At 54.8% G+C, this 57,671-nt stretch carries 50 protein-coding genes (2 of these 50 running past the window's edge); 29 read left to right on the forward strand and 21 right to left on the reverse strand.

The features are described 5' to 3' along the window. Both WM46_RS10200 and WM46_RS10205 read left to right on the forward strand, forming a co-directional pair. Positions 1–927 carry the 3' portion of an aspartate:alanine antiporter gene (locus WM46_RS10200; protein WP_043001240.1) on the forward strand. The gene continues 759 nt to the left of window position 1, outside the view, so the window shows 927 of its 1,686 coding nt (coding positions 760–1,686); its start codon lies off the left edge, out of view; the stop codon is at positions 925–927. Positions 928–1,168: 241 nt separating this feature from the next. After that, positions 1,169–1,966 (forward strand): SDR family NAD(P)-dependent oxidoreductase, encoded by a 798-nt coding sequence (locus tag WM46_RS10205; RefSeq protein WP_102602180.1) that lies wholly within the window; start codon positions 1,169–1,171, stop codon positions 1,964–1,966. Positions 1,967–1,973: 7 nt separating this feature from the next. Here the strand turns inward: WM46_RS10205 and WM46_RS10210 are convergent, their stop codons facing one another. After that, on the reverse strand, positions 1,974–2,513 hold the full coding sequence (locus WM46_RS10210) for a TetR/AcrR family transcriptional regulator (RefSeq protein ID WP_102602181.1): 540 nt from the start codon (positions 2,511–2,513) through the stop codon (positions 1,974–1,976). 81 nt (positions 2,514–2,594) lie between these two features. Here WM46_RS10210 and WM46_RS10215 point away from each other — a divergent pair, with 81 nt between their 5' ends. Next, positions 2,595–3,803, forward strand: coding sequence for an MFS transporter (locus WM46_RS10215; protein ID WP_061076977.1), 1,209 nt, complete (start codon positions 2,595–2,597; stop codon positions 3,801–3,803). Next, on the forward strand, positions 3,804–4,616 hold the full coding sequence (locus WM46_RS10220; protein WP_102602182.1) for a Cof-type HAD-IIB family hydrolase: 813 nt from the start codon (positions 3,804–3,806) through the stop codon (positions 4,614–4,616). It abuts the gene before it with no gap. Positions 4,617–4,716: 100 nt separating this feature from the next. Here the strand turns inward: WM46_RS10220 and WM46_RS10225 are convergent, their stop codons facing one another. Then, a complete protein-coding gene (locus tag WM46_RS10225; RefSeq protein WP_102602183.1) occupies positions 4,717–5,958 on the reverse strand; it encodes an MFS transporter in 1,242 nt (413 codons plus the stop codon). A 295-nt stretch (positions 5,959–6,253) separates the two neighbouring features. On the opposite strand from WM46_RS10225, the gene ybjG reads away from it, so the two are divergent. Together ybjG and deoR are read left to right on the forward strand one after the other, a co-directional pair. Further along, positions 6,254–6,862 (forward strand): undecaprenyl-diphosphate phosphatase, encoded by a 609-nt coding sequence (gene ybjG, locus WM46_RS10230; RefSeq protein ID WP_102602184.1) that lies wholly within the window; start codon positions 6,254–6,256, stop codon positions 6,860–6,862. Positions 6,863–6,933: 71 nt separating this feature from the next. Then, positions 6,934–7,692, forward strand: coding sequence for a DNA-binding transcriptional repressor DeoR (deoR, locus tag WM46_RS10235; protein WP_061076973.1), 759 nt, complete (start codon positions 6,934–6,936; stop codon positions 7,690–7,692). 48 nt (positions 7,693–7,740) lie between these two features. On the opposite strand, the gene dacC is transcribed toward deoR, so the two are convergent. Next, on the reverse strand, positions 7,741–8,943 hold the full coding sequence (gene dacC / locus WM46_RS10240) for a serine-type D-Ala-D-Ala carboxypeptidase (RefSeq protein ID WP_061078001.1): 1,203 nt from the start codon (positions 8,941–8,943) through the stop codon (positions 7,741–7,743). 247 nt (positions 8,944–9,190) lie between these two features. Between dacC and WM46_RS10245 the strand changes: the two genes are divergently transcribed. Together WM46_RS10245 and WM46_RS10250 are read left to right on the forward strand one after the other, a co-directional pair. Continuing rightward, the gene (locus WM46_RS10245) at positions 9,191–9,817 is read left to right on the forward strand and encodes a glutathione S-transferase family protein (protein WP_102602185.1); all 627 of its coding nucleotides are present in this window, start codon (positions 9,191–9,193) and stop codon (positions 9,815–9,817) included. 227 nt (positions 9,818–10,044) lie between these two features. After that, entirely contained in the window at positions 10,045–11,124 is a 1,080-nt protein-coding gene (locus WM46_RS10250; protein WP_102602186.1) for a cellulase family glycosylhydrolase, read from the forward strand. Here WM46_RS10250 and WM46_RS10255 read toward each other — a convergent pair. Together WM46_RS10255 and bssR are read right to left on the reverse strand one after the other, a co-directional pair. Continuing rightward, positions 11,096–12,223 (reverse strand): PQQ-dependent sugar dehydrogenase, encoded by a 1,128-nt coding sequence (locus WM46_RS10255; protein ID WP_102602187.1) that lies wholly within the window; start codon positions 12,221–12,223, stop codon positions 11,096–11,098. The genes WM46_RS10250 and WM46_RS10255 overlap by 29 nt on opposite strands. A gap of 106 nt (positions 12,224–12,329) precedes the next feature. Then, positions 12,330–12,713: a biofilm formation regulator BssR gene (bssR, locus tag WM46_RS10260; protein WP_043001249.1), complete on the reverse strand. Its 384-nt coding sequence runs from the start codon at positions 12,711–12,713 to the stop codon at positions 12,330–12,332. A gap of 230 nt (positions 12,714–12,943) precedes the next feature. Between bssR and rimO the strand changes: the two genes are divergently transcribed. Beyond that, complete coding sequence (gene rimO / locus WM46_RS10265; RefSeq protein ID WP_102602188.1) at positions 12,944–14,269, forward strand: 30S ribosomal protein S12 methylthiotransferase RimO; 1,326 nt, start codon at positions 12,944–12,946, stop codon at positions 14,267–14,269. Between the two features lie 86 nt (positions 14,270–14,355). Here the strand turns inward: rimO and gsiD are convergent, their stop codons facing one another. The 5 genes from gsiD to iaaA are packed head-to-tail and all read right to left on the reverse strand — an operon-like array spanning position 14,356 to position 20,598. After that, entirely contained in the window at positions 14,356–15,267 is a 912-nt protein-coding gene (gene gsiD / locus WM46_RS10270; RefSeq protein WP_061076968.1) for a glutathione ABC transporter permease GsiD, read from the reverse strand. A 2-nt stretch (positions 15,268–15,269) separates the two neighbouring features. Beyond that, positions 15,270–16,190: a glutathione ABC transporter permease GsiC gene (gsiC, locus tag WM46_RS10275; protein ID WP_044256395.1), complete on the reverse strand. Its 921-nt coding sequence runs from the start codon at positions 16,188–16,190 to the stop codon at positions 15,270–15,272. Positions 16,191–16,207: 17 nt separating this feature from the next. After that, a complete protein-coding gene (gene gsiB, locus WM46_RS10280) occupies positions 16,208–17,746 on the reverse strand; it encodes a glutathione ABC transporter substrate-binding protein GsiB (RefSeq protein ID WP_102602189.1) in 1,539 nt (512 codons plus the stop codon). 28 nt (positions 17,747–17,774) lie between these two features. Beyond that, positions 17,775–19,646 carry a glutathione ABC transporter ATP-binding protein GsiA gene (gene gsiA / locus WM46_RS10285; RefSeq protein ID WP_061076966.1) on the reverse strand — a complete coding sequence of 624 codons (1,872 nt, stop codon included), beginning with the start codon at positions 19,644–19,646 and terminating at the stop codon, positions 17,775–17,777. Then, entirely contained in the window at positions 19,633–20,598 is a 966-nt protein-coding gene (gene iaaA, locus WM46_RS10290; RefSeq protein ID WP_102602190.1) for a beta-aspartyl-peptidase, read from the reverse strand. The genes gsiA and iaaA overlap by 14 nt, the downstream gene beginning before the upstream one ends. A gap of 184 nt (positions 20,599–20,782) precedes the next feature. On the opposite strand from iaaA, the gene moeA reads away from it, so the two are divergent. Beyond that, a complete protein-coding gene (moeA, locus tag WM46_RS10295) occupies positions 20,783–22,018 on the forward strand; it encodes a molybdopterin molybdotransferase MoeA (RefSeq protein ID WP_102602191.1) in 1,236 nt (411 codons plus the stop codon). Next, entirely contained in the window at positions 22,018–22,776 is a 759-nt protein-coding gene (moeB, locus tag WM46_RS10300) for a molybdopterin-synthase adenylyltransferase MoeB (protein WP_061076963.1), read from the forward strand. The genes moeA and moeB overlap by 1 nt, the downstream gene beginning before the upstream one ends. A gap of 50 nt (positions 22,777–22,826) precedes the next feature. Here the strand turns inward: moeB and fsa are convergent, their stop codons facing one another. Then, positions 22,827–23,489: a fructose-6-phosphate aldolase gene (gene fsa, locus WM46_RS10305; protein ID WP_061076962.1), complete on the reverse strand. Its 663-nt coding sequence runs from the start codon at positions 23,487–23,489 to the stop codon at positions 22,827–22,829. Positions 23,490–23,620: 131 nt separating this feature from the next. On the opposite strand from fsa, the gene WM46_RS10310 reads away from it, so the two are divergent. The 4 genes from WM46_RS10310 to WM46_RS10325 all read left to right on the forward strand — a co-directional run bounded on the left by WM46_RS10310 (position 23,621) and on the right by WM46_RS10325 (position 29,355). After that, entirely contained in the window at positions 23,621–24,520 is a 900-nt protein-coding gene (locus WM46_RS10310; RefSeq protein WP_102602192.1) for a glycyl-radical enzyme activating protein, read from the forward strand. Positions 24,521–24,524: 4 nt separating this feature from the next. Beyond that, complete coding sequence (locus WM46_RS10315; RefSeq protein ID WP_102602193.1) at positions 24,525–26,957, forward strand: glycyl radical protein; 2,433 nt, start codon at positions 24,525–24,527, stop codon at positions 26,955–26,957. Positions 26,958–27,127: 170 nt separating this feature from the next. Further along, entirely contained in the window at positions 27,128–27,943 is an 816-nt protein-coding gene (locus tag WM46_RS10320; RefSeq protein ID WP_102602194.1) for a Cof-type HAD-IIB family hydrolase, read from the forward strand. A gap of 149 nt (positions 27,944–28,092) precedes the next feature. After that, complete coding sequence (locus WM46_RS10325; protein WP_061076958.1) at positions 28,093–29,355, forward strand: DUF1479 domain-containing protein; 1,263 nt, start codon at positions 28,093–28,095, stop codon at positions 29,353–29,355. Here the strand turns inward: WM46_RS10325 and WM46_RS10330 are convergent. Beyond that, positions 29,352–30,425: a LacI family DNA-binding transcriptional regulator gene (locus WM46_RS10330; RefSeq protein ID WP_102602195.1), complete on the reverse strand. Its 1,074-nt coding sequence runs from the start codon at positions 30,423–30,425 to the stop codon at positions 29,352–29,354. The genes WM46_RS10325 and WM46_RS10330 overlap by 4 nt on opposite strands. A gap of 283 nt (positions 30,426–30,708) precedes the next feature. On the opposite strand from WM46_RS10330, the gene WM46_RS10335 reads away from it, so the two are divergent. Both WM46_RS10335 and WM46_RS10340 read left to right on the forward strand, forming a co-directional pair. After that, on the forward strand, positions 30,709–32,010 hold the full coding sequence (locus WM46_RS10335; protein ID WP_102602196.1) for an MFS transporter: 1,302 nt from the start codon (positions 30,709–30,711) through the stop codon (positions 32,008–32,010). Between the two features lie 17 nt (positions 32,011–32,027). Further along, entirely contained in the window at positions 32,028–34,391 is a 2,364-nt protein-coding gene (locus WM46_RS10340; RefSeq protein WP_187394478.1) for a TIM-barrel domain-containing protein, read from the forward strand. 88 nt (positions 34,392–34,479) lie between these two features. Here the strand turns inward: WM46_RS10340 and WM46_RS10350 are convergent, their stop codons facing one another. Beyond that, on the reverse strand, positions 34,480–36,075 hold the full coding sequence (locus tag WM46_RS10350; protein ID WP_061076954.1) for an ABC-F family ATPase: 1,596 nt from the start codon (positions 36,073–36,075) through the stop codon (positions 34,480–34,482). Positions 36,076–36,292: 217 nt separating this feature from the next. Here WM46_RS10350 and ldtB point away from each other — a divergent pair, with 217 nt between their 5' ends. After that, a complete protein-coding gene (ldtB, locus tag WM46_RS10355; protein WP_102602198.1) occupies positions 36,293–37,213 on the forward strand; it encodes a L,D-transpeptidase in 921 nt (306 codons plus the stop codon). Between the two features lie 47 nt (positions 37,214–37,260). On the opposite strand, the gene WM46_RS10360 is transcribed toward ldtB, so the two are convergent. From WM46_RS10360 to mntR, 4 genes are all read right to left on the reverse strand, one after another. Next, positions 37,261–37,875 (reverse strand): TetR/AcrR family transcriptional regulator, encoded by a 615-nt coding sequence (locus tag WM46_RS10360; protein ID WP_102602199.1) that lies wholly within the window; start codon positions 37,873–37,875, stop codon positions 37,261–37,263. Between the two features lie 33 nt (positions 37,876–37,908). Continuing rightward, positions 37,909–41,004 (reverse strand): multidrug efflux RND transporter permease subunit, encoded by a 3,096-nt coding sequence (locus WM46_RS10365; protein WP_102602200.1) that lies wholly within the window; start codon positions 41,002–41,004, stop codon positions 37,909–37,911. 179 nt (positions 41,005–41,183) lie between these two features. Continuing rightward, complete coding sequence (locus WM46_RS10370; RefSeq protein WP_102602201.1) at positions 41,184–42,293, reverse strand: anion transporter; 1,110 nt, start codon at positions 42,291–42,293, stop codon at positions 41,184–41,186. Continuing rightward, positions 42,290–42,763 carry a manganese-binding transcriptional regulator MntR gene (gene mntR, locus WM46_RS10375; RefSeq protein ID WP_043001268.1) on the reverse strand — a complete coding sequence of 158 codons (474 nt, stop codon included), beginning with the start codon at positions 42,761–42,763 and terminating at the stop codon, positions 42,290–42,292. Before mntR ends, WM46_RS10370 begins: the two co-directional genes overlap by 4 nt. Before the next feature lie 185 nt (positions 42,764–42,948). Between mntR and mntS the strand changes: the two genes are divergently transcribed. Together mntS and WM46_RS10385 are read left to right on the forward strand one after the other, a co-directional pair. Further along, complete coding sequence (gene mntS / locus WM46_RS10380) at positions 42,949–43,077, forward strand: manganase accumulation protein MntS (RefSeq protein ID WP_061076948.1); 129 nt, start codon at positions 42,949–42,951, stop codon at positions 43,075–43,077. 277 nt (positions 43,078–43,354) lie between these two features. Continuing rightward, positions 43,355–44,941 carry a phosphoethanolamine transferase gene (locus tag WM46_RS10385; protein ID WP_061076947.1) on the forward strand — a complete coding sequence of 529 codons (1,587 nt, stop codon included), beginning with the start codon at positions 43,355–43,357 and terminating at the stop codon, positions 44,939–44,941. 64 nt (positions 44,942–45,005) lie between these two features. Here WM46_RS10385 and ompX read toward each other — a convergent pair whose 3' ends face one another. After that, entirely contained in the window at positions 45,006–45,521 is a 516-nt protein-coding gene (gene ompX / locus WM46_RS10390) for an outer membrane protein OmpX (protein WP_043001271.1), read from the reverse strand. A gap of 388 nt (positions 45,522–45,909) precedes the next feature. Between ompX and rhtA the strand changes: the two genes are divergently transcribed. The 6 genes from rhtA (at position 45,910) to ybiO (ending at position 52,544) form a co-directional block, all read left to right on the forward strand. Next, positions 45,910–46,797, forward strand: a complete 888-nt coding sequence (gene rhtA, locus WM46_RS10400; protein ID WP_061076946.1) for a threonine/homoserine exporter RhtA — start codon at positions 45,910–45,912, stop codon at positions 46,795–46,797. A 309-nt stretch (positions 46,798–47,106) separates the two neighbouring features. Then, a complete protein-coding gene (gene dps, locus WM46_RS10405) occupies positions 47,107–47,610 on the forward strand; it encodes a DNA starvation/stationary phase protection protein Dps (RefSeq protein ID WP_042320427.1) in 504 nt (167 codons plus the stop codon). A 364-nt stretch (positions 47,611–47,974) separates the two neighbouring features. Then, positions 47,975–48,721, forward strand: a complete 747-nt coding sequence (glnH, locus tag WM46_RS10410) for a glutamine ABC transporter substrate-binding protein GlnH (protein WP_046477724.1) — start codon at positions 47,975–47,977, stop codon at positions 48,719–48,721. An 86-nt stretch (positions 48,722–48,807) separates the two neighbouring features. Then, the gene (gene glnP, locus WM46_RS10415) at positions 48,808–49,467 is read left to right on the forward strand and encodes a glutamine ABC transporter permease GlnP (protein ID WP_043001274.1); all 660 of its coding nucleotides are present in this window, start codon (positions 48,808–48,810) and stop codon (positions 49,465–49,467) included. Beyond that, positions 49,464–50,186 (forward strand): glutamine ABC transporter ATP-binding protein GlnQ, encoded by a 723-nt coding sequence (gene glnQ / locus WM46_RS10420; protein ID WP_061076945.1) that lies wholly within the window; start codon positions 49,464–49,466, stop codon positions 50,184–50,186. The genes glnP and glnQ overlap by 4 nt, the downstream gene beginning before the upstream one ends. A gap of 117 nt (positions 50,187–50,303) precedes the next feature. Beyond that, on the forward strand, positions 50,304–52,544 hold the full coding sequence (gene ybiO, locus WM46_RS10425; RefSeq protein ID WP_102602203.1) for a mechanosensitive channel protein: 2,241 nt from the start codon (positions 50,304–50,306) through the stop codon (positions 52,542–52,544). Here ybiO and rlmF read toward each other — a convergent pair. Next, complete coding sequence (gene rlmF, locus WM46_RS10430) at positions 52,541–53,467, reverse strand: 23S rRNA (adenine(1618)-N(6))-methyltransferase RlmF (RefSeq protein ID WP_102602204.1); 927 nt, start codon at positions 53,465–53,467, stop codon at positions 52,541–52,543. The two genes, ybiO and rlmF, sit on opposite strands and share 4 nt — an antisense overlap. Before the next feature lie 286 nt (positions 53,468–53,753). On the opposite strand from rlmF, the gene mcbA reads away from it, so the two are divergent. The 3 genes from mcbA (at position 53,754) to ybiJ (ending at position 54,947) form a co-directional block, all read left to right on the forward strand. Next, complete coding sequence (mcbA, locus tag WM46_RS10435; protein ID WP_061076942.1) at positions 53,754–54,014, forward strand: DUF1471 family periplasmic protein McbA; 261 nt, start codon at positions 53,754–53,756, stop codon at positions 54,012–54,014. Positions 54,015–54,134: 120 nt separating this feature from the next. After that, positions 54,135–54,401 carry a DksA/TraR family C4-type zinc finger protein gene (locus WM46_RS10440; protein WP_043001279.1) on the forward strand — a complete coding sequence of 89 codons (267 nt, stop codon included), beginning with the start codon at positions 54,135–54,137 and terminating at the stop codon, positions 54,399–54,401. A 285-nt stretch (positions 54,402–54,686) separates the two neighbouring features. Further along, on the forward strand, positions 54,687–54,947 hold the full coding sequence (gene ybiJ / locus WM46_RS10450) for a DUF1471 family protein YbiJ (RefSeq protein WP_043001280.1): 261 nt from the start codon (positions 54,687–54,689) through the stop codon (positions 54,945–54,947). Positions 54,948–55,055: 108 nt separating this feature from the next. On the opposite strand, the gene ybiB is transcribed toward ybiJ, so the two are convergent. Then, entirely contained in the window at positions 55,056–56,024 is a 969-nt protein-coding gene (ybiB, locus tag WM46_RS10455; RefSeq protein WP_102602206.1) for a DNA-binding protein YbiB, read from the reverse strand. Positions 56,025–56,050: 26 nt separating this feature from the next. Then, on the reverse strand, positions 56,051–57,671 hold the 3' portion of the coding sequence (gene dinG / locus WM46_RS10460) for an ATP-dependent DNA helicase DinG (protein WP_102602207.1). It continues 530 nt past the right edge of the window; only the last 1,621 of its 2,151 coding nucleotides appear in the window; its start codon lies beyond the right edge, outside the window; the stop codon is at positions 56,051–56,053.

Genomic DNA, 57,671 nt, shown 5'->3' on the forward strand with positions numbered 1-57,671 from the left:
ATTCTGGCAAACCCGGACGGCGACGCCGTACTGCAGATGGGTGATGAAATCGCGCTGGTCGGCTATCCGGATGCGCATGCCCGCCTCGACCCTAGCTTTCGTAACGGCAAAGAGGTTTTCGACCGCGACCTGCTCGACATGCGGATCGTCACGGAAGAGATCGTGGTGAAAAACCACAATGCAGTAGGACGCCGTCTTGCTCAACTGAAGCTCACCGATCACGGCTGCTTCCTGAACCGCGTGATTCGTTCGCAGATTGAAATGCCGATTGATGACAATGTGGTGCTTAATAAAGGCGACGTATTGCAGGTCAGCGGCGACGCGCGTCGGGTGAAAACGATCGCCGATCGCATTGGCTTTATCTCGATTCACAGCCAGGTAACCGATCTGCTGGCCTTCTGTGCATTCTTCATTATTGGTCTGATGATCGGCATGATCACCTTCCAGTTCAGTAACTTCAGTTTCGGCATCGGTAACGCCGCTGGATTGCTGTTCGCCGGGATCATGCTGGGCTTCCTGCGTGCTAACCATCCCACGTTTGGCTACATCCCTCAGGGCGCACTAAACATGGTGAAAGAATTCGGCCTGATGGTCTTTATGGCGGGCGTTGGCTTAAGCGCGGGCAGCGGCATCGGTCAGGGATTAGGGGCGATTGGCGGTCAAATGCTGATTGCCGGCCTGATCGTCAGCCTGGTGCCGGTGATCATTTGCTTCCTGTTCGGCGCCTATGTCCTGCGCATGAACCGGGCGCTCCTTTTTGGCGCCATGATGGGAGCACGTACCTGCGCACCGGCGATGGAAATTATCAGCGATACCGCGCGTAGCAATATCCCGGCGCTGGGTTACGCAGGCACCTACGCGATAGCCAACGTGCTGCTGACGCTGGCGGGGACGCTCATCATCATCATCTGGCCAGGCTTAGGATAAAACTGAAGTTGCCCCTTAAGTGAAAATTTTTTGCAAATACGTAGAACTTTTCCTCAAGGCGTCAGTCATAACTATTGCCACTGCTTTTCTTTGATGTCCCCAATTTGTGGAGCCCATCAACCCCGCCGTTTTGGTTCAAGGTTGATGGGTTTTTTGTTGCCTGCCGTTCTCCCCCTATCCTTGCACCCCACCATTTCTCACCCATACTTCCTGATTATCGGTCTGTGAAGGTGAAGACTTCATGTTGCTTAGAAACAAGGTCGTCGTGATTTTCGGCGGAAGCGGCGCTATCGGCAGTGCCGTGGCGCGGAATATGGCACGTGAGGGAGCGCGGGTGTATCTGGTTGCACGCGGTCAGGAAAAACTGGATCGTGTGGCGCACGATATTCGTACCGCAGGAGGCACCGCTAATACCCTCCTCATCGATGTTCTCGACGAGACCGCGATGATGACGCGCGTAGCAGAACTGGCGAGCAGGGCCGGCGGTTTCGATATTGTCGTCAATGCCACCGGTTTTATGCACGACCAGGGCAAAAAAGTCACGGAATTAACCCTGGACGAATTTATGCAGGGGATCCGTCCCTTTCTCACCGCGCAATTCACCCTCGCAAAGGCCGTAACGCCGCATATGGGGGGTGAACGCGCGGGTGTGATTCTTAGCGTCGTCGCCCCTGCAGGCGCGATGGCTATCGCGGGTCATTCAGGTCACATTGTCGGCAGCGCAGGGACAGAAGCGTTCGTCAAAGCCCTGGCTGCCGAACTCGCCCCCAGAAATATCCGCGTCATCGGAATTCGATCCCACGCGATCGGCGATGCCATTCAGGCAGGTTCTTATACCGGTAAAATTTTCGCCGCAAAAGCGCAGGAAATGGGGTTAACAACAGAAGAATGGTTAGGGGGTGCGGCGCAAAGCACAATGCTCAAACGCCTGCCAACGCTTGCGGATATCGCTGCGCTCATGACCTTTCTGGCCTCAGATAGCGCCAGCGCCATGACGGCGACCATCGTGAATGTGACCGCAGGCGCCACAACAGGATAATCGCGTTTCACCCGGCGATGCGCTTAACCATCCGCAGGATCTCTTCGCGCGTCATCGGCGTCCGGTCAGTCACAAAATGCAGCGTCATCCCTTCAATAAAAGCGTCCAGCGCCCGGGCGGTAATAGGATCAAACCACTGCTCAAGGGTTGTCTGACTGGTTTGCATCCAGTCCTGCATCACACTTCGTAGCGCCGGTTTACGATTCATCATCGCGTACAGCTGATACATCAGCTCCATATTACGCGGCGTCGTCACTTCTGAACTGTAAATGAGGGTGGTGATCGATTCGCAGGCCATTTCCGGCCCGGTCACCCCGGCAAAAAAGTCACGATATTGCTGCGCCATATCGCGCGTAAAACGCGTGAACGCCTCTTCAATCAACGAGTCCATACCCTCGAAGTAATACGTCATCGATCCCAGTGGAACCCCTGCACAGCTGGCGATTTTACGATGCGTTACAGCACTGATCCCATGCTCAGCAATTGTCTCGAGGGTTGCCTGAAGTATCCGTTCCCGGCGCTGCGGATCGTTTGGTCGTCTGCTCATAAATTCCCCTTCCGATTTATGTACAAATGTACACAAACTTGCTAGTGTTGTCGCTATTGTTGTACTTCTGGTGCTTCCCTGATGACATTGACTTCCTCCCGCAAAGCCCTGCAACGCCGAACCTGGGCGCTTTTTATGTTCTTCTTTTTGCCCGGCCTGCTAATGGCCTCCTGGGCCACGCGTACACCGGCTATTCGTGACACGCTCTCGGTTTCAACGGCGGAAATGGGGGCCGTGCTGTTTGGTCTCTCGATTGGTTCGATGAGCGGCATCCTTTGTTCGGCCTGGCTGGTGAAACGATTTGGCACACGAAAGGTGATTCGCACCACCATGTCCTGCGCGATTGTAGGGATGCTGGTACTGAGTCTGGCGCTTTGGCTCACCTCCCCGGTGCTGTTTGCGCTGGGTTTAGGCGTATTCGGCGCCAGTTTTGGTTCCGCAGAAGTGGCGATCAATATTGAAGGGGCGGCTGTCGAACGTGAGATGAACAAAACCGTGCTGCCGATGATGCACGGTTTTTACAGCTTCGGCACGCTGGCGGGCGCAGGCGTCGGGATGGCGCTGACGGCCTTTGGCGTCGCGGCAACCACGCATATTGTGCTGGCTTCGCTGGTGGCGATTGCGCCGATTTTTATTGCCATCAAAGCGATTCCCGACGGGACGGGCAAAAACGCCAGCGACGGTTCTCATCACCAGGAAAAAGGCGTCCCCTTCTGGCGTGATATTCAGTTGCTGCTGATTGGCGTTGTGGTGCTGGCGATGGCCTTTGCTGAAGGGTCCGCCAACGACTGGCTACCGCTGTTGATGGTCGATGGTCACGGGTTTAGCCCGACTTCCGGATCGCTGATTTACGCAGGGTTCACGCTCGGGATGACCGTCGGGCGCTTTACCGGCGGCTGGTTTATTGATCGCTACAGTCGTGTGGCGGTAGTTCGCGCCAGCGCCCTGATGGGCGCGCTCGGTATTGGTCTGATTATTTTCGTCGACAGCGCCTGGGTGGCTGGCGTCTCCGTGATACTGTGGGGCCTGGGCGCATCGCTCGGTTTCCCGTTAACCATTTCTGCGGCCAGCGACACGGGACCGGATGCGCCGACGCGCGTCAGCGTCGTGGCAACTACCGGCTATCTGGCGTTTCTCGTTGGCCCTCCGCTGCTGGGCTACCTCGGCGAACACTATGGTTTACGTAGCGCCATGCTGGTGGTGCTGGCGCTGGTGCTGCTGGCCGCCGTTGTCGCCAGAGCCGTCGCCAAACCAAATTCAACTACGCAAACTGCGATGGAGAAGGGATAAATGGGTATTAAGTTAATTGCAGTCGATATGGATGGCACCTTTCTGAGCGATCAAAAGACCTATAATCGCGAACGTTTTCTGGCGCAGTATCAGCAGATGAAAACCCAGGGCATTCGTTTTGCGGTCGCCAGCGGCAACCAGTATTACCAGCTCATCTCTTTCTTTCCTGAGATTGCCCATGAGATCTCCTTTGTCGCCGAAAACGGCGGTTGGGTGGTGAGCGAAGGCCAGGATATCTTCAATGGCGATCTGGCGAAATCCGATTTTACCGCCATCGTCGATCACCTGTTAACCCGCGCCGATGTGGAAATCATCGCCTGTGGTAAGAACAGCGCGTATACCCTGAAAGAGTACAACGACGAAATGAAAGCCACCGCCGGCATGTACTATCACCGTCTCGAATTCGTGGATGATTTCGACAATATCAATGACGTGTTTTTCAAATTTGGCCTGAACATCTCTGACGACCGGATCCCGGAAGTTCAGCAAGCGCTGCACGACGCCATTGGCGATATCATGGTGCCTGTTCACACCGGCTATGGCAGCATCGATCTCATTATCCCCGGCGTACATAAAGCGAACGGTCTGCGCCTGCTCCAGCAGCGCTGGGGAATTGATGATAACGACGTGGTGGTGTTTGGCGACGGCGGCAATGATATTGAAATGCTGCGCCAGGCGGGCTTTAGTTTTGCAATGGAAAATGCGGCGGATGCGATTGCGAAGGCCGCGAAATATCGTGCAGGCTCAAACAACAAAGAAGGCGTCCTCGACATCATTGATTGCGTCCTGAAGAACGAAACGCCGTTTAATTGACGACGACTGGCGTCATTCAGTAGGCCGGATAAGGTGTTTACACCGCCATCCGGCTTTATTACCTGACGGCGGTGCGCTTAGCGGGCCAACAATGTCGCGATTACCCTTCCCGCGTATTCCCGACCTGTTTATCTTTCAGGAAGATAAACATCAGCAACAGCCACAGAATGCCGTTTGCCAGGTTAAACAGGCTGAACAGGCTGAACAGGCCGTTCCCTCCGCCTAAGTAGGCGTACTTGCTCAGTTCAATCCCGACGGTAAAGATCAGCATTTGCAACATTCCCATCGCCGCAGAGACCGTGCCTTTACTCATGTCGCTGGCGAACAGCGTGAGGCGCACCAGCCCAGCGTTGGCCACGCCGATGCCGAACGCGTAAACGCTCAGCCCCGCCGTCATCCACAGATACGCATGGGATGCGACCACCGTTGCCGCTGCGGCGATCATCAGCCCCAGCACAATCGGCCAGCCGCCCATGATGATGAGCGAACGCACCGTACGCCGAGCGGTCAGGCGCGCCAGCACCAGGTTCCCGGCGATCAGCGCGCCAAAAATCGGCACCTGCAGCAGGCCATACTCGTAGCTACTGAGCTGCTCGCCGCTAATAATGATTATCGGTGACTGGGCAATCCAGGCCAGCAGCGGCAGGCTGACGAATCCCAGCGCCAGCGCGCCAGCGACAAAACGCCCATTTTTCAGCACCAATCTGTAATCACTACCCAGCGCCTTCAGGGATAGCGGCTCGCCGATCCGCGTGGCGGTCTCCGGCATCGCCCGCTGCAGACCAAAGAACGCGATCGCCGCCAGTGCAGCGAACAGCACAAACATGCCTTCCCACGGCAGGACATGCACCCAGGCCGCGCCCACCAGCGGTCCCAGCAGTGGCGCTATCAACGCGACGTTCGCCATCAGGGCGGTGATTTTAATACACACCGCCTCTTCAAAGGACTCCTGGATCGCCGCATAACCCACCGCGCCAATAAAGCACAGGCTGATGCCCTGCAAAAAACGCAGCAGTGTAAATTGTTCAATGCTTTGCGCCAGTAGCGTCGCCAGGCAGGTGACAATAAACCACACCACGCCCGCTAGCATCACCGGACGACGGCCAATGCGATCCGACAGCGGCCCTAACAGCCATTGCAAAAACATACCGCCGGCCAGATAGGCGGTCATGGAAGTCGGTACCCAGTCGATCCCCGCCTGATATTGTTCCACCACCGCCAGCATGCCGGGTTGGATCATATCGTTACCAATGTAGGTAGAGAATTCGTAGAGCACCAGACAGAGAGGGAAAAGCAGCGCCTGACGTCCAAGACGGGCACCTTGTTGTAAACGGTTTTGCATGCAATCTCTTCGACAATAAAAAATCGCGCAAAGTGTAATGAAAGCGCCTCGCCTGAGATAGTGAATTATGCGTGGTAAAAGCAAAATGCGCACATTTTTACCCACTCATGAAAATCCGCCCCTGGGTTTAAGGTTAATCTAAGTTGACGCGGTTATGCTGAATGAAAAATCACGAGCGATGTCTGAAACACCTTCATTTTACAGGTAAATAAGACAATCCCTCTTTACCCCGTGGACGGACACTTTTATTCTCGGCCTGCCTGGATTTTCATTAAACGAACTGAGTCTGACTGCTATGCTGGAAAATATTAACTATTCGCTGTTCTACTTCATCAATGCCACGCCGGACTCGGCATCGTGGATGATTTCCCTCGCCATTTTTATCGCCAGAGATCTGATCAATATCGTCCCGCTGTTAGCCGTTGTTCTCTGGCTGTGGGGGCCGCGTGAACAGGTTTGCGCGCAGCGGCAGTTGATCGTCAAAATGGCGATAGCGCTGGTCGTTAGCCTGCTGGTGTCCTGGCTCATGGGACACCTGTTCCCACACGATCGTCCGTTTGCCGATCACATTGGCTACAATTATCTCCAGCATGCGGCAGATGACTCGTTCCCCAGCGATCACGGCACGGTGATATTTACCTTCGCACTGGCGTTTTTGTTCTGGCATCGTCTCTGGTCCGGCGTTCTGTTGATGGTGTTGGCCGTAACCATCGCCTGGTCCCGCGTCTATCTTGGCGTGCACTGGCCGCTCGACATGCTCGGCGGACTGCTGGCAGGGATGATCGGCTGCCTGAGCGCGCAGATGATCTGGCAAAAATTCGGTCCGGCCCTCTATCGTGGCCTGCAACATTGTTATCGCATCTGCTTCGCCCTGCCGATTCGTAAAGGCTGGGTACGTGACTAGACGAAGGAAAAAAGAGTAATATTAAGCGCTCTGAAAGAGACAGAGCGCTTAATTATTCATCCAGGGGAATTATGGAAACACGTCGCGAAGAGCGTATTGGTCAATTGCTGCAGGCACTGAAACGCAGCGATAAACTCCATCTTAAGGAAGCCGCGACCCTGCTGGGCGTCTCTGAAATGACCATTCGCCGCGACCTGAATAACAACAGCGCGCCGGTGGTGCTGTTAGGCGGCTATATTGTGCTGGAACCCCGCAGCGCCAGCCACTATCTGCTCAGCGATCAAAAATCCCGCCTGGTGGAAGAAAAACGTCGCGCGGCGCAACTGGCGGCAAGCCTGGTACAGCCGCATCAGACGCTGTTTTTTGACTGTGGCACGACGACGCCGTGGATCATCGAAGCGATCGATAATGATATTCCGTTTACCGCCGTCTGCTATTCCCTGAATACGTTTCTGGCGTTGCAGGAAAAACCGCTGTGTCGGGCGATCCTCTCCGGCGGCGAATTTCACGCCAGCAATGCGATTTTCAAACCGCTTGATGCTCAGGAAACCCTGAACAATATCTGTCCGGATATCGCCTTTTATTCCGCTGCCGGCGTTCATATCAGCAAAGGGGCGACCTGTTTTAATCTGGAAGAATTGCCGGTAAAACATTGGGCAATGTCGATGGCGCAACATCACGTGCTGGTGGTCGATCACAGCAAATTTGGCAAGGTCCGTCCGGCGCGGATGGGGGATTTAAAACACTTTGACGTCGTAGTCAGCGACTGCTGCCCTGACGATGAGTTTGTCAGCTTCGCCAAAGCACAGCGAATTAAGCTGATGTACTAATGGCAATTTGCCGGACAGGCGCCAGCGCTGTCCGGCAATTATCAGGGCTTAAGAGAACCAGCTACCGAACCACTGATGGAATTTCATCAGCACGAAATCCCACATCCGGCCAAAGAACCCGCCCTCTTCTACCGCTTCCATCACGATCAGCGGACGCTGTTCAATCGACTTGCCGTTCAACTGGAAGTCAATCGTCCCGACCACCTGGCCTTTTTTCAGCGGCGCGGTGAGCTGCGGTTCAGTCAGCGTAAAGCTGGCTTTCAGGTTTTTCAGTTGACCACGTGGAATGGTCACGGAACCGGCTTCGCCTGCCCCCAGATTCACCTCACTCTTGTCACCAAACCAGACGCGCTGGGTCACGAAGGTGGCATCCGGTTTGATTGGCGTTACGGTCTCAAAGAAGCGGAAACCCCAGGTCAACAGTTTTTCTGATTCATTAAAGCGGATACGGTCAGTTTTGGTGCCTAATACCACCGAAATCAGACGCATATCGCCCTGGGTGGCCGACGCGACCAGATTGTATCCGGCTCCCGCCGTGGTGCCTGTTTTCATGCCGTCAACGTTCAGGCTGGAACTCCAGAGCAGACGGTTACGGTTGGGCTGGCGAATCTTGTTAAAAGTGAACTCTTTCTCTTTATGGATCGCATACTCTTCCGGCACATCGTGGATCAGTGCTTTACCCAGCAGCGCCATGTCGCGCGCGGTGCTGAACTGGCCCGGCGCATCCAGACCGTGAACCGTCTGGAAAGTGGTGTTCGTCAAACCAAGCTTTTTCGCATAGCCATTCATCAGACCGATAAATGACTCCTGACTCCCAGCGACGTAGTCTGCAAGCGCGATACAGGCGTCGTTGCCGGACTGAATAATCACCCCTTTATTGAGATCAGAAACCGCCACCTGATCGCCGGGCTTCAGGAACATGACCGAGGAGCCGCGCAGCGCCGGGTTACCGGTCGCCCAGGCGTCTTTGCCTATCGTCACCATGTCGGTCAGTTTAATTTTTCCCGCCTTAAGTGCCTGCCCCACCACATAGCTGGTCATGATTTTCGTCAGACTGGCAGGATCCAGTTTCTCATCGGCATTGCCTTCTGCCAGCACCTTACCGCTGGCGTAATCCATTAAAATCCACGCGCGCGCATCGACGCTCGGCGCGTCAATGGTCTGTTCCGCCGCCATCACCGTCGGCGCAAAGAGAAAGAGAAGTGCTGAACCCGCTGCAAAATTACGAAGGGAAGAAACGTATTGCGTCATAAATGCCACCCGAGTATCCATTCAAAAAATATACGTCATACCACCGTATAATAAGTGCGGTGAGTAATAACGCACTAAGAAGCGTAAGGGAACCGTAAGTTGGTAAAGTTTTTAAAGTTTATGCAATAACCCCCCGCTATGCCGCCACAGAGAGGAATTTTTTGTTGGCTGTTGCGTAAATGTTGGGTTTATCTCACCATGTGGAGTGAACGCAGCCCTGAGGCTGTCCATTTTTTGAGGGGTAATTATGATTACGCTGTGGGGCCGGAATAACTCAACCAACGTCAAAAAAGTGTTGTGGACGCTCGAAGAACTGGAATTACCGTTTAATCATATCCTGGCGGGAGGACAGTTTGGCCTGAACCATGATGCCGATTATCTGGCGATGAACCCGAACGGTCTGGTGCCTTTGCTGCGTGATGATGAAAGCGACCTGCTGCTGTGGGAATCCAACGCCATCGTGCGTTACCTGGCCGCGCAGTACGGACAAAAACGTCTGTGGGTTGAGGCCCCGGCGCGTCGGGCAGAAGGCGAAAAATGGATGGACTGGGCGAATCAGACCTTGAGCCCGGCACACCGTGTGGTGCTTTTTGGTTTAGTGAGAACACCGCCGGAACAGCGCGATCACGCCGCCATTGATGCGGGGGCGAAACGCTGCGACGAGCTGTTTGCGATCCTCGATGCGGCGCTGGCCGACCAACCCTGGTTCTCGGGCAAAGAATTTGGCACCGGTGATATCGCCATCGCGCCGTTTGTCTACAACCTGTTCAACGTGGGACTGACGTGGACACCGCGTCCGCATCTTGAGCGCTGGTACCAGCAACTCAGCGAGCGCCCGGCGTTTCGTAAAACGGTCATGATCCCGGTCAGCTAAGCCGTTCAGACGTGCGGCCTGTTGCCGTGCGTCTGTTATTCACTAATAACCCATCACCCATATCCATACCATTTATCTTTGTATTTCAAAGTATTATATCTCCCGCATACTCTCTCAAAATACGAAACTGAATTCGTGATGCGCTTTGCAGAAAGTCGCGATGGCCGTTGCCGCGAGGCCGAAGCTAATAAACATTAGCAAGCAAACGATCTGCATGGAGACCAACGATGCCGCAACAATGGAGCACCACCCGGGCGCAGTCCTGGTATGAACATCATGGATGGGCGTGTGGATTCAATTATCTGCCACGAACCGCTGTCAACTGGAACGAGATGTGGCAAGCCGACACCTTCGACTTACCGGTCATCGAACAGGAGCTCGCCTGGGCGGAAAGCTACGGCTATAACGCTCTGCGGACCAACCTGCCGTTTATCGTCTGGCAACACGACCGGGAGGGATTACTGGCGCGGATTGACGCGTTTTTGGCGGTCGCCGCACGTCACCGGATTCAGGTGATGCTGACGCTGATGGATGATTGCGGCTTTTCCGGTGATGAACCGTGGTTCGGTCCGCAGAAAGCCCCCACGCCCGGGGTACATAACAGCCAGGCCGCTGCCAGTCCAGGCAGAGCCATCGTGATGGATCCCAACCAGTGGCCGCAGGTCGAAGCGTACGTTCGCGATATCCTCACTCACTTCGCCAGGGACACGCGCATTACAATTTGGGATTTGTACAATGAACCGGGCAACCGGGGAATTTTCCTCTCCCCGCAAGAGTACGCCGAAGCGGATGTGGCGCTGGAAGAGTATGCCCTGCGGCTGGTACATGCCGTTTTTCGCTGGGCGCGCAGCGTTGATCCACTGCAGCCGTTAACCATCGGCGCCTGGCATGTGGATAACGAGCGCCGGGGCACGTTTAAGCATCCCATTGACGTCGCAGCGCTGGAACTCTCGGATATCATCAGCTATCACGCCTATGTTCCTGCGGCCAGGCAGTCAGACATCCTGCATGCCCTTTCTCTTTATGGCCGCCCGGTCTTGTGTAGCGAATGGCTTTCTCGCCATACCCACTGCGTGTTCAGCGAGCAGCTTCCGCTTTTTAGCACTTTTAACACCGGTTGCTATCACTGGGGGCTGGTGCAGGGGAAAACGCAGACCTGGATCCCGTGGCCCGGCGTCAATAAATCTCACCCGGCCCCGCAGTCGCTGTGGTTTCATGACGTACTGAAGCCTGACGGATCCCCCTGGTGCGAGGAGGAAATGCAACTGGTGAAACGACTTACGGATTCCCGGCAGAACGGGGGCTGACTTTAAGCAGCTCGCCGTCGGACTCGTCGGTTAAGACATACAGATAACCGTCGGGCCCGACGCGTACGTCGCGGATCCGCTGTTTTCGCTCACCCAGAATGCGCCCCTCTTCAGTTACCGTATTGCCATTCACGTTCATCACAATCACATTCTGGTCTTTCAGTGCGCCAATAAACAGTTTCTGCCGCCACTGAGGGAAAGTATCGTGGTCATAAAATGCCATCCCACTGACGGCAGGCGATTTCTGCCAGTAGAAAATGGGCTGTTCGGTGCCCGCCACCTTTTCACCCTGCGCTTCCGGGATCTTAAATCCGCTGTAGTTGATGCCCCAGGTCGCCAGCGGCCAGCCATAATTTTTCCCTTTTTCGGGGATATTGATCTCATCTCCACCGCGTGGCCCGTGCTCATTGAGCCACAGCGTATCGCTCCATGGATTCATCGCCATCCCCTGCGGATTGCGGATCCCATAAGACCAGATTTCCGGGCGCGCGCCAGGCTGATTAACAAACGGATTGTCCGGAGGGATTTTTCCCTGATCGGTCAGACGCACCACTTTACCCTGCAGTTTGTCGAGATCCTGTGCAGTTGGCCGTTGGTTGTTTTCCCCCAGCCCAATGAACAAATACCCGTTGCCGTCAAACACCAGTCGTCCGCCAAAATGATTGCCGGTTGAGAGTTTTGGCATCTGCCGGAAGACCGTCTGGAAGTTTTCCAGCCGCGAAAGATCGTCGCTGAGTCGACCATAACCCACCGCGGTTCCCGCATTTCCCTGCGCATCGGCCTGCGCAAAACTGAGCCAGACGCGCCGCGACTGGCTAAAGTCTGGCGCCAGCGCCACGTCCAGCAGACCGCCCTGCCCGCTCGCCCACACCGTTGGCACGCCAGGGATCGGATCAGAAAGCCCTTTATCGGCCTGCCAGTGACGCAGCTGACCGCCCCTCAGGGTGATCAGCATGCCGTTGTCGCCCGGCAGAAACGCCAGCGCCCACGGATGATCGAGTTTGGTTTGCAGTACCTCAACATTGACCGCAGGCGTTTCTGCCTGACTAAACCAGGGGAAAATGAGCAATGTCATTAATGGGATAAGCGAACGACGCATAACGCCTCCTTGTTGACTCTGGTTAAAGCGTAGTCAGCGAGAAACGTCAGGGAGGCATTTTTACAAAAACTTAACGATGAAAGGGGGAGTCGCCTCCCCCCTTAAATCAGGCATCTTCAAGCGTTGAATGAGCCTGCAGACTCTGAATGCTCAGGGTTAAGGTTGTCAGGCAGGTATTGAGTTTTTCTGCATTGACGGCAATAAAGTTCGGACAATCGTGGTGTCCGCTCATCAGGCACACCGCCGCAGCGGCGAGTGCACCTTCGGCATGGTGCAAGGCATCCCATTCTTCCTGATCGAGATGCAGATTCAAGCGCAACGATTTATCGTGCAGCTCTCGGTTCAGTTCGAAAAAGTTCTCACGTAGATGATCATTCTCGCTGACTGACATGTATCCTTTCGCCATCCTTAGCTGCAGATACGCAGCGAGGTCGATCCTGGCGTTGATGAGCTTATTCAGCAGATCGGTTCTCAGTCTGTCAACGAACATACTTCGTTCCTCCTCTTCCAGCCATGGTGCAACGTAATAGTATGTCTATTTTTTGTACAATGTGATGCCTGAGATCAATAATTCACCCAGCATTAACATAATTTACAAAGTCGCTATAAGCCGATGCGGACTTTCCCGCGCTTATCGGGTGAGATAGCAATACAATTTTTGTGCGGAACTCTGTAGAATCCCTGCCCTGAACATTCCAATAACTGAACAATTTTTAAGCTATGAGCAAAGTAACCCACCAGCCGAAAATCGGCTTCGTTTCCCTCGGCTGTCCGAAAAACCTCGTCGATTCGGAACGAATCCTGACTGAACTGCGTACCGAAGGCTACGATGTCGTTCCGAGTTACGACGACGCCGATATGGTGATCGTCAATACCTGCGGTTTTATCGACAGCGCAGTACAGGAATCACTGGAAGCCATTGGCGAAGCGCTGAACGAAAACGGCAAGGTGATCGTCACCGGCTGTCTGGGCGCGAAAGAAGATCAGATCCGTGAAGTCCATCCGAAAGTGCTGGAAATCACCGGGCCACATAGCTATGAACAGGTTCTGGAACATGTTCACCACTACGTGCCGAAACCGAAGCACAATCCGTTCCTGAGCCTGGTGCCGGAACAGGGCGTGAAGCTGACCCCGCGTCATTACGCCTACCTGAAAATTTCTGAAGGCTGCAACCATCGCTGCACCTTCTGCATCATCCCGTCCATGCGCGGCGATCTGGTTAGCCGTCCAGTTGGCGATGTGCTGAGCGAAGCAAAGCGTCTGGTCGATGCCGGAGTGAAAGAGATCCTCGTGATTTCTCAGGACACCTCCGCCTACGGCGTGGATGTGAAGCATCGTACCGGGTTCTATAACGGTGAACCGGTGAAAACCAGCATGGTCAGCCTGTGTGAACAGTTGTCTAAGCTGGGGATCTGGACGCGTCTGCACTACGTTTACCCGTATCCGCATGTTGACGACGTCATCCCGCTGATGGCGGAAGGTAAAATCCTGCCGTACCTGGATATCCCGCTTCAGCACGCCAGCCCACGCATTCTGAAGCTGATGAAGCGCCCTGGCTCGGTTGACCGCCAGTTGGCGCGCATCAAGCAATGGCGCGAAATCTGTCCGGAGCTGACCCTGCGCTCAACGTTTATTGTTGGTTTCCCGGGTGAAACGGAAGACGATTTCCAGATGCTGCTCGACTTCCTGACAGAAGCGCGACTCGACCGCGTAGGCTGCTTCAAATACAGCCCGGTAGACGGCGCTGGCGCCAATGAGCTGCCGGATCAGGTACCGGAAGACGTGAAAGAAGAGCGCTGGAATCGCTTTATGCAACTGCAACAGCAGATCTCCGCAAAACGTCTGCAGGAGAAAGTCGGTCGCGAAATTCTGGTGATCGTCGATGAAGTCGACGAAGAAGGCGCGATTGGTCGCAGCATGGCCGACGCCCCGGAAATCGATGGCGCAGTCTATCTGAACGGCGAAACTAACGTGAAGCCGGGCGACGTGATCCGCGTGAAGGTGGAAAACGCCGACGAATACGATCTGTGGGGCACGCGGGTTTAACGCTCAATGACGTAGACCGGATAAGGCCTTTGCCCTATCCGGCAATGCCTGATGGCGACGCTAACGCGTCTTATCAGGCTTACGGCTCACCCTTTTATCTTCGGGTCCAGCGCGTCGCGCAGGCCATCGCCTAACAGATTAAACGCCAGTACCGTCAGGAAAATCGCCACCGCCGGGAACAGCGCCACATGCGGCGCAATCACCATATCCGCCCGCGCTTCATTCAGCATCGCGCCCCACTCCGGCGTCGGCGGCTGTGCGCCCAGTCCCAGAAAAGACAGACTTGCCGCAGAGATAATCGACGTGCCAATACGCATGGTAAAAAAGACCACAATCGACGAGACGGTCCCTGGCAAGATATGGCTGAAAATAATGGTCGCATCGCTGGCGCCAATGCTGCGCGCCGACTCGATAAACGTCTGCTGTTTCAGCACCAGCGTATTACCACGCACCAGGCGGGCGAACGCCGGGATGGAGAAGATCGCCACGGCGATAATGACGTTCGCAATGCCGCTGCCCAACACCGCCACCACGGCAATCGCCAGCAGGATCCCCGGAAACGCAAACAGCACGTCGCAGATGCGCATGATTAACCGATCCCACCAGCCTTCATAGTAGCCCGCCAGTAGCCCCAGTACGGTGCCAATCGCCGCGCCAATCAATACCGCAAATACCCCTGCCGCCAGCGAGATTTGCGCGCCAACCAGCACACGGCTGAAGATGTCTCTGCCCAGCGAATCCACGCCGAACCAGTGCATCATCGACGGCCCATCATTCAACCTGTCATAATCGAAATAGTTTTCCGCATCGAATGGCGTCAGCCAGCGAGCGAAGATCGCCACCAGGATCAGCAGCAGCACAAACAGGCCAGCAATCAACGCCACATGCTGACGACGAAAACGTCGCCAGAACTCGTGCCACGGCGTGCGCACCCGTTCGGGTTTCACTCTCGGCATGGCATTTAAAATCGCCTGACGGCGCCAGTTAAGTAATCGCATCCTTACTTGTACCTGATAGCCGGGTTAATGGCGGCATACAGCACATCCACCACTAAGTTGATAAGAATGAATTCCAGTGAGAACAGCAGGACTTCCGCCTGAATCACCGGATAATCACGCATCTCCACGGAGTCCACCAGCAGACGACCAAGACCGGGCCAGTTGAAGACCTTTTCGACCACGATAGACCCGCCGAGCAAAAAGCCGAACTGTAACCCCATCATGGTGACGACAGGGATCATCGCATTGCGTAGTCCGTGCTTGAGCACCACCCACGTTTCACTGACCCCTTTCGCCCTGGCGGTGCGCATGTAATCTTCACTGAGCACATCGACAAACGAGGCGCGGGTAAAGCGCGCCATCACCGAGGCCACCGCCGCGCCAAGGGTGACAGACGGCAGAATGTAGTGCTGCCAGCTATCGGCCCCGACGGTCGGCAACCAGCCTAACTCCACGGAGAACACCTGCATTAACAGCATCCCCAGCGCGAACGCCGGAAAGGAGATCCCGGTAACGGCCAGCGTCATGCTGAGGCGATCCGGCCAGCGATTACGCCATACCGCCGCGACAATCCCCGCCGCCATACCGAACAGAACGGCCCAGATCATACTGGTCAACGTCAGCCACAATGTCGGCATAAACCGGCTGGCGATCTCTTCCGAGACCGGCCGACGGGAAACCATCGAGAGGCCAAAATCGCCCTGCAACACGTTAGTCATGTAATGCCAGAACTGGACGTGCAGCGGCCTGTCGAGACCGAGCTGTTGACGAACCAGTTCAATCACCTGCGAGTCGGCTTCCGGCCCGGCAATCAGCCGCGCCGGGTCACCGGGCAACAGGTGAACAAATAAAAACACCAACACCGCAACAATGAACAGGGTCGGAATCAACCCCAGCAGGCGTTTGAGGATATAGTTAAGCATCCGATTTCCGCTGTGGCTTATTTCAAATCTGCATCATCAAAGCTGAACCCCGTATCTGGCATGATCCAGAAACCAGTCAGTTTGTTACTGTGCGCCGAGACCAGTTTTTCCACCACCAGCGGGATCCATGGCGACTCTTTCCAGACGACATCCTGCGCCTCTTTGTACAACCGCGCTTTCTCTTGCGGATCGGTCGTTTTCAGCGCGTCGGCCAGGTCGGTATCCACCTGCGGATTGCTGTAGAACGCCGTGTTAAACAGCGTTGGCGGCCAGTTTTGCGAGGCAAACAGCGGCGACAGCGCCCAGTCGGCTTCACCGGTCGACGCCGACCAGCCGGTGTAGAACATCCTGACACCGCTCTCTTTCTGCCCTTTGCCCTCCACTTCCGACGCGCGCTGACCGGCATCCATCGCCGTCACCTGCACTTTCACCCCCACCTGCGCCAGCTGCTGTTGGGTAAACTGCAACACTTTCTGGGCGGTACTGTGATTGTGCGATGACCACAGCGTGGTGCTAAAACCGTTCGGATAACCCGCTTCTTTCAGCAGCTCACGTGCTTTTGCCGGATCGTAAGGCCAGGCCGTGTAGCTTTGCGCATAAGCAATCGACGGCGGCACCACGCCGGTAGCCGGGGTCGCGTAGCCGGCAAACGCCACTTTCACCAGCGCCTGACGGTTGATGGCGTAGTTTAACGCCTCGCGGACTTTCGGGTTGTCGAACGGCTTTTGCGTCACGTTCATGCTGATGTAACGCTGCATGATCGACGGACTGGCGACCAGTTGCAGATTTTTGTTTTTCTCTAACAGCGCCGCCTGCTCGTAGGGGATCGGGAAGGCAAACTGTGCTTCCCCGGTTTGCAGCATCGCCGCACGGGTATTGTTATCGGTGACCGGATGCCAGGTGATGCTGTCCAGCTTCGGTAATCCCGGCTGCCAGTAGCCGGCAAATTTCTTCACCTTCACAAAATCGGTTTGATTCCAGGTGTCCAGCGCGTATGGACCAGTACCGACCGGATGGAAGCCAATCTCTTTGCCGTATTTCGCCAGCGCGGCCGGTGAGATCATCGCCGTTGCCGGGTGCGCCAGGATATTAATAAACGCGGAGAACGGCTGCTTCAGGGTGATTTTTACCGTCGCGGGATCGACGGCCTCTGTTTTGGCGATGTTTTTATACAGGTTATAACGCTTGAGGCTATTGGCGGGATCGCTGGCGCGATCGAGGTTTATTTTCACCGCTTCGGCGTTAAAGTCGGTACCGTCCTGGAATTTCACCCCCTGACGCAGTTTAAGGGTATATACCAGGCCGTCGTCAGAGACGGTGTAGCTCTCTGCCAGCACGTTCTTCAGCTTCATCTCTTTATCAAGGCCAAACAGCCCCTGATAAAACGACTTTGCCACCTGCTGCGATAAGGTGTCATTCGCATCATACGGATCGAGCGTGGTGAAGTTGGACCCCACCGCAACCACTACATCTTTCGCGGCAAACGCCGGGGACGCCGCCAGCGCGGTCGTCGCGCCTAATGCCAGCAGCCAATGTCGGGCGAGCAATTTTGTCATCTTTTTTCTCCTGAACCCTGCCTGATTGTTATAAACGCAATAGCGCATTTTCTTGTTGTGGACGCGCGACATAATGCCCGGGCCCGACTAACTGCAATGAAACAGGTGCTGGCGCTTCGCCGCGCCGGTAAATGTTGCTGGGCAGATCGTCCGACAGCAGCACCCGCTGCGGCCGGTGATGTCCGGGATCGGCAACCGGAACCGCCGCCATGAGCTTACGGGTATACGGATGCTGAGGATCTTCAAACAGCGCGGCGCGTGGGCCGATCTCAACAATCTGCCCCATGTGCATCACCGCAACGCGGTGGCTGATCCGTTCAACGACGGCCATATCATGCGAGATGAACAGCCAGGCGATCCCCAGTTCCCGCTGCAAGTCGAGCAGCAGGTTGATAATTTGCCCGCGAATCGACACATCCAGCGCGGAGACCGACTCATCGGCAATAATCACTTTTGGATTGAGCGCCAGCGCGCGGGCAATACAGATCCGCTGGCGCTGTCCGCCGGAAAACTCATGCGGGTAACGCCACGCATGTTCAGGTTTCAACCCGACACGCTCCAGCAGCCACGCCACGCGATCGGCCGCCGCCTTACCCTGCAACAACCCGTGGACGCGCAGCGGCTCCATGATGGAATACCCCACGGTTTGTCGTGGGTCGAGCGAGGCGTACGGATCCTGAAAAATAAACTGAATATCGCGGCGCAATGGCTGCAATTGACTGTCGGACAACGTATCGATTCGCTGACCGTTGAAAATAATCTCGCCGGACTGCGATTCCACCAGGCGCAGTAGCGCGCGTCCGGTGGTGGATTTGCCGCAGCCCGACTCGCCGACCAGCGACAGCGTCTCACCAGGCCAGAGATCAAAGCTGACATTTTCCACCGCATGTACTTCGCGGGTCACCCGATTAAGGATACCGCTACGTAACGGGAAACGAGTGACCAGATTGCGTACCTGCAAAATGGGCTCTCCCTCGACCACCGTATTTTGATCGACAGGCCGCTCACGCTTTTCTGGCTCGCTCAGAGAGATCAACGGGAAGCGGCGCGGATAAGGGAGGCCTTTCATTGCCCCAAGTTGCGGCACCGCCGCTAATAATGACTGCGTGTAAGGATGCTGCGGCGAGCGGAAGATCTGTTCCACAGTGCCGGTCTCTACCCCTTCACCCTGATACATCACCAGCACACGATCGGCGACATCCGCGACCACGCCCATATCGTGAGTGATGAAAATCACCCCCATCGACATCTCTTGTTGCAGAACTTTAATCAGCTGCAGGATTTGCGCCTGAATCGTGACGTCCAGCGCGGTTGTCGGTTCATCGGCAATCAGCACCGCCGGGCGACACGAGAGCGCCATCGCAATCATCACACGCTGGCGCATGCCGCCGGAAAGCTGATGGGGATAGCGAGATAGGATCGCTTTCGCCTCCGGAATACGAACCTGATCGAGCATCCGCTTAGCCTCCGCCATCGCCTCTTCACGCCCCGCCCCCTGATGCAGGCGAATGGACTCGGCTATCTGCTCACCCACGGTAAACACCGGATTGAGCGACGTCATCGGCTCCTGAAAGATCATGGCGATATCGGCGCCCCGGACCCGCTGAAGCTGCGACGTACTCTGTTCGCCCAGCTCAATCACCTCGCGGTTCCGACGACGCAGCAGCATCTGCTCGCACTGCACCTCGCCGCCAGACTGTTCAATCAGTCGCATCAGCGATAGCGCGGTGACCGATTTGCCTGAACCGGATTCACCGACAATTGCCAGCGTCTCGCCACGCTTGAGACGAAATGACAGGTCCCGCACCGCCTCAGTGCGCTGCTGGTCCTGTTGAAAAGCGATATTCAGATTGCTGACGGCCAGCACGTCGCTGGCGTCAAGCGCATCACTGTGTGGCAACGGTGTCCCCTTTTTCCCGGTAAATCCCGGTCGTTGGTGTATCCCCAGCATAGCCCCAGGCGCGATACATGCCTTCGCAATTAAACGGCAAGGCCACATTCCCCTCATGATCGATGGCGATCAGCCCGCCGCTCCCGCCCAGCGCCGGTAACTTCTCCATCACGACTCGTTCGCAGGCCTCCGATAAGCTCAGGCCGCCGTAATCCATCAACGCGGCAATATCGTAAGCCGCCAGCGCGCGAATAAACACTTCGCCGGTACCGGTGCAGGAGACCGCCACACTGGCATTATTGGCATAACAACCCGCGCCAACGAGCGGGCTGTCGCCGACGCGGCCCGGTAATTTGTTGGTCATGCCTCCGGTCGACGTCGCCGCCGCCAGATTGCCATGCACATCCAGTGCGACCGCGCCCACGGTGCCCATTTTTTTGCCTTCATCGAGCGGTGCGCCGCTGTGATCCAGCACGGTTTCCCCGCTTGAGCGCGCAGCCAGCAGTTGTTCATAACGTTCAGGCGTTGAAAAGAGATCCGCAGACACCAGCGCCATCCCCACCCCGGCCGCAAATTTTTCAGCGCCCGCGCCGATCATCATGACATGTGGGCTGCGCTCCATCACCAGTCGGGCGGCGAGGATCGGGTTACGCAGATGGCTGACGCCCGCCACCGCTCCGGCTTTCAGGGTATTGCCATCCATGACGCAGGCATCCAGTTCATGGGTCTCGTCACGGGTATACACCGCGCCGATCCCGGCATTAAACAGCGGACACTCTTCAAGCAGTCGCACGGCTTCAGTGACCACATCCAGCGCGCTTTCTCCCGCTTCCAGCATCTTTTGCCCGACGTCGACAATGTCGGAAAGCGCCTGGATATAGCGTAATTCCTGCTCCTGGCTCATCTGCGCGCGGGTAATCGCCCCTGCGCCGCCGTGAATTGCAATGACTGCTTTGCCCATGTTTGTCGCCCGTCTTCTACAAATATCAGAATTCTGTAGAGTTATTGATTCGATTTTTGACTATAGAAAGATGCGATTAGCATGTAAAGCATTCACATCCTTCCTAAGTCCGAGGTGGCATACAGTCCCCTCGCATTTTCTGACATAATAGACGGATTCGATTTTGCCCCGCAGGAGTGTTTTCATGGAATTTACCGCCGGACTGATGCCGCTGGAAACGGCGCTTACCGAAATGTTGTCGCGTGTTACCCCGCTCACCGCCGTCGAGACGCTGCCGCTGGTGCAGTGCTTTGGCCGTATTCTGGCGACCGACGTGGTTTCGCCGTTGGACGTACCGGGTTTCGATAACTCGGCGATGGACGGTTACGCGGTACGACTGGCCGATCTCGCCAGCGGACATCCGCTGCCGGTCGCCGGTAAAGCATTCGCCGGTCAGCCGTTCCAGGGAGAATGGCCTGCGGGGAGCTGCATTCGCATTATGACCGGTGCGCCGGTACCGCCGGGATGTGACGCGGTGGTGATGCAAGAACAGACGGAACAGACTGACAATGGCGTACGTTTTACCGCCGACGTCCGCGCCGGGCAAAATATCCGCCATCGCGGCGAAGATATCACCCACAATGCGGTGGTTTTCCCTGCCGGCACGCGTCTGACCACGGGCGAACTGCCGGTACTGGCATCGCTCGGCATTGCCGACGTCCAGGTTGTGCGTAAAGTGCGCGTCGCGCTGTTCTCGACGGGCGATGAACTGCAACTGCCCGGTCAACCGCTCGGCGAAGGTCAGATTTATGATACCAACCGCCTGACCGTACACCTGATGCTGCAACAGTTGGGTTGCGACGTGATCAATTTAGGCATCATCCGCGACGATCCGCATGCCCTGCGCACGGCGTTTATCGAAGCTGACAGTCAGGCGGATGTGGTGATTAGCTCCGGCGGCGTGTCCGTCGGTGAAGCGGATTACACCAAAACCATTCTTGAAGAGCTGGGCGAAATCGCCTTCTGGAAACTGGCAATCAAGCCGGGCAAACCGTTCGCCTTCGGCAAACTGAGCAACAGTTGGTTCTGCGGGCTGCCGGGTAATCCGGTGTCAGCGGCGCTCACCTTCTACCAATTGGTTCAACCTCTGCTGGCGAAACTGAGCGGCAATACGGCCAGCGGGTTGCCAGCGCGCCAGCGCGTCCGTACCACCTCACGACTGAAGAAAACGCCGGGACGCCTCGATTTCCAGCGTGGTGTACTACAGCGCACCGCCGACGGCGAACTGGAAGTCAGCAGCACGGGGCATCAGGGTTCACATGTTTTCAGTTCCTTCTGTCAGGGCAACTGTTTCATTGTGCTGGAGCGCGATCGCGGTAACGTCGAGGCCGGTGAATGGGTGGAAGTCGAGCCCTTCAATGCGCTGTTCGGAGGCCTGTGATGGCAGAACTCAGCGATCAGGAGATGCTGCGCTACAACCGGCAAATCATTCTGCGCGGCTTTGACTTTGACGGACAGGAAGCGCTGAAGGAAGCCAGGGTACTGGTTGTGGGCCTCGGAGGGTTGGGCTGTGCGTCCTCGCAGTATCTGGCGAGCGCCGGCGTCGGCCACCTGACGCTGCTCGATTTCGACACCGTATCGCTGTCGAATCTCCAGCGCCAGACGCTGCACAGCGATGCAACCCTCGACCAGCCGAAAGTGGAGTCGGCGCATGCCGCGCTAAACCGTATTAATCCGCACGTGGCTATCACCCCGATTAATGCTCTGCTGGACGAGACCGCCCTTCGGGCACGCATCGCCGAACACGATCTGGTGCTGGACTGCACCGATAACGTCGCGATTCGTAACCAGCTCAATGCGGGTTGTTATGCGGCAAAAGTCCCGTTGATTTCTGGTGCGGCGATCCGCATGGAAGGCCAGGTAACCGTCTTTACCTACCAAGAAGGCGAGCCCTGCTATCGCTGTCTGAGCCGTCTGTTTGGTGACAATGCGTTGACCTGCGTGGAGGCCGGAGTGATGGCACCGCTGATTGGGGTGATTGGATCGCTCCAGGCAATGGAGGCGATAAAGCTGCTGGCGCAGTATGGTCAGCCTGCATCAGGGAAAATCGTCATGTACGATGCCATGACCTGCCAGTTTCGCGAAATGAAGCTGATGCGTAATCCGGGCTGCGAGGTGTGCGGAACAGCATCAGCTTAACCAGGTTTCCAGACCGGATGGCGGCATTGCCTTATCCGGCCTGGAACCGATCAGATAGAGGTTCGCCCAAAGGCACTCTGCCAGTCGTGTTCAAACTTCGCCACCGCCGCCTCCACAGCCGGAGAGCTAATCAACTGCCCGGCGACGTCCAGCGGTAAGGTGATGGATTCACACCCCGCCAGCAGACAATCCAGCGCCTGACGCGGAGTCTTGAAGCTGGCGGCCAGCACTTTGGCATGCGGCGCATGCATCTTCAGTAACTTCTGTAAATCGGTGACGGTCTGAATGCCGTCGCCGCCCTGCGCGTCTACGCGGTTCACGTAAGGCGCAACATACTCCGCCCCCGCCAGCGCCGACAGCAGCCCCTGCGCCGCACCGTACACCGCCGTTCCCAGCGTCGGGATGCCTTCCTCTTTCAGCAGTTTGATCGCCGCCAGCCCTTCCGCCGTGACCGGCACTTTCACCACGATGTCAGGAATGATCCCACGCAGTTTGCGCGCATCAATCACCATTCCTTCCGCCGTTGTTGCCATCACCTGGGCAAACAGCCGCCCCTGACCCCCCATCGCTTCATGTAATTGTGGCAGTAAAACGTCCAGCGTTTTTTTACCCGCAGCCACAATGCTGGGGTTAGTGGTCACGCCCGCCAGCGGGAAAATTCGCGCCAACGCTTTCACCGCGTCAACGTCGGACGTATCCAGATAGAGTTCCATAATCATTCCTCAACGACTCGTTAGCATAAATGAAAGATACCACGGCAAAACCTTTCTGTTAGTTGACGCACGTCAACATAACTTTCATTCGAAAGTTATTTAATCTTTATACGAAACATGTGAGGCCGTTTATGATTTTCAATATTCAGCGCTATTCCACACACGATGGCCCCGGTATCCGCACCGTGGTGTTCCTTAAAGGATGCTCTCTGGGCTGTCGCTGGTGTCAGAATCCGGAAAGCCGGGCGCGCACGCAGGATCTGCTGTTTGATGCACGTCTGTGCCTCGAAGGCTGCGAGCTTTGCGTCCAGGCGGCCCCGGGCGTCATCGAACGCGCGCTGAATGGCCTCCTTATCCATCGCGAAAAACTCACTGACGCGCATCTTACCCGCCTGACCGATTGTTGCCCCACTCAGGCGCTGACCGTTTGCGGCGACGTCAAAAGCGTAGATGAGATAATGGCCACCGTTCTGCGCGATAAACCTTTTTATAACCGTAGCGGCGGCGGCATTACGCTTTCCGGCGGCGAACCGTTTATGCAGCCGGAGCTGGCCGCGGCGCTGTTTAAAGCCAGCCACGAGGCGGGCATTCATACCGCGGTTGAAACCTGTCTGCATGTGCCGTGGAAATACATAGAACCTTCACTGCCCTGGATCGATCTGTTCCTGGCGGATTTGAAACACGTCGCCGACGCGCCGTTTATGCAATGGACGGATGGCAGCGCATCACGCGTACTGGAGAACCTGAAAAAACTCGCCGCCGCCGGGAAAAAAATGATCATCCGCGTTCCGCTGATTCAGGGGTTTAACGCTGATGAAGAGGCCATTAAAGCGATTACCGATTTTGCCGCCGACGAACTACACGTCAGCGAGATCCACTTTTTGCCCTACCACACGCTGGGCATCAACAAATATCACTTACTCAGCCAACCCTACCACGCGCCGGATAAGCCGCTGGATGCACCCGATCTGCTCGCCTTTGCGCAGCAGTACGCCTGCACGAAAGGTTTGACCGCGACTTTACGAGGATAATCCCATGACCCAACTGAAACTGGATACGCTCAGTGACCGCATCAAAGCGCACAAAACCGCGCTGGTGCACATCATCAAACCACCGGTCTGTACCGAACGCGCGCAGCATTACACTGAAATGTACCAGCAGCACCTGGACAAGCCGATTCCGGTACGCCGCGCGCTGGCGCTGGCACATCATCTGGCACAACGAACCATCTGGATCAAACACGACGAGCTGATCATCGGTAACCAGGCAAGTGAAGTCCGCGCCGCGCCGATCTTCCCGGAATACACCGTCTCGTGGATTGAAAAAGAGATCGACGATCTGGCGGACAGACCAGGGGCAGGCTTTGCGGTCAGTGAAGAGAACAAGCGCGTACTGCATGCCGTGTGCCCGTGGTGGCGCGGTCAGACCGTTCAGGATCGCTGCTACGGCATGTTTACCGATGAGCAAAAAGGGTTGCTGGAAACCGGCATTATCAAAGCTGAAGGCAACATGACCTCCGGTGACGCACACCTGGCGGTGAACTTCCCGCTGCTGCTGGAAAAAGGCATTGACGGCCTGCGGGAAAAAGTCGCGGAGCGCCGTTCTCGTATTAACCTGACCGTTCTCGAGGATCTGCATGGCGAGCAGTTCCTGAAAGCCATTGATATCGTGCTGGTTGCCGTCAGTGACCACATCGCCCGCTTTGCCGAACTGGCACGTAAAATGGCAAGTGAAGAGACGCGCATCAGCCGTCGTAACGAGCTGCTGGCGATAGCGGAAAACTGCGATCTGATTGCCCACCAGCCGCCGCAGACTTTCTGGCAGGCACTGCAACTGTGCTATTTCATCCAGTTGATTCTGCAAATTGAGTCCAATGGTCACTCGGTGTCGTTCGGACGCATGGATCAGTATCTTTATCCGTACTACCGCCGTGACGTGGAGCTGAACCTGTCGCTGGACCGCGAACACGCCATTGAGCTGCTGCACAGCTGCTGGCTGAAACTGCTGGAAGTGAACAAAATCCGCTCCGGCTCGCACTCTAAAGCTTCCGCAGGCAGCCCGTTGTATCAGAACGTCACCATTGGCGGACAAAACCTGGTCAACGGTCAGCCGATGGATGCGGTCAATCCGCTTTCTTACGCGATCCTTGAATCCTGCGGTCGTCTGCGTTCCACCCAGCCTAACCTCAGCGTGCGTTATCACGCCGGGATGAGCAACGACTTCCTTGATGCCTGCGTACAGGTGATCCGCTGTGGCTTTGGCATGCCGGCATTTAACAACGACGAAATTGTGATCCCGGAATTCATCAAACTCGGTATTGAGCCGCAGGACGCCTACGATTACGCGGCGATTGGCTGCATCGAAACCGCCGTCGGCGGCAAGTGGGGCTACCGTTGCACCGGCATGAGCTTTATCAACTTTGCCCGCGTAATGCTGGCCGCGCTGGAAGGCGGTCGTGACGCCACCAGTGGAAAAGTCTTCCTGCCGCAGGAAAAAGCGCTTTCCGTCGGTAACTTCGACAATTTCGACGAGGTAATGGCGGCATGGGATACCCAGATCCGCTACTACACGCGCAAATCGATTGAGATTGAATATGTGGTCGACACCATGCTGGAAGAGAACGTGCACGATATTCTCTGCTCGGCACTGGTAGACGACTGCATCGAGCGGGCGAAGAGCATTAAGCAAGGTGGGGCGAAGTATGACTGGGTATCCGGTTTGCAGGTCGGTATCGCCAACCTCGGCAACAGCCTGGCCGCAGTGAAAAAACTGGTCTTTGAACAGGGGACAATCGGTCAGCAACAGCTGGCGGCGGCGCTGGCCGATGATTTTGACGGTCTGACCCACGAGCAGTTGCGTCAGCGTTTAATCAACGGTGCGCCGAAGTATGGCAACGATGATGACACGGTCGACACCCTGCTGGCTCGCGCGTACCAGACCTATATTGATGAACTGAAACAGTACCATAACCCGCGTTACGGACGCGGCCCGGTCGGCGGTAATTACTACGCGGGCACCTCGTCTATCTCGGCAAACGTGCCGTTTGGCGCAGCAACCATGGCGACACCAGATGGCCGTAAAGCGCATACCCCGCTGGCTGAAGGGGCAAGCCCGGCGTCCGGCACCGACCATCTGGGTCCAACGGCGGTGATTGGCTCAGTCGGCAAACTGCCTACCGGTTCGATTCTGGGCGGCGTGTTGTTGAACCAGAAGTTGAACCCGGCGACGCTGGAAAATGAATCCGACAAGCAGAAACTGATGATCCTGCTGCGCACCTTCTTTGAAGAGCACAAAGGCTGGCACATTCAGTACAACATCGTGTCGCGCGAAACCCTGCTGGAGGCGAAAAAACACCCGGATCAGTACCGTGATCTGGTGGTCCGTGTGGCCGGTTATTCCGCCTTCTTCACCGCGCTTTCACCGGACGCGCAGGACGATATTATCGCCCGTACTGAACATATGTTGTAAAAAAACGCCCGGTGGCGCTACGCTTACCGGGCCTACATTGTCTCCCCCGTAGGCCGGGTAAGGCGAAGCCGCCACCCGGCTTTCTGACTTTCATTCGAAATTAAATTTGTGCTTTAGGTCACATTGTTATTAAAATGTTTCTGGTCGCAGTTTTGAGCCAGGAGCTTTGTATGACCGTTAAAGTTATCGTCACCGATATGGACGGAACTTTTCTCAATGACGCCAAAAAGTACGATCACGCACGATTTATGGCGCAGTACCACGAGCTAAAAAAACGCAACATTGAATTCGTCGTCGCCAGCGGCAATCAGTATTTTCAGCTCATCTCTTTCTTCCCCGAACTCAAAGACGAGATCTCCTTCGTTGCCGAAAACGGCGCGCTGGTGTTTGAGCATGGCAAACAGCTTTTTCATGGCGAACTCACGCGCCACGAATCTCAGGTTGTGATGGGCGAATTGCTTAAAGATAAACAACTCAACTTTGTGGCCTGCGGTCTGCAAAGCGCTTACGTCAGTGAAAACGCGCCGGAACCCTTTGTCGCGCTGATGTCGAAGCACTACCACCGCCTGAAGCCGGTGAAGGACTACCATGACATCAACGACGTGCTGTTTAAGTTCTCGCTGAATCTGCCAGACCAGCAGATCCCGTTGGTTATCGACCACCTGCACACGGCGCTGGACGGCATTATGAAACCCGTAACCAGCGGTTTCGGCTTTATCGACCTGATCATTCCCGGACTCCATAAAGCCAATGGCATCAGCCGGTTACTAAAACGCTGGAACCTCTCACCGAAGGAAGTGGTCGCCATTGGCGACAGCGGCAATGATGCAGAAATGCTGAAAATGGCACACTACTCTTTCGCCATGGCGAATGCCACCGACAGCATCAAGGCACTCTCCCGCTATCAGACGGATGACAACAATCATCAGGGCGCACTGAACGTGATTCAGTCCGTGCTGGATAACACCGCCCCCTTCAACATGTGACTGCAATAACCGGGGCACCCTGTTCCGGTTTCATTTTCTTTCCCTCCTGTTCATCAACTCAAAACTTTAAACTTGCATTAACTTTTTTATAACTTATATTATCACCTGTAAGTTATATTAGTTTCGAATGAAAGTTATGCGAGGTGATTATGGCTTTTACCTTCACAAGTGACACATTACCGGTCGATCATAAAGCGGCGATCCGTCAGATGAAGCAGGAACTGCGGGCGCAGCTCGGCGACGTCCAACAGATCTTCAGCCAGATTAGCGATACCATTGCCACCCGCGTGGCGGAAATCAATGCGCTTAAAGCCCAGGGCGCCCCGGTTTGGCCTGAGCTGTCGTATGCCGATATCAACGCCGGCACCGTCACGGCGCAGCAGCGCGAACAGATCAAACGTCGCGGCTGTGCGGTCATCAAAGGTCACTTCCCGCGTGAGCAGGCGCTGGCCTGGGATCAGTCGATGCTGGACTATCTGGACAACAACCACTTTGACGAGGTGTACAAAGGCCCAGGCGATAACTTCTTTGGCACCCTCACCGCTTCGCGCCCGGAAATCTATCCGATCTACTGGTCGCAGGCGCAAATGCAGGCCCGACAGAGTGAAGAGATGGCGAACGTACAGTCGTTCCTCAACCGTCTGTGGACCTTTGAAAGCGAGGGCAAGCAGTGGTTTAACCCGGATGTCAGCGTGATCTACCCAGACAGGATCCGCCGCCGTCCACCGGGAACCACGTCAAAAGGGCTGGGCGCGCACACCGATTCCGGCGCGCTGGAACGCTGGCTGCTGCCGGCCTATCAGCGCGTCTTCGCGAATGTGTTTAACGGCAAGCTTACGGAATACGATCCGTGGCATGCCGCCCATCGTACTGAAGTGGAAGAGTATACGGTGGACAACACCACCAAATGCTCAGTGTTCCGCACCTTCCAGGGCTGGACCGCGCTGTCGGATATGTTGCCCGGTCAAGGTTTACTGCATGTCGTCCCCATTCCGGAAGCCATGGCCTATGTGCTGTTACGTCCTCTGCTGGATGATGTTCCGGAAGATGAACTGTGTGGCGTGGCGCCAGGGCGGGTACTGCCAATATCCGAACAATGGCATCCCGTGTTGATTGAGGCGCTTACCAGCATTCCGCCACTGGAAGCAGGCGACTCCGTCTGGTGGCATTGCGATGTGATTCACTCCGTAGCGCCGGTCGACAATCAGCAGGGCTGGGGAAATGTGATGTACATACCCGCCGCGCCTCTGTGTGAGAAGAATCTGGCCTATGCGCACAGCGTGAAGGCCGCGCTGGAGAAAGGCGCATCGCCGGGCGATTTCCCGCGTGAAGATTACGAAACAAACTGGGAAGGCCGCTTCACGCTGGCGGATTTAAATATCCACGGCAAGCGTGCGCTGGGAATGCGTTAACGGTCATACAGACCTTCCTGTTCAACGGCGGTGCGTCGTTTCCCCTGACGTATCCGCCGGACCGACTCCCGTACCGCAAGCGTGCCATTAAGTAATAACGAACTGACTGGTGCCTCCGGGCGTACCAGACGCTGTTGGAGCATATACACCGCCTCTGTCCCCAACTCATCCCGGGGAACATGAACCGCCGTTAAGGGGACATCCTGAATCGACGCCAGATTGAAACCATCAATACTCATCACCGAGATGTCCTGCGGTACGCGTAGCGCCTGTTTTTGCAGTGCGCTGATGACTCCCGCCGCCATGAAATCCCCCCCGACTAAAAACGCAGTGGGTAAATCCTCCCCCTTTCTCTGACTGATCCATTCACTGACCAGATGCTCTGTCTCTCTGGCACTGAAGCTGGATGCCACCAGCAGATCGCGGTCGTCAGTAAACTTCAGGTTATGCGACCGCCACGCATCGCGGATCCCTGCTAACCGCAGCTCCATTGTGTATCGGCGCAGGCAGAGAACGTTCATCACCTCGCGATGCCCCATTTCAAACAGATAACCCGCTGCTCGCTCGCCAATCGACCGATGATCGGGCGCCACCACGGGAAGACGCATTAACCGGTCGCGACAGTTAATCAACAGACACGGTTTTCCTACATCAACGACTAAATCATGGATATGCGGATCGTCTATTCCCAGCAAAATAGCGGCTTGCGTATCCGGTTCGTTCATTCGCGCCAGAAACACTTGCGCATCACTGTCATGTTCCTCAAGGGCGCAGTAGCGCAGTCGGACTTCGTGCGAGGCCAGTCCTTTATTCACACTCTGGATCACACGGTAATAAAAGATGTCGGACCGCTCATCAAATGCCCGCTGTGGCGCAAAGATTATCAGGCTATTGAGTAGCAGACGCCCTGCCGCCATTCCCTCCATCACCCCCAGTTCACGCGCGCATTCCAGCACGATACGCCGCGCGTTGTGGCTGGTGTTGGACTTTCCCGCCAGCACGCGCGAAACGGTGCTGATAGAGAGCTGCGTCCGGGCGGCAATTTCCCTGATTTTCAATCTTTTATCCATTTTGTGATCTGGCTCCACTTGCCTGATGAAAAAATTTTCACGGCCAAAAATCGAAGCAATGACAGGCTTCGAATGAATGTTGTCAGAAAACGGACTTTCTGTATGAGAAAGCTTGCACAAATTCTGCTACTGACGGCTCCGTTTCTCCCTTAAGGTAAATTTGTCATACAACTTCCATACTAGTTGTATAGCAACTTAATCGCTTAACGCAATAAAAACTAAAGCGATAAAACCCTGTGGCATACGAAACATTCCCCTACCGTCCGTCTTGTGGAGACTGAAAATGAGTCAGGACATCAACAACACTGCTGCGGCAAGCAAACCCCGTCGCGTTATAAAAAATCTGCGCTGGTATGTGCTGGTACTTTTTTTACTCGGCGTCACCGTTAACTACATCACCCGAAATTCATTAGGCATTCTGGCACCGGAACTGAAAGAGAGCCTGGGCATCACTACCGAGCAATATTCGTGGATTGTCGGCGCATTTCAGCTCGCCTACACCATTTTCCAGCCGTTATGCGGATGGCTGATCGACGTGATTGGTTTGAAAATTGGCTTCATGGTTTGCGCCGGCATCTGGGCGCTGATGTGTATTTTTCATGCCGGTGCCGGAAGCTGGTTGCATCTTGCGATTCTGCGCTTTTTTATGGGTGCCTCAGAAGCCGCCGCAACCCCGGCCAACGCCAAAACTATCGGCGAATGGTTCCCTAAATCAGAACGTCCAGTCGCTGCCGGCTGGGCTGGCGTCGGCTTCTCGATTGGCGCAATGCTCGCACCGCCTATCATCTACTTCGCACACGCCTCATTTGGCTGGCAGGGCGCGTTTATGTTTACCGGCGTGCTGGCGTTGCTGTGGGTGATTCTGTGGTGGGCGTTCTATCACAACCCGGAACAACACCCGAATCTGAGTCAAGATGAACTGGCCTTTATTAAGCAGGATAACGAACCGCCAGCAGTCAAGTTGCCTTTCCTGACAGCATTAAAAACCGTCTCAAAAAACAAACGATTTTATGGTATCGCCATCCCGGCCTTTATGGCGGAGCCAGCCTGGGCCGTACTGAGCTTCTGGGTGCCGCTGTATCTCGCCAAAGAACACGGTATGGATCTGAAGCAGATCGCGATGTTTGCCTGGCTTCCGTTCCTGGCGGCTGACATCGGCAGCGTGGCGAGCGGCTATCTGACGCGTTTATACACCCGCCTGTTCGGTTGCTCCCGCGTCAACTCGGTGGTGGCAAGCTCTGTGACCGGTGCATTTTTGATGATCTCATTGGGGATCGTCGCCATTACCCGCGATCCCTATATCACCATTGTGCTGATCTCCATTGGCGGCTTCGGGCATCAGATCATCTCCTGCATGCTGAGTGCGCTCGTCGTGGAGTCGTTTGATAAAGGCCAGATGGCCACCGTCAACGGCATGCGCGGTTCGGCGGCGTGGATCGCCAGCTTCCTGTTCTCCCTTTTGATTGGTGTTACGGCTGACAAAATCGGCTTTAACCCACTCTTCATTGCCATGGGGTTCTTTGACCTGATTGGCGCTGTTTTCCTGGTGGCATTTATTGCTGAACGTCGCGCCAAGCGCGCCTGATAGTGGATGTATTACATATGAAAACCCTGAAAAACTGGACTCTTGATACACAATCGGCCACTCACCTTGAACTGGTGGTGGATGAACAACACCGCCTGTGTCTTTACGTGCTGGAAGAGAATCTTTTTCGCGTGCTGATCAAACGGAAAGGTGAGCTGGCGTTGGACCGAACCTGGAGCATCGCGCCTGAAAAAGACGTACCGTGGGAAGGTCGGCACCGCGACGACATCAGCGGTTTTAGCTGTCCGGGCTGGACGCTTTCACAGCAGGACGATGGTGTGACGGTGTCGACTCACCAACTGCGCGTCACCGTCCATCAACCACTGTGGCTGGAGTGGGAGTATCGTAATGACGCCGGCGTTTGGCAATCGCTGGTGAACGATCGCGCCACCAGTGCCTATCTGATCAACGCCCACGGCGATGGTGTCGCGCATTACCTGAGCCGTCGTAAAGACGAACGTTTCTACGGCCTGGGCGAGAAAGCGGGCGATCTACAGCGTAACGGTAAGCGCTATGAGATGCGTAACCTCGACGCCATGGGCTATAACGCCGTCAGCACCGATCCGCTGTACAAGCATATTCCCTTCACCCTCACCCGCCGCGATGACGTCAGCTACGGTCTTTTTTATGACAACCTCAGCAGTTGCTGGCTGGATCTGGGCAACGAGATCGACAACTATCACACCGCCTATCGCCGCTGGCAGGCGGAAGCAGGCGATATTGATTACTACATGTTTACCGGCAAACGGGCGCTGGACGTCACCAAAGCCTTCGTACGCCTGACCGGGAAAACCCTGTTCGGTCCAAAATGGAGCCTCGGCTACAGCGGTTCCACAATGCACTACACCGACGCGCCGGATGCGCAAAACCAGCTCATGAATTTTATTCGTCTGTGTGCAGAACACGCGATCCCGTGCGATTCTTTCCAGCTCTCGTCGGGATACACCTCGATTAACGGTAAGCGCTATGTCTTCAACTGGAATTACGACAAAGTGCCACAACCCAAAGTGATGAGTCAGGCATTCCACGATGCCGGACTGAAGCTTGCTGCCAACATCAAGCCCTGTCTGTTGCAGGATCACCCTCGCTATAACGAGGTGGCGGAAAAAGGATTATTCATTCGCGATTCCGAAAACGATGTACCGGAACGCTCCAGCTTCTGGGATGATGAAGGATCGAACCTCGACTTTACCAACCCGCAGACCATTCAGTGGTGGCAAAACGGTGTGACGACGCAACTGCTGGAGATGGGGATAGATTCCACCTGGAACGATAACAACGAGTTCGAAGTGTGGGATGGGGAAGCGCGCTGTAACGGCTTTGGCAAAGAAATTGCCATCAAACACATTCGCCCGGTGATGCCGTTGCTGATGATGCGCGCCTCGCTGGAAGCGCAACAGCGTTTTGCACCGGAAAAGCGTCCGTATCTGATTTCCCGCTCCGGCTGCGCAGGGATGCAACGCTATGTTCAGACCTGGAGCGGAGATAACCGAACCAGTTGGGATACTCTGCGTTATAACACCCGTATGGGGCTGGGAATGAGCCTGTCCGGGCTGTTCAACGTCGGCCATGATGTCGGTGGATTCTCAGGCGATAAACCCGACGCCGAACTGTTCGTACGATGGGTACAGAATGGCGTCATGCATCCACGCTTTACCATTCACTCGTGGAATGACGACCATACGGTGAACGAACCCTGGATGTATCCGGGCGTGACGCCAGCCATTCGCAGCGCGATCGCGTTACGCTATCGGCTGCTGCCCTATCTCTACACCCTGCTCTGGCAAGCCCATGCCGACGACGAACCGATGTTACGCCCGACGTTCCTCGACCATGAGTATGACGCGCAAACCTTTGAAGAATGCGATGATTTCCTGTTGGGTCGCGACATACTGGTTGCAAGCGTGGTGGAGGCCGCTCAGCGCGAGCGCCGTGTCTGGTTGCCGGATAACGAAACCGGCTGGTACGATTTTTACACTCACCAGTGGTTCTCTGGCGGCCAGTGGATCACCCGCGATGCGCCGCTGGAAAAACTGCCGCTGCTGGTACGTGCCGGGGCGGGTCTGCCGCTCAGCGAACGCATTACCCATGTGAATGCCGAAAAAGACGATACCCGTGAACTGATGCTATACCCGGTCAAAGGTGTCGGAACGACCTCTGGTCTGCTGTTTGAAGATGACGGCGAGTCATGGGGATATCAACATGGCAATGCGCTGTGGGTTGAGTGGGAAATGCAATGCGACAGCTCAACCATTAACCTGAAGGTGAACGCGCGAGGGGATTATCGTCCAGCGTGGAAAGCGCTGAAGGTGTCGTTACCGGCAGGAGAAAGACGCACGCTGTTGGTGAATGGTGTCGAAGGGAGTGAGTGGGTGTTGTAGTGCGTTATTGCCGGGTGGCGGCGTCGCCTTACCCGGCCTACGGTCTGAGTCGTAGGCCCGGTAAGCGTTGCGCCACCGGGCAATTGTTTTAATTCTCAATACCTTTGCTACGCAGATAATCTTCGTAGTTGCCGCTGAAGTCCACCACGCGCTCTGGGGTGATTTCCAGCACGCGGGTCGCCAGTGAACTCACAAACTCACGGTCGTGAGAAACGAAGATCAGGGTTCCCTGATACATCTCCAGCGCCATGTTCAGCGATTCGATGGATTCCATATCGAGGTGGTTAGTCGGTTCGTCCATGACCAGAATGTTTGGCTTCTGCATCATCAATTTACCGAACAGCATACGACCCTTTTCACCACCCGACAGAACCTTCGCGGGCTTTTTGATGTCGTCCTGGCTGAACAGCAGACGACCGAGGATGCTGCGCACCGCCTGTTCGTCATCGCCTTCCTGCTTCCACTGACTCATCCAGTCGAAGACCGTCAGATCGTTTTCGAATTCATATTCGTGATCCTGCGCGTAATAGCCAATGCGCGCGTTCTCAGACCATTTCACGGTACCGCTGTCGGCGTCCAGATCGCCCACCAGCGTTTTCAGCAGCGTCGATTTACCCACGCCGTTGGTCCCCAGTACCGCCAGCTTTTCACCGACTTCCAGCAGCAGGTTCACGCCTTTAAACAGCGGACCGTTGTCAAAACCTTTGCTGAGCGCTTCCACTTCCAGCGCGTTACGGAACAGTTTCTTGTCCTGCTCGAAGCGGATGAACGGGTTCTGACGGCTGGATGCCTTCACTTCATCGAGTTTGATTTTATCAATCTGACGAGCACGAGACGTCGCCTGACGAGATTTAGAGGCGTTGGCGCTAAAACGGCTGACGAAGGATTGCAGGTCGGCAATCTGCGCTTTTTTCTTGGCGTTATCCGCCAGCAGACGTTCGCGCGCCTGCGTCGCGGCGGTCATGTATTCGTCGTAATTCCCCGGGTAAATACGCAGTTCACCGTAGTCGAGGTCCGCCATATGCGTGCACACCATGTTCAGGAAGTGACGGTCGTGCGAAATGATGATCATGGTGCTGTCACGTTCATTCAGCACCTGCTCCAGCCAGCGGATGGTATCGATGTCCAGGTTGTTGGTCGGTTCGTCGAGCAGCAGAATATCCGGATTGGAAAACAGCGCCTGCGCCAGCAGTACACGCAGCTTCCAGCCAGGCGCGACTTCGCTCATCGGGCCGTAGTGTTGCTCCACCGGAATACCGACGCCAAGTAGCAGTTCACCAGCGCGCGCTTCTGCAGAGTAACCGTCCATCTCGCCGTATTTCACTTCCAGATCGGCCACCTTGTAGCCATCTTCTTCGCTCATCTCCGGCAAGGCGTAGATGCGATCGCGCTCCTGCTTCACTTCCCACAGCTCACCGTGGCCCATGATGACCGTATCAAGCACCGTGAACTCTTCAAAAGCGAACTGATCCTGGCGCAGCTTACCGATACGCTCATTGGGATCGAGAGAAACGTTACCCAGCGTCGGCTCAAGGTCGCCGCCGAGAATTTTCATAAAGGTGGATTTACCGCTACCGTTGGCGCCAATCAGGCCGTAACGGTTGCCGCCGCCAAATTTGACGGAAATGTTTTCGAACAGCGGCTTACTGCCGAACTGCATGGTGACGTTGCTGGAAACTAACACGGACGTATCCTAAAGAATATGTGACAAACCGCGTATTATGCCACAAGTCTTAAATAAGATCGCGCCCCGTCGCAAACGACTACACTGGGGTGACAGGAAAAAAATGTGATTTCGTACACATCTGAATTCCCTGTTAACAGGAATGCACATATAATGCGCTCCCAACACTACAGAATTCTCAACCCAACAGCCTGCCAGGCAATGAATCTCGCATAACATGAATATGAAATTAACAACGTTTTTCGCGGCAGCACTCGCGGTAGTCGGCTTTTGCAGTACCGCATCCGCTGTCACCTATCCTCTGCCAACGGATGGTAGTCGCGTCATTGGTCAGAATCAGGTTATCACCATCCCGGAAGGTAACACGCAGCCGCTGGAATATTTTGCTGCTGAATACCAGATGGGACTTTCCAACATGCTGGAAGCTAACCCGGGCGTGGATACCTTCCTGCCGAAAGGCGGCACCGTGCTGAATATTCCGCAGCAGTTGATTCTGCCGGACACGGTGCATGAAGGCATCGTGATTAACAGTGCGGAAATGCGTCTGTACTACTACCCGAAAGGCACCAATACGGTGATCGTCCTGCCAATCGGTATCGGTCAGTTAGGTAAAGACACGCCGATTAACTGGACCACCAAAGTAGAACGTAAGAAAGCCGGTCCGACCTGGACGCCAACCGCGAAAATGCACGCTGAATATCGTGCCGCAGGTGAACCGCTGCCTGCCGTTGTTCCTGCGGGTCCGGATAACCCGATGGGTCTGTACGCCCTGTACATTGGGCGTCTGTACGCCATTCATGGCACCAACGCGAACTTCGGTATCGGCCTGCGCGTGAGCCACGGCTGCGTGCGTCTGCGTAACGAAGACATCAAATTCCTGTTCCAGAATGTGCCTGTCGGCACGCGCGTACAGTTTATCGATGAGCCGGTAAAAGCCACCACCGAGCCAGACGGCAGCCGTTACATTGAAGTTCACAACCCACTGTCGACCACTGAAGCGCAGTTTGAAGGCGGTGAAATCGTACCGATCACCCTGTCGAAAAGCATTCAGAACATCACCAATCAGGCCGATGTGGACCAGAACGTCGTAGAGCAAGCGGTTCAGAACCGTTCAGGGATGCCTGTTCGTCTGAATTGATGAGTCTGCATTCGTTACGAGAGAGGGCTCATTCACTGAGCCCTTTTTTATTGATAGCGCCAGGCAATCAGAAAAGACGTCACCGCTGAGTGTGCAAGCGACTCCAGCACATCGCGATCCAACGGTTGCTGATCAATTAATGCCCCCGGGAAGGGATATCCCATGATCGCACCGAGAAAAGCGGTCGCCTGAAGTTGCGGATTATCAAGCTGTACTCTCCCCTGCGCCTGATATTGCGTCAGTATCTCTGCCAGCGCCTGTAAAACTCGCCCTGTTGGTCGCTGCTTAAGCGTGGCGTAAAGCTCTGGTTTCTGCACCAGAACCTGAATCAACAAACGCTGGAAATGGATATGTGCAGGGGCATAAAAGTGTTCTTGCACCACTTTCGCGAAGCCGAGCAGTAATGCCGGTAAATCGTCCGCGTTATCCGCCATCATCTGACGAAGCGAAGGCTGCATCCTCGCATTGAGAAACGAAAACGCTTCCACAAGCAGCGAATCTTTCCCGCCGGGGAAATGGCTATACAGTGTGGGCCGGGACGTTCCGGCAGTCGCGGCGATGGTGTCTAACGACACATCAAGCCCCTGCTCCAGAAAAAGATCACAAGCGGCCTGTAAAATTCGGGGGCGTGCTTTCATCGGACGCCCACGTTGATTTGCCATTAAAACGGTCCTTAATGATTTGTCGATGCAACCTTACGTTTTCAGATACCGTAGTCCTTGTCGAATAAGGATGAAAAACAGCGGCACAAAAAGCAGCGTTAAAACGGTACCGGTAAGCATCCCTCCAATGACGGCGGTACCGATCTCTATTCGACTGACCGCCCCCGCTCCGGTAGAGAGTACCAGAGGGATAACGCCTGCCACAAATGCCAGTGAAGTCATGATAATGGGTCGCAAACGTAACCTTGCTCCCTCATACGCCGCTTGCGTAATCTCCAGACCTTCGGCGATACGCGACTGCGCAAACTCGACAATCAAAATCGCGTTTTTTGCCGACAATCCCATCGTGGTCAATACGCCAACCTGGAAATAAATATCATTGTTGAATCCGACGAGCATTGAAGCCGTCACCGCGCCCAAAATGCCCAGTGGAATGATCAACATGACCGCCAGTGGAATTGACCAGTTTTCATACAATGCAGCAAGACAGAGAAAAATAAAGATGAGAGACGCCATGTAAATCCACAGCGTCTGAACGGACGATGCTTTTTCTTGAAACGACAAGCCGCTCCACTGCAAACCTAAACCAGGCATTTCCGCTATCATTTCTTCCATCAGATCAAGCGCATGGCCAGAACTGGTGCCTGCTGCGGCATTGCCCTGAAATTGAACGGCAGGCAAACCATTAAAACGCTGCAACATCTGTGGACCTGTCGTCCATTTGAATGACGTGAAGCTCGCGATTGAGGCCATATTGCCACTCGATCCTTTCACAAACCAGGAGGCAAGATTCTCAGGCGTTGCACGCCACTCGGCATCCCCCTGCATGTACACCTTTTTGACGCGTCCGCGATCGATGAAATCATTGATGTAAACGCCCCCCAGCGCTGCAGAAAGCGTTTCATTAATATCGGCGTGAACAACGCCCTGAGAACCGGCTTTCAGTGGATCAATATTGACCTGTAACTGCGCCTTTTCTTCAAGACTGTTGATTCTGACTGCAGTGAGATATTCACTGCCGCCCGCCTGGCGTAAAAGCGCCTGCTGCGCCTGCAGGAGTGCCTCATATCCGATAGCAGATTGATCCTGAAGCCACAATTCAAATCCGCTGGACTGCCCAAGCCCCCGGACAGTCGGTGGGGACATCGCATTGATCGCTGCCAGAGGCACCGTTTTGAAATAGTGATTCGCGCGAGAAATGATCGCACTGGCACTATTCTGTTCCCCGCGTCGACGGTCCCAGTGCGTTAATTCTGCAAAAGCCATTCCGACATTTTGACCGCTCCCCGCATTGTTGCGCCCTGTTACCATAAAGATAACGTTGAGGTTATCTTTCTCTTGCGTCAGAAAGTAATCGGTAATGGCGTCACCCACGCGCTGCGTCATGGAGAGTGGCGATCCGGTAGGGAGAGTAAACTGAATCATCACCGCGCCCTGATCCTCATCAGGAAGAAAACCGGTCGGTAAGCGTTGATATTCCCACACCATAAACAGCACCAGTAACGTCGCAATAATGCATGAACGCAGGGGCCGTGAAACTATCCGTCGCAGCGTAACTAAATAGCCCTGCTGGCTCTTTTCCATCCCCTGGTTAAAACAGATAAAAAAGGCCCCTTTCTTCGGGTGCTCTTTTTTCAGCAAATGGGCGCAGAGGGTTGGTGTCAGTGTCAACGCCACCAGCGCGGAGAGTGTCATGGCAGCTGCGATGGTCACGGTGAACTGTCGATAAATAATCCCCACAGAACCGCCAAAAAACGCCATCGGAATGAAAACGGCCGCCAGCACCAGCGCGATACCAATCAGCGCACTGGTGATTTCCCTCATTGAATGCAATGTCGCTTCCGTGGGCGTCATATTTTCTTCGGCCATCACTCGCTCAACATTTTCGACCACCACAATAGCGTCATCCACTAACAGGCCGATCGCCAGTATCATGGCAAACAGCGTCAGGGTATTCAGGTTGTAACCGAGGACACTTAAAATACCGAACGTACCGAGCAGGACGACCGGTACCGTGATCGCAGGAATCAACGTGGCGCGCCAGTTTTGCAAAAACAGATACATCACTACGATGACCAGGAAGATCGCTTCAATTAATGTCCACACGACGCCTTCGATGGAAACCGTCACGAACGGCGTGCTGTCACGCGGATAAGCACTGATCACCCCTTGCGGAAACAGCGTACTGAGGCGTTCAACTTCCGCACGAACATTTTCAGCCGTTGCCAGCGCATTCGCCCCTGATGCCAGCTGAATGGAAATTCCGGCGGCCGGATAGCCATTCAGGGTCGTCTGATTCTGATAATTTTCGGCTCCCAATTCTATGCGGGCAACATCACGTAAATAGATGACAGAGCCATCAGGATTAATACGCACAACGATATTTTCAAATTGTTTGACGGTTTCAAGCCGCGACTGCGCCATCACGGTCGCATTGAGATATTGCCCCTCGACTGCAGGCAGTGACCCCACCTCTCCCCCGGTGACCTGTGCGTTCTGAGCTTCAATAGCAGCCCGGATATCAGACGGCATCAGACTAAAACTGGTGAGTTTGTAAGGATCCAGCCAGATGCGCATCGCATACTGCGCGCCAAAAATAGTGGTTTCTCCTACGCCATCAACCCGACTGAGCGGGTCCTGCAATGTGCTAATAAGGAAATCACTGATATCCAGACTGCTGAGTTGTCGGGTCTCATCATAAAGCGCGACCACCATCAGGCTATCCCCTTGCGATTTCGTCACCGTTATACCTTGTTGCTGCACTTCCGGCGGTAAACGGGTTATCGCCTGATTGACCGCGTTTTGTACCTGAACCTGCGCCATGTCGGGGTTCACCCCCTGATTAAAGCTGAGGCTGATTCGGGACTGGCCGGCGGAACTGCTGGTTGACGAGAAATAGAGCAGCCCATCAATCCCTTTAATCTGTTGCTCCAGCACCTGAGTGATGCTGTCTTCAACGGTCCTGGCTGATGCGCCTGGGTAATTCGCCGTAATATTCACTCCCGGCGGCGCGATATCGGGATACTGCTCAATGGGTAGCAGAAACAGCGCAAGCGTCCCTGCCGCCATAATTGAAATGGCCAGCACGGCGGAAAAAACCGGTCGGATAACAAAAAAACGCGCCAACATAGACAACCCCCCAGTCTGTAACCGCTGAACCGATATCGCACGGGCCGGAAACCTTACCGCAACGCTTAATCCGCGCATTAAATAAACAATTTATTTACTTTACTGTAAAGTAAATAAATTGGTCAAACAAAAAACCCTCTTCGGGAGGATGAAAAGGGTTTTGTCAGCACGTTGAAAGATCAGCGCATGTTGAATAAAACAAATCCTGCGACGGCCGCCCACACCAGCATCGGCAGCGAATAGAGATGAAAACGCCACCAGATGCGTCGGTCGTTTGCCATCCGTAGCGCAATCAAATTCGCCAGCGATCCTGGCAACAGACCAAATCCACCGACGTTAACCGCCCATGCCAGCAGCACGGTCGGAGGCACGTAATTCAGCAGCAAGATGGTGCTGGGGACATTGCTGATAAACTGCGAAAGGCCAATTGCCGTCAGCCACAGGCCGGGTTCAGACAGCGAGTCGACGTGATTTAACGTCCCCTGCAACGCTGGCAGTTGCGTCAGTAGATAGACATCAATAAACATCGCCATAAATACCAGCAGCAGCGTCCAGTCAACGCTCAACACCACACGCCGCGCCAGTAGCAAAAACCCCAGCGCCACCATCGCCAGCCCTACCAGCTCTTGTTTGAACTCCAGCGCCGTCAGAAAGACGATGTACAGCCCCAGACACCCCCATACCAGTCGCGGCTGCCATTGCGGCGCATGCGTGCCGGTGTGGTACGACAGCGGCTTATTAGGGAAACAGAACCAGCACACGACCAGCAGCGTCAACATCATCACGGCGGCAAGCGGCGCCATCTGGCTGATAAAGGCGAAAAATGAGAGACCAGAACGCCCCCACAGCAGAATGTTTTGCGGGTTGCCGATCGGCGTCAACAATGAACCGGCATTGACCGCCAGCGCTTCAAAAATAATGAGCCGGTTGACCGGTATCGCACACAGCTTCTTCAGCGTAATGGTCAGTGGCACGACGATAAAGAGCGCGACGTCGTTGGTCAGAAAAGTGGAAAGCAGCGCTGCTGCCAGCACCATGAACATCGCCAGACGGCGTTCAGTCGCAAAGCGGCGGGTCATTTTACGTCCCAGCACATCGAAATAGCCGCTAAGCTCAACGCCTTTAGTCAGCAGCATCAGGCCGCTCAGGGTGATAATGGTGTGCCAGTCAATGGCACCAGGCAAGGTCCGTGGCGTGAACGGCACCCACAGACTCAACCCCACGCCAACGACAATCAATAGCTGAAAAAAACGGTCGCGTTTCAACGCCCGCAATAAAGGCAGGTTCATTCAACGGAAGTTCCGTGTTGCTCAGTAAAGAGCCGGAATGCGTCCAGCGTCTCCTGACTAACATGGTGCTCCATCCCCTCAGCATCGCGACGGGCTATCTCAGCACTCACGCCCAACACCAGCAGGAAGTTCTCCACGATCTGATGGCGTTCGCGACTTTCCTGCGCCAGCTTCTCCCCTTCCGGGGTTAAGAAAACGCCGCGCCAGGGGATCATTTCGATCAGTCCCACCGACGCCAGACGCTTGAGCATCTTGGCTACCGTCGGCTGAGACACCCCAAGCCGGGCCGCCATATCCACCTGACGCGCCTCCCCGACTTCAATAATCAAGTCTGAAATCAACTCAACGTAGTCGTCGATCAGTTCGCGGCGATGCGCCTCTCTCACCTGGCGAAACCCTTCAACGTGTTCCTCAACGTTCACTAACTGCGTCACTTTTTTTGTTGTTGGCATACCTGCGCGACGACTCATTCTGCTTCCTCATTCCTGTGACGCGTTAACAGCATCTAATTGGAGAGCGTCCATTGTAAACCAGAGTTGCCCGGGCACAAAAAATTAACGTTTTAGCAATAGCTATATAATATAGCCTGTGCTATATCTGTATGTAATGCAGTCATCCCTCACGGATCGAGGGACCAGAAAGTCAGGAGGTCAATATGAACGAGTTCAAGAGGTGTATGCGCGTGTTTAGTCACTCTCCCTTTAAAGTCCGGTTAATGCTGCTCTCAATGCTGTGCGATATGATCAACAGCAAACCTGAGCAGGACAAACCTTCAGAAAAATAACGCGGCGTCGCGGTACGCCGCTTCATCTGGGTGTCATATACGGCCGCTACACTCCTGTTTATGTCAAAATAGCCCTTCTTTTTGTCGGATTTGCTAACCTCTTCGCAAAACAATTTCTGTCTGCCCGTTGACCTTCACATTCACACGCTCTATCTTCTTGCAGCCCTGCCTAACTTGCGGCTCGCAGATGCGGACCTCTTCCCCTCTTCACGCACTCTCAGCAGGTAATGACCCTTGGCGCCAGGGTAAGCACATGGCGTTATTACGATAGTGGCATATGAATTTAACCGTCAAAGACTCGCTTCTTGCTCGCAGCCGGGCCCTTAGCCCGTGGGCTGGCTTTTATGTTTTGCAGTCCCTGCTGATCAACCTGGCGCTGGGCTATCCGTTTAGTCTGCTGTATACCCTTGCCTTTACCTGCATATTGCAGTTGCTCTGGCGGAGTGCGCCGAGAGCGCAGAAGGTGCTGATCGGCGTGTGTTCGCTTGTCGCCGCCTGTTACTTTCCTTTCGGCCAGGCTTACGGATCGCCAAACTTCAATACGCTGCTGGCCCTGCACTCGACCAACATGGAAGAGTCCACGGAGATCCTGACGATTTTCCCCTGGTACAACTACCTGATGGGGGTGTTTATCTTTGCCCTTGGCGTGATCGCCGTGCGTCGCAAACCTGACGAAGAGAAGAAACGCTGGAATAAATATGACAGCCTGTGCCTGCTGTTCAGCGTCGTCGCTTTTTTTGTCACTCCCGTACAGAACCTGGCCTGGGGCGGCGTGTTTAAGTTAAAGGATACCGGCTATCCGGTATTCCGTTTCGCCAAAGACGTCATCGTCAATAACAATGAAGTCATTGACGAGCAGGAGCGCATGGCGAAATTCGCCAGCATGAAAGACACCTGGACCGTCACCGCCGTGAAGCCGAAATATCACACCTACGTGGTGGTGATCGGTGAAAGCGCTCGCCGTGATGCGCTGGGGGCATTTGGTGGCCACTGGGATAACACCCCGTTTGCCAGCAGCGTTAACGGCTACCTGTTTGCCGATTACGTCGCGGCCAGCGGGTCAACGCAAAAATCACTCGGGTTAACCCTCAACCGGGTCGTTGATGATAAGCCGCAGTATCAGGATAACTTTGTCACACTGGCAAACCGCGCCGGTTTCCAGACCTGGTGGTTCTCTAATCAGGGACAAATCGGCGAATACGATACCGCCATCGCCAGTATCGCAAAGCGGGCTGATGAAGTGCATTTTCTGAAGAGCGGTGACTTCGAAGCGGACAAAAACACCCAGGACGAGGCGTTGTTAAAAATGACCGCGCAGGTGCTGGAAACGGAACGCACCCAGCCGCAGCTGATTGTCCTGCATCTGATGGGTTCTCATCCACAGGCCTGCGATCGGACAAAAGGCAAGTACGACACGTTCGTCCAGTCGAAAGAGACCTCTTGCTATCTCTATACCATGACCCAGACCGACGACCTGCTGCGAAAACTGTACGACCAGCTCCGCAACAGCGGCGGCAGTTTCTCGCTGGCGTATTTCTCCGATCATGGCCTCGCCTTTAAAGAACGCGGGAAGGAAGTGCAGTATCTGGCGCATGACGACCAGTTCCAGCAAAACTTCCAGGTCCCGTTTATGGTGCTCTCCAGCGATGACAAAGCGCATAAAGTCATCAAAGCGCGGCGTTCCGCCAACGACTTCCTTGGCTTTTTCTCACAGTGGACAGGGATCAGCGCGAAAGAGATTAAGATGAAGTACCGGTTTATCTCTGAACAGAAGGCCGGGCCGGTGTATATCACCAACTTCAAATTGCAGAAGGTGGATTACAACCACCTGGGAACCGACGTTTTTAGCACCAAATCGCGCTAACGTCGCGAGACACAGCCAAAAAAAATCCGCCCCTTGAGGCGGATTTTTTATATCACCGACGTGATTAGAAGCGGTAACCGACGCCTGCGATCCAGGTGCCAACGTCAACGCTACGAATACGGCTCTGCTCGTAAGAGAAGTCCAGCGCAACGTTTTCGATCGGGTTGAACTGCACACCTGCGCCATAAGAGAAACCATAATCGCTGGTATCATCTTTATGCGTCGGGTAGTTGGTGTCCTGGAATTTACCGTAGCCCACACCCACAACACCGTAGATGCTTGCCCAGTCGTTCAGACGGTAAGCCGGACCAGCAGTGATGCCGTAGTACTGAGTTTTGTTGTAATCGCCTGCACCGTTAGTACGATCTTTTTCGGTGTAAGTGAAGGAACCGATTACGCCCAGCGGGTTGTTGTCCTGCTCATAGCGATACTTCAGGTTGAAACCGTTCATTTTGTTCGCCGCGCCCTGAGCATCGCTCTGAGCATAACCACCGGTAACGGTAGACGTTGCAGCGACGGCGGAACCTGCGGAGATAGCCAGAACAGCGGCCAGTGCTGAAAGACATGCAATTTTTTTCATAACCACCTCAAATGTGCTTCAAATAAATCCTAAGTGTTAAATATATCAAAAATTGATGAGAAACTCTTTGCGATTAGTGATGTCTAACGAGCCCTTTCATGTAACAGAACATTTCTATGAGCCGCTATCTCTTTCAATTAACATCACTTTTCCAGATATTCGTCCCATTATTACGCGCATAATAAAGGACATTCATCCAGATTATTCCTAATCTGCCAGCGCATTAATCCATCAACTTGCCGCCATTTTACGGCTTTCCAGGAATTTTTTTTCAACGAAGACTCAACCGCAGAAGGTTATTTCCATTACACTGCCTCTTTTACTTTTCTATACACAAATCAGGCAAGTTGCTGGATGGCGTGTATCTACAGTTATGTCGGGAGAACGGATGCCAGGGTCGTCACGTAAAACGCCAGTTTGGTTGCCTATTTTAGTACTGCTTATCGCCATGGCCTCGATCCAGAGCGGCGCATCGCTGGCAAAATCATTGTTTCCGCTGGTTGGCGCGCCCGGCGTGACCGCCCTCCGTCTGGCATTAGGCACGCTGATTCTTATTGTCTTCTTCAAACCATGGCGTCTGCGGTTTGCCAAAGAGCAGCGTCTGCCGCTGCTTTTTTACGGCCTGTCGCTGGGGGGAATGAACTACCTCTTCTATCTGTCGATTCAGACGGTCCCGTTGGGGATTGCAGTCGCGCTGGAGTTTACCGGGCCGCTGGCGGTCGCCCTGTTCTCTTCGCGACGCCCCGTTGATTTCATCTGGGTGGTGCTGGCGGTTCTGGGGCTCTGGTTCCTGCTGCCGCTGGGTCAGGACGTTTCGCATGTCGACCTGTTCGGTGCCACCATGGCGCTGGGCGCAGGTGCCTGCTGGGCTATCTATATTCTCAGCGGACAACGCGCCGGCGCTGAGCACGGCCCGGCCACCGTCGCAGTAGGCTCGCTGATTGCCGCTCTGGTTTTCGTCCCGCTTGGAGTAGCGCAGGCCGGGGAAGCGCTCTGGCACTGGTCGGTGATTCCGCTGGGTCTGGCGGTTGCGGTGCTGTCGACAGCGCTCCCCTACTCGCTGGAGATGATTGCCTTAACCCGCCTGCCTACACGCACCTTTGGTACGCTGATGAGTATGGAACCTGCACTGGCCGCCGTGGCAGGTATCCTGTTTCTCGGCGAAACGCTCACGCCTGTCCAGTTGCTGGCGCTTGGCGCGATCATTGCCGCCTCGATGGGCTCGACGCTGACCATTCGACGGGAGAGCAAAATAAAAGAAGTTGATGTAAATTAATTTTACATTTCTGCATGGTTGCATAACCATGCAGAATATCTTCCCGCTGTTTTCCCTGTATTTTCCTGATATTTCCCCACCGTCCACCTGCCCTGCACCGACTATTTATTCGCCTTCTCATGTCGGCATCAGAATATTGTCATCGTCGTTCTTACCCCTGCGCAACTACATGAATAATAATGCAATTAAATACCGATGTTGTTAAATGCTATTAAAGCGATAGGCAGAGCCAGAAAAGCAGGAACGATAACCGGTGCTATACTGAATCTCGTAAATTACTGGGACATAACATCAAGAGGATATGAAATTATGAGTACCGCTAAATTGGTAAAAACAAAAGCGTCCAATCTGCTTTATACCCGCAACGATGTCTCCGACAGCGATAAGAAAGCAACGGTTGAGTTGCTGAATCGTCAGGTGATCCAGTTTATCGACCTGTCACTGATCACGAAGCAGGCCCACTGGAACATGCGCGGCGCTAACTTTATTGCTGTCCATGAGATGCTGGATGGCTTCCGTACAGCATTGACCGACCATCTCGACACCATGGCAGAGCGTGCCGTACAGCTGGGCGGTGTGGCGCTGGGGACCACGCAGGTCATTAATAGTAAAACGCCGTTGAAAAGCTATCCGCTGGACATCCATACCGTTCAGGATCACCTGAAAGAACTGGCAGACCGTTATGCTGTCGTCGCCAACGATGTGCGTAAAGCCATCAGCGAAGCGAAAGACGAAGATACCGCCGATATCTTTACCGCCGCTTCCCGCGATCTCGACAAATTCCTGTGGTTCATCGAATCCAACATAGAATAATCACATCATAAGCATTCCCTCTAATACCCTCGCCACGGCGGGGGTTTTGCACTTTTATGGTGCACCACATCGCCACCGCCCCGCTGTAAAGTAAAATATTTGTAATAATCACCTCACACAATCGTTAACGAAAGATTGTTTTATCAACGATCTTTGCGCTAAATAGGCAGACCGTTCGCGCACCCGTCGGATTGCACTAAATCAGTGCCCCAACATGGTGCAAAAAGCGAGTTTTGCTCCACTACCTGTGCAAAAGCGCGCAGTCTCCTCTTGTTAAAACAAGGGGTTGCAAAACTGGCACGATTTTTTCATTACACTTATCGTTCTCGCAGGGGATCGCCCCGTGGATAAAAAAGGAAATGCTATGAAGTCTGTATTAAAAGTTTCACTGGCAGCACTTGCCCTGGCTTTTGCGGTGTCCTCTCATGCCGCGGATAAGAAACTGGTTGTCGCAACTGACACCGCGTTCGTCCCGTTTGAATTCAAACAGGGCGACAAATACGTTGGCTTTGATGTGGACCTGTGGGCCGCCGTAGCAAAAGAACTGAAGCTGGATTATGAACTGAAACCGATGGATTTCAGCGGCATCATCCCGGCACTGCAAACCAAAAACGTTGACCTGGCGCTGGCGGGCATCACTATTACTGACGAGCGCAAAAAAGCGATCGATTTCTCTGACGGTTACTACAAAAGCGGCCTGTTAGTGATGGTGAAAACCAACAACAACGACGTAAAAAGCGTAAAAGATCTGGACGGTAAAGTGGTTGCGGTGAAGAGCGGTACTGGCTCCGTTGATTACGCCAAAGCCAACATTAAAACGAAAGATCTGCGCCAGTTCCCGAACATCGATAACGCCTACATGGAACTGGGTACCAACCGCGCAGATGCGGTTCTGCACGATACGCCGAACATCCTGTACTTCATCAAAACCGCAGGTAACGGCCAGTTCAAAGCGGTGGGTGAATCACTGGAAGCACAGCAGTACGGTATCGCATTCCCGAAAGGCAGCGACGAACTGCGCGAGAAAGTGAACGGCGCGCTGAAAACGCTGCGTGACAACGGTACCTATAACGAAATCTACAAAAAATGGTTCGGCTCAGAACCTAAATAATAAGACGTTTTGCCTTCAGATGTTGCCCGGGGGCGCTAAGCGTACCGGGCATTTGATTTTTTTCACCACGGTAACAGGAACTACATATGCAGTTTGACTGGAGTGCCATCTGGCCCGCCATTCCGATCCTGCTTCAGGGTGCCAAAATGACCCTGTGGATCTCCATCCTCGGTCTGGCTGGCGGGATCATCATTGGCTTGCTGGCGGGTTTAGCCCGTACCTATGGCGGCTGGATCGCCAATCACGTCTCTCTCGTCTTTATCGAAGTCATCCGTGGCACGCCGATCGTTGTCCAGGTGATGTACATCTATTTTGCCCTGCCGATGGCCTTCCCGGACTTGCGCATCGATACGTTTAGCGCCGCCGTTATCACGATCATGATTAACTCCGGCGCCTATATCGCGGAAATCACTCGTGGTTCGGTTCTGTCGATCCACAAAGGATTTAGCGAAGCCGGTCTGGCGCTGGGTCTATCCCGTCGCGAAACCATCCGTCATGTGATCATGCCGCTCGCGCTGCGCCGTATGCTGCCTTCGCTCGGTAACCAGTTAATCATCAGTATCAAAGATACGTCGCTGTTTATCGTCATCGGCGCGGCGGAACTGACCCGCAGCGGTCAGGAGATTATTGCCGGCAACTTCCGCGCCCTGGAAATCTGGACCGCGGTGGGGGTTATCTACCTCATCATTACGCAAGTCCTGAACATCGTGCTTCGTAGTCTGGAAAGAAGGATGAAAATCCTGTGATTGAATTTAAAAACGTCTCAAAGCATTTTGGCCCGACCCAGGTGCTGCATAACATTGATCTGAACATTAAGCAGGGCGAAGTGGTGGTGATTATCGGACCATCCGGTTCCGGTAAATCCACGCTGTTGCGCTGCATTAATAAACTCGAAGAGATTACCTCCGGTGATTTGATCGTCGATGGGCTGAAGGTCAATGACCCGAAGGTTGACGAGCGTCTGATCCGCCAGGAAGCGGGGATGGTGTTCCAGCAGTTCTATCTTTTCCCTCACCTGACCGCGCTGGAAAACGTCATGTTTGGCCCGTTGCGCGTTCGTGGGACGAAGAAAGACGCTGCCGAAAAGCAGGCAAAAGAACTGTTGGCGAAAGTGGGTCTGGCCGAGCGCGCTCACCACTACCCGTCTGAGCTTTCCGGCGGTCAGCAGCAGCGTGTGGCGATTGCTCGCGCCCTGGCGGTGAAGCCGAAGATGATGCTGTTTGATGAACCGACCTCTGCGCTCGATCCGGAACTGCGCCACGAAGTACTGAAAGTGATGCAGGATCTGGCGGAAGAAGGGATGACAATGGTCATCGTCACGCACGAAATCGGCTTTGCCGAGAAAGTCGCCTCACGCCTGATCTTCATCGACAAGGGCCGTATTGCCGAGGACGGTAATCCGCAAACCCTGATTGAAAACCCGCCAAGTCAGCGTCTGCAGGAGTTCTTGCAGCACGTTTCCTGACGGCCAGCCTCCCTTCCGCCAGGAGGGGAGGTTTCTCTACGACTCTTCCCATTTCGAATCGCCGCGCCTCCAGCCACTATACTTATCTCTTTGTTCTGTTTTCTCACTGGAGGAGTCATGCGGTGGATCCTGTTCATCCTCTTTTGCCTGCTGGGCGCACCAGCCCAGGCGGTAACCATTCCCGGCGTCACAACCGGCGCTGATGCTAACGCACAAACAACGCCTGCGCCCGAACCTGATATTGAGCAGAAGAAAGCGGCCTACGGGGCGCTGGCCGACGTACTGGAAAATGATACCTCGCGCAAAGAGTTGATTGACCAGTTGCGAACCGTTGCCGCCACGCCGCCGCCGGATCCGGTACCGAAAATCACCCCGCCGGTGGTCGTTGAAGAAAAAACGGTGCTGGAAAACGTCACCGATCTCAGCCGCCATTACGGCGAAGCGCTGTCTGGTCGCTTTGCCCAGCTCTACCGCAACATCACTGATGCGCCGCACAAACCCTTTAACAGCCAGACCTTCAAAAATGCCCTCAGTCACTTTCTGATGCTGGCCGCTGCGGTATTCGGCTTCTACTGGTTGATTCGTCTGTGTATGTTGCCGTTGTATCGAAAAATGGGTAACTGGGCGCGGAAAAAGAACCGCGAGCGTAGCAACTGGCTTCAGCTACCCGCAATGATCGTTGGCGCATTGATTATCGACCTGCTTTTGCTGGCGTTGACCCTGTTTGTCGGTCAGTTGTTAAGTGACAGACTGAACGCAGGCAGCCGCACCATCGCGTTTCAGCAAGGGCTGTTTCTGAACGCTTTTGCACTGATCGAATTTTTCAAAGCCATTCTGCGGCTGATCTTCTGTCCAAACGTGGCGGAACTGCGGCCCTTTACCATTCAGGATACCAGTGCCCGTTACTGGAACCGGCGACTGAGTTCGCTGAGCAGTCTGATTGGTTATGGTTTGATCGTCGCGGTTCCGATTATTTCCAATCAGGTGAACGTACAGGTCGGCGCGATGGCCAACGTGGTCATCATGCTGTGTATCACGCTGTGGGCGCTGTATCTGATCTTCCGTAACAAGAAAGAGATTACCCAACACCTGCTGAATCTGGCGGAACGATCGCTGGCCTTCTTCAGTCTGTTTATCCGCGCCTTTGCTCTGGTCTGGCACTGGCTGGCAAGCGCCTATTTTATCGTCCTGTTTTTCTTCTCCCTGTTTGACCCAGGCAACAGCCTGAAGTTTATGATGGGGGCGACGGTGCGCAGCCTGGCGATCATCGGTATTGCGGCTTTCGTTTCCGGGATGTTTACCCGCTGGATCGCCAAAACCATCACCCTCTCCCCACATACGCAGCGCAATTATCCCGAACTACAAAAGCGACTCAACGGCTGGCTTTCTACCGCGTTGAACGTGGCGCGGATCCTGACGGTGTGTGTCGCCATCATGCTGTTGCTGAACGCCTGGGGACTGTTTGATTTCTGGAACTGGCTGCACAACGGCGCCGGTGAGAAGACGGTCGATATTCTGATCCGCATCGTGCTGATTTTGTTCTTCTCCGCGGTAGGCTGGACGCTGCTTGCCAGCCTGATCGAAAACCGGCTGGCGTCCGATATTCATGGCCGCCCTCTCCCCAGCGCGCGTACCCGCACGCTGTTAACGCTGTTTCGTAACGCACTGGCGGTGATCATCAGCACGATCACCATCATGATCGTACTTTCGGAAATTGGCGTTAACATCGCCCCACTGCTGGCCGGTGCCGGGGCGCTGGGGCTGGCAATTTCCTTTGGTGCGCAAACGCTGGTGAAAGATATTATTACCGGGGTCTTTATTCAGTTTGAAAATGGCATGAATACGGGCGATCTGGTTACCATCGGGCCGTTAACCGGTACAGTAGAACGCATGTCGATTCGCTCTGTTGGCGTACGTCAGGACACCGGGGCGTACCATATTATTCCGTGGTCATCGATCACCACCTTCGCCAACTTTGTCCGCGGCATTGGCTCGGTGGTCGCCAATTACGATGTGGATCGTCATGAAGATGCCGATAAGGCCAATCAGGCGCTGAAAGAGGCGGTCGCGGCGGTAATGGAAAGCGAGGACGTTCGTGGGCTGATTATTGGTGAGCCGTCGTTTGCCGGGATTGTCGGATTGTCCAACACGGCATTTACGCTGCGGGTATCGTTTACCACGCTGCCGCTGAAGCAGTGGACGGTTCGCTTCGCGCTGGACAGCCAGGTGAAAAAACATTTCGACCTGGCGGGCGTTCGTCCACCGGTGCAGACCTGGCAGATTCTGCCCGCCGCGCCAACGACACCGACAGCGACAACCGCACCGGCGTCGCTGCCACCTGGCGAGCCGACGCTCTAGCGTTTACGCGTGCTAAAACGGCGGCGCTGGTCGTCGTCCATAAAGGTCCAGGCGATAAAGCGGCTTTGCTTTTGCCCCTGGGCCATCTCTTTTTTCACCACCTTGACCGCCCCCACGTCAGTCAGCGCGCGATAGAGTGGCGGCAGGTTTTCGCCGCGTGACACCAGCGTGGTAAACCACATGACCTGGCGGCCAAAAGGCTGGCTTTCGGCAATCATCGTTTTGATGAACGCGACTTCCCCCCCTTCACACCACAGCTCCTGCTGCTGACCGCCGAAGTTCAGCGCATCATCTTTGCTCTGTCCGAGGTTGCGGCGTTTGCGCTCGCTTCCAGCACGAGCAGAGGCGGCGGAGTCGTGGAACGGCGGATTGCACAGCGTCGCGTCATATTGCTCATTTTTATGAATAATACCGTTAAAGATAGCCGCTGGAGTTTTCTGTCGACGCAGGCGAATGGCGCGCGTCAGCCCTGGATTGGCGCTGATAATGGCCTGCGCGCTGGCTAACGCCTGCTCATGCGTCTCACTGCCCGTGAAACGCCAGCCATACTCATGCACGCCGATCAGCGGATAAATACAGTTCGCGCCCACGCCAACATCAAGGATTGTGGCCTGAGTCGGCACACTTCCCGTTGTCTCGGCAAGCAGATCGGCCAGATGGTGGAGGTAATCTGCACGCCCTGGCACCGGCGGACACAGGAATCCTTCTGGAATATCCCAGTTTGCCACCCCATAGAAGTGCGCCAGCAGCGCCTTATTCAACGCCTTTACCGCCAGCGGATTGGCAAAATCAACGCTTTGCTCGCCCGCAGGGGTCAGGACGAGATACTGCGCCAGCTCAGGCGTGCCTTTGCAGAGCGTGGCAAGATCGTAGCGACTGTGATGACGGTTGCGCGGGTGCAAGCCTGGTTTCTGGGGGGACATAGCATTCTCCTTTTAACAGCGGCGTAAGATACCCGCATAACGCAACGCGGTAAACCGGGTTGATGAGAAACAGCCGCTTCACGGCAGCGTATCTGCGCGCGAAACGGGGCGAAGCGGCGCAAATCGCCCAAATATCAATGATATGTATGTCATTGATTTGTCAACATACGTCAATATTTTTCGTTCAAATTTTAAGCAGATCATCATCAATTTTTTACGCCATTCCTGCCGCACTGACGACCTAAACTTATCTGGCACTACACGTTGTTTCACTGAGGAGAGCATCATGAAAAAATGCCTCGCATTACTCGTCGCCACCACGCTTGCAGGTGTGGCATTCGCGGCGTCTGCAGCACAACCTCTCAGCAGTCCCGATACCGGCCAGCTACGTGCGTCAGGTACCGTCTCTGCCACTGGCGCAACCAACCTGAGTGACCTGGAGGATAAACTGGCGGAAAAAGCGCAAGAGCAAGGCGCGAAAGGCTTTGTGGTTAATTCCGCAGGCGGTAAGAACCAGATGTATGGTACAGCCACCATTTACAAGTAACCTTCCCCACCACCTGCCCGATAGCGACGCCGCTTATCGGGCATTGCCCCTTGACTGAGCAATTTTTGACTCCATCTTGACTATAATAACCTCGTTATAAAGCGTGAGGAGAACCGTGCTATGGCCTCTGGTTGGGCAAATGATGACGCTGTGAACGAACAGATCAACAGTACAATTGAAGATGCTGTCGCGCGTGCAAGAGGTGAAATTCCGCGCGGTGATAGCCTGTATGAATGCGAAGAATGTGGCGATCCGATCCCGGAAGCCCGCCGACAGGCGGTGCCTGGTGTAAGATTGTGCCTTAACTGCCAACAGGAGAAAGATTCACAGAATTCGTCCTATACGGGATATAATCGCAGAGGATCAAAAGACAGCCAGCTACGTTGACCTATACTTACACAGATATAAAGAACATGCCGTTTCGCTTACGCTCACGTTAAATTGCTCTCTGCGTAGCAAAATGTGCCGTTCTTCTCTCAACTGTAAAGTGAACTGCGAAGAACCGTAAATTCATCTCGTGAATTAATTAATAATCAATAAGTTATTTGTCATTCAATTTTTTTGATGAATGTTGTCAATTCTCTTCGATTTTATCTCTCGAAAAAAAGCGTGATACTCATCACATCGACGGAACATCGTCTTCCTTAATAAATAACCTGCGAGAGATTAACAATGAAAACTATCAAATATGCTGTTGCCGCTGTTGCCCTGTCTACTCTGTCTTTTGGCGTTTTCGCAGCCGAACCTGTTACGGCTGCTCAGGCGCAAAGCATGAATAAAATCGGTGTGGTTTCTGCAGAAGGCGCAACCACGCTGGACGGCCTGGAAGCAAAACTGGCTGAGAAAGCCGCTGCTGCCGGCGCAAGCGGTTACAGCATCACCTCTGCCAACAACAACAACAAAATGAGCGGTACTGCTGTTATCTACAAATAAGGTTTACCCCGTCTGCTGCCAACAGACACCCTGCTCCAACCCTCATTGAACCTGAATTACCCTTGTTTGCCCGTCCGCCACTGGACGGGCTTTTTTTTATCTGTGGCGCTAAAAACTGTCGTTTACTCGCGCCAGTCCTTCCTCGAGTGTCGCCACCTCACCCGTTGCCACCAGACAACAGGCCATCTGGATTTTCAACGATGCCGGTACCGGCTCGCTTCCTGCCAGGCAGCGCTCAATCCAGCGCGCGGTCGTCTCAGGATCCTTTGCCGCAGGCAGCGGTACAGGTTCGTCGGGCATTTCACTTTGTCGGCTCTGTAACACCCGGGTGCCGGTGCTATCAATCAGGCTAATCTGCGGGCAGCGTTGTGGATTGGCGTACACCTCACCTTCGGTTCCGTGCATCAACAGCCCACGGCCACCAATATCACTGAAGAATTTCGCTACGCGCGGCACATATTCCGGATGCGACACGCTGGCAAGACGCAGCGCAGCGTCTTCGGCAAACGGCGTCGCCAGCTTCGCCAGCGTATGCGCGCTGTTGCGCACGCCCAGTCGCCAGCGCATTGCCAGCTGTTTTTCCAGCGGTGGGCAGAGCGAACTTACCGGAATAAAGACCGGCTGATGTCCATCCAGTTTCGCCTGTGCCTGCCCGGCATGACGCGTCGGGGCAATCCCCATCAGCTCGAAAATGGTCTCCGTCAGCACGCGGGTCGGATCTTCGCTCACCCCATGTACGACCACTGGAAAACCCAGTTTGTGCAATAAAATCGCCAGCAGCGGCGTCAGGTTCGCCTGTTTGCGCGCGCCGTTATAGCTGGGGATAACAATCGGCATCGGCTTCGCAACCGGCGGGGTAAGCTTAATGGAATGGTTTTGCATCGCCTCATAAAAGCCCAGCATTTCGGCTTCCCCTTCCCCTTTGATGCGCAACGCAATCAGCACGCCGCCCATTTCCAGTTCCGGCACGTCGCCGTTGAGCATGTGGGTATAAAGCCCTCGCGCGGTATCCTGGTCCAGATCGCGGGCGTGGTTTTTCCCCCGGCCGATCTCTTTAATTATTTTGCGGTAATCCATCGAAAACTCCTTGCCTCACACTCACGTTATTTACGCCGACGGCGCGTGGGTTTCGCTTTTTCTTTTGCCTTAACGATAACGTCTGGCACAGCGGGTCGCTCTATGGGAAAAACAGGTAATGCATCCAGTAAACGCTTGCCATAATTTTTGGTCAACAGACGCTTATCATAAATCACCACTTCTCCCCAGCACCCGTGGCTACGGATCAAGCGCCCCACCTGCTGGATAAGATTAAACGAGGCGGCGGGCAAACTCTGCACTTCGAACGGATAGCGATTGAGACTTTTAAGCCACTCGCCTTCGGTGATCACCACCGGGCTGTCGATGGGGGGAAAAGCAATTTTGTGGATATGCACCTGACTGAGTAAATCGCCTTTCAGATCCAGACCTTCGGCGAAAGATTGCAGCCCAACCAGTACGCTGCGCTCGCCGTTTTCTACCCGCTTACGGTGCAGTTCCACCAGCCGGTAGCGCGGCTGATCACCCTGGACCAACAGCAACAGGCGCAGATCGGTGACGTATTCCAGAAAGCGCTGCATCGCTCGCCCACTGGCAAACAGCACCAGCATGCCGGAATGCTTTTTACTTTCCAGTTGTTCGCGGAAATAGGCAGCCATCTCCGCAATATGCTGCTCTTCGTTGTCGATCAGCGGCTCATAGCGCATCTGCGGAATAATAATTTTGCCCTGCTCGACATGGTTAAACGGCGAATCGAGCGCGACGAAGCGGTCTCCGGCTTTTTGCTTCAGGCCGCTCATCTCCTGCAGACGCGAAAAGCTGTTAAGTGAACGCAGCGTGGCGGAGGTGACGATAATATGCGGCACACTGCGCCAGAGTAACCGCTCCAGTTGATCGCTCACGCGGATCCCTACGCAGTGAAACCAGACATGGGGTTGTCCGTCACGCACCTCGCGTGTCGTCCATTTCGACACCGGTGCGCCGGATGACTGGGCCAGCGAGGCCAGCCGCCACAGTTTGCTCTGCGCTTCAAACATCCCCAGCGCACGGTTCATCTGCAAAATAGCCCGGTGCAAACGTACAACATCATGGCTGCCGGTTTTCTCGCTAAGATCGTTCAAAAACAGCTCTGCCAGACCGCGCAGCGTTTCGGTGAGCTTCGCCAGACGCTGGCAAATCTCCATCACTTCATCCGGCAGTTCCCCCATCGCAAAGCGATGTTCCGCTTCCTGCCCGGCTGGCATGTAAAGACTGAGAATGTTATTAAGTGACGCGATAAGTTCATACAGCTCTTCGCAATGGGCGTTCAGACGCTCCGGATTCGCCAGCGGCGGCGTGGTTTTGGGGCGAAACTGCTCCATGCAGGTCGCCACCAGTTTGCAAAACAGATCCAGTTGCAGGCGATACCAGGGGGCGGTAATTTCCGCACTCATTTCCAGCGCATCGCGGGCGACATCCGGCAGGTGATGGCCTTCATCGAGCACCAGCAGCAGGTTTTTCGGGTCCGGTAACACCGCTTCGCTTTCCATCGCCGCCATCACCAGCGCATGGTTTGCCACCACCACTTCCGCTTCCTGAATCTCGCGACGGGCTACAAAAAACGGGCACTCGCGGTAGTAGTGGCAGTTGCGGTTCAGGCAACTGGCTTTATCGGTACTCAGTCGTCGCCAGAGATCGTCGTCAATGGCA

Source organism: Citrobacter freundii complex sp. CFNIH2 (assembly GCF_002880615.1).
Classification (GTDB): Bacteria; Pseudomonadota; Gammaproteobacteria; order Enterobacterales; family Enterobacteriaceae; genus Citrobacter_A; species Citrobacter_A amalonaticus_F.

Bases quoted from the DNA above. Each gene is read 5' to 3' on its own strand.
- WM46_RS10205 (WP_102602180.1), top strand. From the start codon at position 1,169: ATGTTGCTTAGAAACAAGGTCGTCGTGATTTTCGGCGGAAGCGGCGCT.
- WM46_RS10210 (WP_102602181.1), bottom strand. From the start codon at position 2,513: ATGAGCAGACGACCAAACGATCCGCAGCGCCGGGAACGGATACTTCAG.
- WM46_RS10215 (WP_061076977.1), top strand. From the start codon at position 2,595: ATGACATTGACTTCCTCCCGCAAAGCCCTGCAACGCCGAACCTGGGCG.
- WM46_RS10220 (WP_102602182.1), top strand. From the start codon at position 3,804: ATGGGTATTAAGTTAATTGCAGTCGATATGGATGGCACCTTTCTGAGC.
- WM46_RS10225 (WP_102602183.1), bottom strand. From the start codon at position 5,958: ATGCAAAACCGTTTACAACAAGGTGCCCGTCTTGGACGTCAGGCGCTG.
- ybjG (WP_102602184.1), top strand. From the start codon at position 6,254: ATGCTGGAAAATATTAACTATTCGCTGTTCTACTTCATCAATGCCACG.
- deoR (WP_061076973.1), top strand. From the start codon at position 6,934: ATGGAAACACGTCGCGAAGAGCGTATTGGTCAATTGCTGCAGGCACTG.
- dacC (WP_061078001.1), bottom strand. From the start codon at position 8,943: ATGACGCAATACGTTTCTTCCCTTCGTAATTTTGCAGCGGGTTCAGCA.
- WM46_RS10245 (WP_102602185.1), top strand. From the start codon at position 9,191: ATGATTACGCTGTGGGGCCGGAATAACTCAACCAACGTCAAAAAAGTG.
- WM46_RS10250 (WP_102602186.1), top strand. From the start codon at position 10,045: ATGCCGCAACAATGGAGCACCACCCGGGCGCAGTCCTGGTATGAACAT.
- WM46_RS10255 (WP_102602187.1), bottom strand. From the start codon at position 12,223: ATGCGTCGTTCGCTTATCCCATTAATGACATTGCTCATTTTCCCCTGG.
- bssR (WP_043001249.1), bottom strand. From the start codon at position 12,713: ATGTTCGTTGACAGACTGAGAACCGATCTGCTGAATAAGCTCATCAAC.
- rimO (WP_102602188.1), top strand. From the start codon at position 12,944: ATGAGCAAAGTAACCCACCAGCCGAAAATCGGCTTCGTTTCCCTCGGC.
- gsiD (WP_061076968.1), bottom strand. From the start codon at position 15,267: ATGCGATTACTTAACTGGCGCCGTCAGGCGATTTTAAATGCCATGCCG.
- gsiC (WP_044256395.1), bottom strand. From the start codon at position 16,190: ATGCTTAACTATATCCTCAAACGCCTGCTGGGGTTGATTCCGACCCTG.
- gsiB (WP_102602189.1), bottom strand. From the start codon at position 17,746: ATGACAAAATTGCTCGCCCGACATTGGCTGCTGGCATTAGGCGCGACG.
- iaaA (WP_102602190.1), bottom strand. From the start codon at position 20,598: ATGGGCAAAGCAGTCATTGCAATTCACGGCGGCGCAGGGGCGATTACC.
- moeA (WP_102602191.1), top strand. From the start codon at position 20,783: ATGGAATTTACCGCCGGACTGATGCCGCTGGAAACGGCGCTTACCGAA.
- moeB (WP_061076963.1), top strand. From the start codon at position 22,018: ATGGCAGAACTCAGCGATCAGGAGATGCTGCGCTACAACCGGCAAATC.
- fsa (WP_061076962.1), bottom strand. From the start codon at position 23,489: ATGGAACTCTATCTGGATACGTCCGACGTTGACGCGGTGAAAGCGTTG.
- WM46_RS10310 (WP_102602192.1), top strand. From the start codon at position 23,621: ATGATTTTCAATATTCAGCGCTATTCCACACACGATGGCCCCGGTATC.
- WM46_RS10315 (WP_102602193.1), top strand. From the start codon at position 24,525: ATGACCCAACTGAAACTGGATACGCTCAGTGACCGCATCAAAGCGCAC.
- WM46_RS10320 (WP_102602194.1), top strand. From the start codon at position 27,128: ATGACCGTTAAAGTTATCGTCACCGATATGGACGGAACTTTTCTCAAT.
- WM46_RS10325 (WP_061076958.1), top strand. From the start codon at position 28,093: ATGGCTTTTACCTTCACAAGTGACACATTACCGGTCGATCATAAAGCG.
- WM46_RS10330 (WP_102602195.1), bottom strand. From the start codon at position 30,425: ATGGATAAAAGATTGAAAATCAGGGAAATTGCCGCCCGGACGCAGCTC.
- WM46_RS10335 (WP_102602196.1), top strand. From the start codon at position 30,709: ATGAGTCAGGACATCAACAACACTGCTGCGGCAAGCAAACCCCGTCGC.
- WM46_RS10340 (WP_187394478.1), top strand. From the start codon at position 32,028: ATGAAAACCCTGAAAAACTGGACTCTTGATACACAATCGGCCACTCAC.
- ldtB (WP_102602198.1), top strand. From the start codon at position 36,293: ATGAATATGAAATTAACAACGTTTTTCGCGGCAGCACTCGCGGTAGTC.
- WM46_RS10360 (WP_102602199.1), bottom strand. From the start codon at position 37,875: ATGGCAAATCAACGTGGGCGTCCGATGAAAGCACGCCCCCGAATTTTA.
- WM46_RS10365 (WP_102602200.1), bottom strand. From the start codon at position 41,004: ATGTTGGCGCGTTTTTTTGTTATCCGACCGGTTTTTTCCGCCGTGCTG.
- WM46_RS10370 (WP_102602201.1), bottom strand. From the start codon at position 42,293: ATGAACCTGCCTTTATTGCGGGCGTTGAAACGCGACCGTTTTTTTCAG.
- mntR (WP_043001268.1), bottom strand. From the start codon at position 42,763: ATGAGTCGTCGCGCAGGTATGCCAACAACAAAAAAAGTGACGCAGTTA.
- mntS (WP_061076948.1), top strand. From the start codon at position 42,949: ATGAACGAGTTCAAGAGGTGTATGCGCGTGTTTAGTCACTCTCCCTTT.
- WM46_RS10385 (WP_061076947.1), top strand. From the start codon at position 43,355: ATGAATTTAACCGTCAAAGACTCGCTTCTTGCTCGCAGCCGGGCCCTT.
- ompX (WP_043001271.1), bottom strand. From the start codon at position 45,521: ATGAAAAAAATTGCATGTCTTTCAGCACTGGCCGCTGTTCTGGCTATC.
- rhtA (WP_061076946.1), top strand. From the start codon at position 45,910: ATGCCAGGGTCGTCACGTAAAACGCCAGTTTGGTTGCCTATTTTAGTA.
- dps (WP_042320427.1), top strand. From the start codon at position 47,107: ATGAGTACCGCTAAATTGGTAAAAACAAAAGCGTCCAATCTGCTTTAT.
- glnH (WP_046477724.1), top strand. From the start codon at position 47,975: ATGAAGTCTGTATTAAAAGTTTCACTGGCAGCACTTGCCCTGGCTTTT.
- glnP (WP_043001274.1), top strand. From the start codon at position 48,808: ATGCAGTTTGACTGGAGTGCCATCTGGCCCGCCATTCCGATCCTGCTT.
- ybiO (WP_102602203.1), top strand. From the start codon at position 50,304: ATGCGGTGGATCCTGTTCATCCTCTTTTGCCTGCTGGGCGCACCAGCC.
- rlmF (WP_102602204.1), bottom strand. From the start codon at position 53,467: ATGTCCCCCCAGAAACCAGGCTTGCACCCGCGCAACCGTCATCACAGT.
- mcbA (WP_061076942.1), top strand. From the start codon at position 53,754: ATGAAAAAATGCCTCGCATTACTCGTCGCCACCACGCTTGCAGGTGTG.
- WM46_RS10440 (WP_043001279.1), top strand. From the start codon at position 54,135: ATGGCCTCTGGTTGGGCAAATGATGACGCTGTGAACGAACAGATCAAC.
- ybiJ (WP_043001280.1), top strand. From the start codon at position 54,687: ATGAAAACTATCAAATATGCTGTTGCCGCTGTTGCCCTGTCTACTCTG.
- ybiB (WP_102602206.1), bottom strand. From the start codon at position 56,024: ATGGATTACCGCAAAATAATTAAAGAGATCGGCCGGGGGAAAAACCAC.